General features: G+C 63.4%; 54 protein-coding genes and 3 tRNA genes (1 of these 57 running past the window's edge). 33 read left to right on the top strand and 24 right to left on the bottom strand.

From position 1 onward, the window contains the following. A protein-coding gene (locus tag VLT15_02345) for an ABC transporter ATP-binding protein (protein ID HSR44055.1) crosses the window boundary here: on the top strand, positions 1-1,143 show its 3' portion. 741 nt of this gene lie to the left of the window's left edge; only the last 1,143 of its 1,884 coding nucleotides appear in the window; its start codon lies off the left edge, out of view; its stop codon occupies positions 1,141-1,143. On the opposite strand, the gene VLT15_02340 is transcribed toward VLT15_02345, so the two are convergent. Together VLT15_02340 and VLT15_02335 are read right to left on the bottom strand one after the other, a co-directional pair. Further along, positions 1,127-1,612: a YajQ family cyclic di-GMP-binding protein gene (locus VLT15_02340; protein HSR44054.1), complete on the bottom strand. Its 486-nt coding sequence runs from the start codon at positions 1,610-1,612 to the stop codon at positions 1,127-1,129. The genes VLT15_02345 and VLT15_02340 overlap by 17 nt on opposite strands. A 67-nt stretch (positions 1,613-1,679) precedes the next feature. Further along, positions 1,680-2,570 carry an alpha/beta fold hydrolase gene (locus VLT15_02335; protein HSR44053.1) on the bottom strand — a complete coding sequence of 297 codons (891 nt, stop codon included), beginning with the start codon at positions 2,568-2,570 and terminating at the stop codon, positions 1,680-1,682. 79 nt (positions 2,571-2,649) lie between these two features. Here VLT15_02335 and VLT15_02330 point away from each other — a divergent pair, with 79 nt between their 5' ends. Continuing rightward, on the top strand, positions 2,650-3,714 hold the full coding sequence (locus tag VLT15_02330) for a DNA adenine methylase (GenBank protein ID HSR44052.1): 1,065 nt from the start codon (positions 2,650-2,652) through the stop codon (positions 3,712-3,714). On the opposite strand, the gene VLT15_02325 is transcribed toward VLT15_02330, so the two are convergent. Further along, a complete protein-coding gene (locus tag VLT15_02325) occupies positions 3,693-4,052 on the bottom strand; it encodes a hypothetical protein (GenBank protein ID HSR44051.1) in 360 nt (119 codons plus the stop codon). The two genes, VLT15_02330 and VLT15_02325, sit on opposite strands and share 22 nt — an antisense overlap. 180 nt (positions 4,053-4,232) lie before the next feature. After that, positions 4,233-4,763, bottom strand: a complete 531-nt coding sequence (locus tag VLT15_02320) for a universal stress protein (GenBank protein HSR44050.1) — start codon at positions 4,761-4,763, stop codon at positions 4,233-4,235. A 65-nt stretch (positions 4,764-4,828) separates the two neighbouring features. Between VLT15_02320 and VLT15_02315 the strand changes: the two genes are divergently transcribed. Together VLT15_02315 and VLT15_02310 are read left to right on the top strand one after the other, a co-directional pair. Further along, on the top strand, positions 4,829-5,335 hold the full coding sequence (locus VLT15_02315; protein HSR44049.1) for a flavin reductase family protein: 507 nt from the start codon (positions 4,829-4,831) through the stop codon (positions 5,333-5,335). A 38-nt stretch (positions 5,336-5,373) separates the two neighbouring features. After that, positions 5,374-6,150: an SDR family oxidoreductase gene (locus tag VLT15_02310; GenBank protein HSR44048.1), complete on the top strand. Its 777-nt coding sequence runs from the start codon at positions 5,374-5,376 to the stop codon at positions 6,148-6,150. A 15-nt stretch (positions 6,151-6,165) separates the two neighbouring features. On the opposite strand, the gene VLT15_02305 is transcribed toward VLT15_02310, so the two are convergent. From VLT15_02305 to VLT15_02290, 4 genes are all read right to left on the bottom strand, one after another. Further along, positions 6,166-7,356 carry a DUF4032 domain-containing protein gene (locus VLT15_02305; GenBank protein HSR44047.1) on the bottom strand — a complete coding sequence of 397 codons (1,191 nt, stop codon included), beginning with the start codon at positions 7,354-7,356 and terminating at the stop codon, positions 6,166-6,168. A gap of 42 nt (positions 7,357-7,398) precedes the next feature. Next, complete coding sequence (locus tag VLT15_02300) at positions 7,399-11,772, bottom strand: DEAD/DEAH box helicase (GenBank protein ID HSR44046.1); 4,374 nt, start codon at positions 11,770-11,772, stop codon at positions 7,399-7,401. Positions 11,773-11,955: 183 nt separating this feature from the next. Continuing rightward, entirely contained in the window at positions 11,956-12,939 is a 984-nt protein-coding gene (locus tag VLT15_02295; GenBank protein ID HSR44045.1) for a hypothetical protein, read from the bottom strand. A gap of 73 nt (positions 12,940-13,012) precedes the next feature. Then, positions 13,013-13,723, bottom strand: coding sequence for an HD-GYP domain-containing protein (locus tag VLT15_02290; protein ID HSR44044.1), 711 nt, complete (start codon positions 13,721-13,723; stop codon positions 13,013-13,015). On the opposite strand from VLT15_02290, the gene VLT15_02285 reads away from it, so the two are divergent. Further along, positions 13,716-14,348 carry a hypothetical protein gene (locus VLT15_02285; protein ID HSR44043.1) on the top strand — a complete coding sequence of 211 codons (633 nt, stop codon included), beginning with the start codon at positions 13,716-13,718 and terminating at the stop codon, positions 14,346-14,348. The genes VLT15_02290 and VLT15_02285 overlap by 8 nt on opposite strands. Before the next feature lie 169 nt (positions 14,349-14,517). Here VLT15_02285 and VLT15_02280 read toward each other — a convergent pair whose 3' ends face one another. Genes VLT15_02280 through VLT15_02265 form a run of 4 tightly spaced genes read right to left on the bottom strand, consistent with a single transcriptional unit; the run spans position 14,518 to position 17,975 of the window. Further along, the gene (locus tag VLT15_02280; protein HSR44042.1) at positions 14,518-15,315 is read right to left on the bottom strand and encodes an enoyl-CoA hydratase-related protein; all 798 of its coding nucleotides are present in this window, start codon (positions 15,313-15,315) and stop codon (positions 14,518-14,520) included. 3 nt (positions 15,316-15,318) lie between these two features. Further along, positions 15,319-16,086, bottom strand: a complete 768-nt coding sequence (locus VLT15_02275; protein HSR44041.1) for a BtpA/SgcQ family protein — start codon at positions 16,084-16,086, stop codon at positions 15,319-15,321. Between the two features lie 5 nt (positions 16,087-16,091). After that, entirely contained in the window at positions 16,092-16,832 is a 741-nt protein-coding gene (locus VLT15_02270; protein ID HSR44040.1) for a maleylpyruvate isomerase family mycothiol-dependent enzyme, read from the bottom strand. A 45-nt stretch (positions 16,833-16,877) separates the two neighbouring features. Then, positions 16,878-17,975: a TIGR00730 family Rossman fold protein gene (locus tag VLT15_02265; GenBank protein ID HSR44039.1), complete on the bottom strand. Its 1,098-nt coding sequence runs from the start codon at positions 17,973-17,975 to the stop codon at positions 16,878-16,880. Between the two features lie 94 nt (positions 17,976-18,069). Here VLT15_02265 and VLT15_02260 point away from each other — a divergent pair, with 94 nt between their 5' ends. Next, a complete protein-coding gene (locus VLT15_02260; protein HSR44038.1) occupies positions 18,070-18,531 on the top strand; it encodes a DNA-3-methyladenine glycosylase I in 462 nt (153 codons plus the stop codon). Between the two features lie 68 nt (positions 18,532-18,599). Here the strand turns inward: VLT15_02260 and VLT15_02255 are convergent, their stop codons facing one another. Together VLT15_02255 and VLT15_02250 are read right to left on the bottom strand one after the other, a co-directional pair. After that, positions 18,600-19,595 carry an AAA family ATPase gene (locus VLT15_02255; GenBank protein ID HSR44037.1) on the bottom strand — a complete coding sequence of 332 codons (996 nt, stop codon included), beginning with the start codon at positions 19,593-19,595 and terminating at the stop codon, positions 18,600-18,602. Beyond that, complete coding sequence (locus tag VLT15_02250) at positions 19,588-21,687, bottom strand: hypothetical protein (GenBank protein HSR44036.1); 2,100 nt, start codon at positions 21,685-21,687, stop codon at positions 19,588-19,590. The genes VLT15_02255 and VLT15_02250 overlap by 8 nt, the downstream gene beginning before the upstream one ends. Positions 21,688-21,749: 62 nt before the next feature. On the opposite strand from VLT15_02250, the gene VLT15_02245 reads away from it, so the two are divergent. From VLT15_02245 to dapB, 3 genes are all read left to right on the top strand, one after another. After that, on the top strand, positions 21,750-22,607 hold the full coding sequence (locus VLT15_02245; GenBank protein HSR44035.1) for an alpha/beta fold hydrolase: 858 nt from the start codon (positions 21,750-21,752) through the stop codon (positions 22,605-22,607). Positions 22,608-22,668: 61 nt separating this feature from the next. Then, positions 22,669-23,919, top strand: a complete 1,251-nt coding sequence (locus VLT15_02240) for a pitrilysin family protein (GenBank protein ID HSR44034.1) — start codon at positions 22,669-22,671, stop codon at positions 23,917-23,919. Next, positions 23,916-24,662, top strand: coding sequence for a 4-hydroxy-tetrahydrodipicolinate reductase (dapB, locus tag VLT15_02235; protein ID HSR44033.1), 747 nt, complete (start codon positions 23,916-23,918; stop codon positions 24,660-24,662). The genes VLT15_02240 and dapB overlap by 4 nt, the downstream gene beginning before the upstream one ends. A 65-nt stretch (positions 24,663-24,727) precedes the next feature. Here dapB and VLT15_02230 read toward each other — a convergent pair whose 3' ends face one another. From VLT15_02230 to VLT15_02215, 4 genes are read right to left on the bottom strand one after another with little or no spacing between them, the layout of a single operon-like run. Continuing rightward, a complete protein-coding gene (locus VLT15_02230; GenBank protein ID HSR44032.1) occupies positions 24,728-25,087 on the bottom strand; it encodes a hypothetical protein in 360 nt (119 codons plus the stop codon). A gap of 4 nt (positions 25,088-25,091) precedes the next feature. After that, the gene (locus tag VLT15_02225) at positions 25,092-25,823 is read right to left on the bottom strand and encodes a hypothetical protein (protein HSR44031.1); all 732 of its coding nucleotides are present in this window, start codon (positions 25,821-25,823) and stop codon (positions 25,092-25,094) included. Between the two features lie 22 nt (positions 25,824-25,845). After that, entirely contained in the window at positions 25,846-26,847 is a 1,002-nt protein-coding gene (locus tag VLT15_02220; protein HSR44030.1) for a DUF2891 family protein, read from the bottom strand. Between the two features lie 19 nt (positions 26,848-26,866). Further along, a complete protein-coding gene (locus VLT15_02215) occupies positions 26,867-27,403 on the bottom strand; it encodes a peptidylprolyl isomerase (GenBank protein HSR44029.1) in 537 nt (178 codons plus the stop codon). Positions 27,404-27,495: 92 nt separating this feature from the next. Between VLT15_02215 and VLT15_02210 the strand changes: the two genes are divergently transcribed. Beyond that, on the top strand, positions 27,496-28,866 hold the full coding sequence (locus VLT15_02210; protein HSR44028.1) for a hypothetical protein: 1,371 nt from the start codon (positions 27,496-27,498) through the stop codon (positions 28,864-28,866). 112 nt (positions 28,867-28,978) lie between these two features. Here VLT15_02210 and trxA read toward each other — a convergent pair whose 3' ends face one another. Beyond that, the gene (gene trxA / locus VLT15_02205; protein ID HSR44027.1) at positions 28,979-29,812 is read right to left on the bottom strand and encodes a thioredoxin; all 834 of its coding nucleotides are present in this window, start codon (positions 29,810-29,812) and stop codon (positions 28,979-28,981) included. Positions 29,813-29,935: 123 nt separating this feature from the next. Between trxA and dapA the strand changes: the two genes are divergently transcribed. The 7 genes from dapA to VLT15_02170 all read left to right on the top strand — a co-directional run bounded on the left by dapA (position 29,936) and on the right by VLT15_02170 (position 40,133). Next, positions 29,936-30,820: a 4-hydroxy-tetrahydrodipicolinate synthase gene (gene dapA, locus VLT15_02200; GenBank protein HSR44026.1), complete on the top strand. Its 885-nt coding sequence runs from the start codon at positions 29,936-29,938 to the stop codon at positions 30,818-30,820. Beyond that, on the top strand, positions 30,817-32,457 hold the full coding sequence (locus VLT15_02195) for a ribonuclease J (protein HSR44025.1): 1,641 nt from the start codon (positions 30,817-30,819) through the stop codon (positions 32,455-32,457). Before dapA ends, VLT15_02195 begins: the two co-directional genes overlap by 4 nt. Positions 32,458-32,716: 259 nt before the next feature. Then, a complete protein-coding gene (locus VLT15_02190) occupies positions 32,717-34,957 on the top strand; it encodes a DNA translocase FtsK 4TM domain-containing protein (protein HSR44024.1) in 2,241 nt (746 codons plus the stop codon). Between the two features lie 63 nt (positions 34,958-35,020). Continuing rightward, the gene (locus VLT15_02185; GenBank protein HSR44023.1) at positions 35,021-36,751 is read left to right on the top strand and encodes a DUF3352 domain-containing protein; all 1,731 of its coding nucleotides are present in this window, start codon (positions 35,021-35,023) and stop codon (positions 36,749-36,751) included. An 83-nt stretch (positions 36,752-36,834) separates the two neighbouring features. Further along, complete coding sequence (pdhA, locus tag VLT15_02180) at positions 36,835-37,863, top strand: pyruvate dehydrogenase (acetyl-transferring) E1 component subunit alpha (GenBank protein ID HSR44022.1); 1,029 nt, start codon at positions 36,835-36,837, stop codon at positions 37,861-37,863. Next, the gene (locus tag VLT15_02175) at positions 37,863-38,840 is read left to right on the top strand and encodes an alpha-ketoacid dehydrogenase subunit beta (protein HSR44021.1); all 978 of its coding nucleotides are present in this window, start codon (positions 37,863-37,865) and stop codon (positions 38,838-38,840) included. Before pdhA ends, VLT15_02175 begins: the two co-directional genes overlap by 1 nt. Next, positions 38,841-40,133 (top strand): dihydrolipoamide acetyltransferase family protein, encoded by a 1,293-nt coding sequence (locus tag VLT15_02170; GenBank protein ID HSR44020.1) that lies wholly within the window; start codon positions 38,841-38,843, stop codon positions 40,131-40,133. 55 nt (positions 40,134-40,188) lie between these two features. Here the strand turns inward: VLT15_02170 and VLT15_02165 are convergent, their stop codons facing one another. Beyond that, positions 40,189-41,637, bottom strand: coding sequence for a helix-turn-helix domain-containing protein (locus VLT15_02165; GenBank protein ID HSR44019.1), 1,449 nt, complete (start codon positions 41,635-41,637; stop codon positions 40,189-40,191). A gap of 127 nt (positions 41,638-41,764) precedes the next feature. Here VLT15_02165 and aceB point away from each other — a divergent pair, with 127 nt between their 5' ends. From aceB to dapF, 10 genes are all read left to right on the top strand, one after another. Then, on the top strand, positions 41,765-43,348 hold the full coding sequence (gene aceB / locus VLT15_02160; protein HSR44018.1) for a malate synthase A: 1,584 nt from the start codon (positions 41,765-41,767) through the stop codon (positions 43,346-43,348). A 12-nt stretch (positions 43,349-43,360) separates the two neighbouring features. Further along, on the top strand, positions 43,361-44,650 hold the full coding sequence (gene aceA / locus VLT15_02155; protein HSR44017.1) for an isocitrate lyase: 1,290 nt from the start codon (positions 43,361-43,363) through the stop codon (positions 44,648-44,650). Positions 44,651-44,718: 68 nt separating this feature from the next. Next, entirely contained in the window at positions 44,719-45,108 is a 390-nt protein-coding gene (locus VLT15_02150; protein HSR44016.1) for a hypothetical protein, read from the top strand. An 85-nt stretch (positions 45,109-45,193) separates the two neighbouring features. Further along, entirely contained in the window at positions 45,194-46,438 is a 1,245-nt protein-coding gene (locus VLT15_02145) for a competence/damage-inducible protein A (GenBank protein ID HSR44015.1), read from the top strand. After that, positions 46,426-46,989 carry an RNA 2',3'-cyclic phosphodiesterase gene (gene thpR, locus VLT15_02140; protein HSR44014.1) on the top strand — a complete coding sequence of 188 codons (564 nt, stop codon included), beginning with the start codon at positions 46,426-46,428 and terminating at the stop codon, positions 46,987-46,989. Before VLT15_02145 ends, thpR begins: the two co-directional genes overlap by 13 nt. A gap of 165 nt (positions 46,990-47,154) precedes the next feature. Next, positions 47,155-48,216 (top strand): recombinase RecA, encoded by a 1,062-nt coding sequence (gene recA / locus VLT15_02135; protein HSR44013.1) that lies wholly within the window; start codon positions 47,155-47,157, stop codon positions 48,214-48,216. A gap of 271 nt (positions 48,217-48,487) precedes the next feature. Continuing rightward, entirely contained in the window at positions 48,488-50,029 is a 1,542-nt protein-coding gene (gene rny, locus VLT15_02130) for a ribonuclease Y (GenBank protein HSR44012.1), read from the top strand. 5 nt (positions 50,030-50,034) lie between these two features. Next, positions 50,035-51,417, top strand: a complete 1,383-nt coding sequence (gene miaB, locus VLT15_02125; protein HSR44011.1) for a tRNA (N6-isopentenyl adenosine(37)-C2)-methylthiotransferase MiaB — start codon at positions 50,035-50,037, stop codon at positions 51,415-51,417. 14 nt (positions 51,418-51,431) lie between these two features. Further along, on the top strand, positions 51,432-52,310 hold the full coding sequence (gene miaA, locus VLT15_02120) for a tRNA (adenosine(37)-N6)-dimethylallyltransferase MiaA (protein ID HSR44010.1): 879 nt from the start codon (positions 51,432-51,434) through the stop codon (positions 52,308-52,310). Positions 52,311-52,312: 2 nt separating this feature from the next. After that, the gene (dapF, locus tag VLT15_02115) at positions 52,313-53,074 is read left to right on the top strand and encodes a diaminopimelate epimerase (GenBank protein HSR44009.1); all 762 of its coding nucleotides are present in this window, start codon (positions 52,313-52,315) and stop codon (positions 53,072-53,074) included. A 2-nt stretch (positions 53,075-53,076) separates the two neighbouring features. Here the strand turns inward: dapF and lexA are convergent, their stop codons facing one another. Continuing rightward, complete coding sequence (gene lexA / locus VLT15_02110) at positions 53,077-53,682, bottom strand: transcriptional repressor LexA (GenBank protein HSR44008.1); 606 nt, start codon at positions 53,680-53,682, stop codon at positions 53,077-53,079. A gap of 220 nt (positions 53,683-53,902) precedes the next feature. On the opposite strand from lexA, the gene VLT15_02105 reads away from it, so the two are divergent. Together VLT15_02105 and nrdR are read left to right on the top strand one after the other, a co-directional pair. Then, the gene (locus tag VLT15_02105; GenBank protein HSR44007.1) at positions 53,903-54,190 is read left to right on the top strand and encodes a LysM peptidoglycan-binding domain-containing protein; all 288 of its coding nucleotides are present in this window, start codon (positions 53,903-53,905) and stop codon (positions 54,188-54,190) included. Between the two features lie 43 nt (positions 54,191-54,233). Beyond that, positions 54,234-54,713 (top strand): transcriptional regulator NrdR, encoded by a 480-nt coding sequence (gene nrdR, locus VLT15_02100; GenBank protein ID HSR44006.1) that lies wholly within the window; start codon positions 54,234-54,236, stop codon positions 54,711-54,713. On the opposite strand, the gene VLT15_02095 is transcribed toward nrdR, so the two are convergent. Further along, a complete protein-coding gene (locus VLT15_02095) occupies positions 54,695-55,807 on the bottom strand; it encodes a hypothetical protein (GenBank protein ID HSR44005.1) in 1,113 nt (370 codons plus the stop codon). The genes nrdR and VLT15_02095 overlap by 19 nt on opposite strands. A gap of 413 nt (positions 55,808-56,220) precedes the next feature. Between VLT15_02095 and dut the strand changes: the two genes are divergently transcribed. The 4 genes from dut (at position 56,221) to VLT15_02075 (ending at position 56,968) form a co-directional block, all read left to right on the top strand. After that, complete coding sequence (gene dut, locus VLT15_02090) at positions 56,221-56,649, top strand: dUTP diphosphatase (GenBank protein ID HSR44004.1); 429 nt, start codon at positions 56,221-56,223, stop codon at positions 56,647-56,649. A 41-nt stretch (positions 56,650-56,690) separates the two neighbouring features. Then, positions 56,691-56,763: transfer RNA gene (locus tag VLT15_02085), tRNA-Gly, on the top strand. A 34-nt stretch (positions 56,764-56,797) separates the two neighbouring features. Then, positions 56,798-56,869: transfer RNA gene (locus VLT15_02080), tRNA-Cys, on the top strand. 27 nt (positions 56,870-56,896) lie between these two features. Then, positions 56,897-56,968 (top strand) — tRNA-Val (locus VLT15_02075). Between the two features lie 16 nt (positions 56,969-56,984). On the opposite strand, the gene VLT15_02070 is transcribed toward VLT15_02075, so the two are convergent. Both VLT15_02070 and VLT15_02065 read right to left on the bottom strand, forming a co-directional pair. Continuing rightward, positions 56,985-57,272: a tyrosine-type recombinase/integrase gene (locus VLT15_02070; protein HSR44003.1), complete on the bottom strand. Its 288-nt coding sequence runs from the start codon at positions 57,270-57,272 to the stop codon at positions 56,985-56,987. Further along, positions 57,218-57,544 (bottom strand): hypothetical protein, encoded by a 327-nt coding sequence (locus VLT15_02065; protein HSR44002.1) that lies wholly within the window; start codon positions 57,542-57,544, stop codon positions 57,218-57,220. The genes VLT15_02070 and VLT15_02065 overlap by 55 nt, the downstream gene beginning before the upstream one ends. Between the last annotated feature and the right edge of the window lie 127 nt (positions 57,545-57,671).

The following is a 57,671-nucleotide window of genomic DNA, read 5'->3' as shown; positions in this document are numbered from 1 at the left end:
GTGCGGCGGGCTTTGATCGGCAGATGGTTCTTTGCGGCTCTCGGATTGGTCAGCGCAGTGGGAACCGCCGCAGTCTTCTGGGTTGGGGGCTGGCTCGTGATCAGCGGCGATCTCACCGTCGGGGTCGTCGTCATGTTCTCGACACTTCTCACCCAGCTGTACGGTCCCTTGTCGGCTCTCTCCAATGCCCGTGTCGAGTTCGCAACCTCTCTGGTCTCATTCGAAAGGGTCTTCGAAGTGATCGATCTGCCCCGTGAGATCCGCGAGGCCGAAGACGCCGTGCATCTCGATCACGTGGAAGGCAGAATCCGATTCGACCATGTGTCGTTCCGCTATCAGACGGACGGGCCCGAAGGTCTGGCCCAGGTCAAGCGATTCGGCCGGGGGGCGACCGTCGAACAGTCGATTCCGGAGACGGCGACGGTGTCCACACGGGAATGGGCGGTCGAAGACCTCTCCTTTGAGATCGAGCCGGGAGAGCTGATCGCGTTGGTCGGTCCGAGCGGAGCCGGCAAGACCACGATCAGTTACCTCCTACCGCGCTTGTACGACGTCGCCCTGGGTTCGATCGAGATAGACGGCCACGACCTCCGGAATCTCACCCTCGACACCCTCTCGGAGGCCGTTGGGGTGGTCACCCAGGAGGCCTATCTGTTCCACGACACCATCGCGGCCAACCTGCGATACGCGCGAGACGGAGCAACGGCCGCCGAGGTGGAAGCCGCGACCCGGGCCGCCAACATCCACGACTTCATCGTGGGCCTTCCGGACGCTTATGAGACGGTCGTCGGCGAGCGCGGCTACAGGCTGTCGGGAGGAGAGAAGCAGCGGCTGGCCCTCGCCCGGGTGATTCTCAAGGATCCGCGGATTCTCGTTCTGGACGAAGCAACGTCCCATCTGGATTCACAATCCGAGGCACTAATCCAGAGTGCGCTCGAGCGCGTGATGGAGGGCAGGACGTCGGTCGTCATCGCCCACCGGTTGTCCACGATTCTCGCCGCGGACCGCATCTTCGTCATCGAGAACGGGCGCCTGGTGGAACAGGGCAATCACCGCACCCTCCTCGAAAGGGGAGGTCTGTACGCCGATCTCTTCGAGACTCAGTTCCGCGGCGAGGAGGTCCGGCTCAATCCCGGTAGTTGATGAACTGAAGCGGAATGCGATAGTCGAGTTCCTTCAGCGACGATATGACTTCCTGGAGTTCATCTCGCTTCTTTCCTGATATTCGCAAGCGATCGCCCTGGATCTGGACCTGGATCTTGAGCTTCATGTTCTTCACATGCTTGTTGAGCTCCCGGGCGGCTTCCTGGGCGATGCCCTGATTGACTTTGAACTCGCTGCGATAGCGGCCCCCACCGACTTCCTTGGGTTCGCCGCCCCCGATCGCTTTGAGCGGGATCTTCCGGCGGATCAGTTTCTCTTTCAGAACGTCGACCACGGCCCGCAGGCGGTCCTCCGTGGACGACTCGGCCACGATTTCCTCACCCTGGAGAACCACCGTGCTGCTGGTGCCTTTGAAGTCGTAGCGGGTCGAGGTCTCGCGCGCAGCCTGGTCGACCGCGTTGCGCACCTCCTGGAGATCTACTTCGGAAACAACGTCGAATGAAGGCATGAGAGAGACCCTTTGTTGACAGACCTTGTTGAGATTGTACGGCAGGCCCGGATCGGGGGCTGCCGCGCTACGCGCCGGTTGCCTCTGCCGCTCGGATGTGAGCCGAGATCTCATCGATCAGACGGTCCCACAGCGCCGGCGGGAGATCGTGTCCCATCTCATCGATGATCACCAAGCGGGCGCCCGGGATCACCTCTGCCGTGTGCCGGCCGCCGGAGGGGTCGATCAGCGGATCCAGTGCACCGTGGATTACCAGCGCTGGAGCGGAAATAGCGGCAATGTGGTCGGTTCTGTTGCCCGCCGCGTAGATAGCTGCCAGCTGCCGGCCCGTTCCGTCGGGATTGAAGGCGCGGTCGAACGCGGCCCCGGCTTTCCGGCGCGCCCGCTCCTCGTCGAGTTGGATCGTGCCGCCCAGCACCTTCTGTGCTCGCACTGATGCCTCGATGGCGGCGGCCCGGTCCTGCGGTGGTCGTTCGAACAACACCTGGATGGCCTCAGGTGTGGGTCGACCGACTGCTCGGCTGCCGGTGGACGACATGATCGAGGTCAGGGATGAGACCCGCTCTGGATACTCGGCGGCGATTGTCTGGGCGATCATGCCGCCCATCGAAACACCGACCACGTGTGCTCGCTCGATTCCCAGGTGATCCATCAGGCCTATCGCATCGGAAGCCATATCCATGAGGCTGTACGGGACTTCGATCTTCTCGCCGGCGAGCGCCCGCCCGATGGCATCGGACAGGTCGAAGTTGGTTTCATCGAAACAGCTCGAGAGACCGACGTCACGATTGTCGAAGCGGACCACGAACAAACCGCGGCCCGTCAGAAGTGCGCAGAACTCCTCGTCCCATCCAAGCATCTGTACGCCCAGGCCCTGGATCAAGAGCACAGCGGGGTCGGTCGATCGACCGAATGTCTCGTAGCAAATGTCTACGTTGGCAGTCCGCGCGATGTGCATACCTAGATCTTGAAGTCTGGCACGCCCCAGGTCAAACACCGGCCCGGACTTCGACGCCGTGGTACGTTGCCCGTCGGGCATGATCAAATACCTGGGATCCAAACGCCGGCTCGTTCCGGTACTCGGCGACTTGCTCACCGATGCAGGTGCTGCCAGCGCGCTCGACCTGTTCACCGGAACCACCAGGGTGGCCCGCGCCTTCAAGGAACGCGGAGCGGTCGTTACCGCAGTGGATACGGCGCGGTATTCGGAGGTGTTCGGACGGTGTTACCTGGAACTCGACGGTGACGAGGTTGACCGGGCCGAACTAGTCGCGGTCCTCGACCGTCTTGACTCGCTCGAAGGCGTCGCCGGCTATTTCACGGAAACCTTCAGCCGGGAGGCGCGCTTCTTCCAGGCCCACAATGCCCGGCGCGTCGACGCGATAAGGAATGTCATCGAGGAGGAATTCTCAGCCTCGTGGATGTATCCGGTTCTGCTGACTTCCCTGATCCTCGCGGCCGATCGCGTCGACTCCACGACCGGTGTGCAGATGGCATATGTGAAGCAATGGGCCCCCCGTTCGTTCAAACCTCTCGAGATGCGCCTGCCCGAGCTCATCGCGGGCAGCGGTCAGGCGGTTCGCGGCGATGCAATCGAGCTGGCCGGCAGTCTCGGATCCTTCGATCTCGCCTACCTCGATCCTCCCTACAACCAGCATCGCTACTTCACCAACTATCACATCTGGGAGACGCTGGTGGCGTGGGATGCGCCGGAACACTACGGGGTGGCGTGCAAACGACTCGACAGTCGGGATGCCGAGACGAAGAGCGTATTCAACCGGAAGCGAGAGATGCCGCAAGCCCTCGAGGCGGTCATCGGCGCGGTTGACGCACACGTAGTCGTATTGTCCTACAACGACGAGTCGTGGATCGAGTTCGAGTCTCTCGTCGCCATGATGGAGCGGCGCGGCAGCGTGCGAGCTCTCGCCTTCGACTCGAAACGGTATGTCGGCGCTCAGATCGGTATTCACAATCCGAACGGCGACCGGGTAGGTGAAGTATCACACCTGCGCAATCTGGAATATGTGCTGCTCGCCGGTGACTCCGGCCTGGTGGATCGGCTGGTGCGCCCTTTCGATCGCTACCTGGTCCGCACCTCCTGATGTCGGCCTTCTGAACTCATGTTGGCTGCGAGTACCGGGTCGGTCGGACACAGCAACAGTGTTGCTCCGTCGTGTGACAACCAGAGGCCGTCCGCGACCAGCAGCCACTGGTGAGGGGGAAAAGCGGCGAGTCGCGAAGTGGCCCGGCGCGATGATGGACGATAGGCGAGCGTCTCCGGGCCGGGGGCGCGGAGCGAGGGCAGCTTGGCGACGAGTTCAAACCTGCCGAACAGACGCGCCATCCCTTCGGCCGGGTCCAGCGGCCGACCGTCCGACCACCACTCGACCGCACCGCAGTCACCGCAGGCGACGACGCCGGTGGAACCTTCCCATGTCACGTTGTGTCTGCATTCCGGCCTCATGCCCACACTGTGCCAGACGGGTGTGACAGTTTCGCGCTCCGACGGGCCGAGGGGGCTGCACCGGCCCAGACCACTCCCGTGACAACGAACCGCGCTTCACCGGATCGCCGAGCGAGCTACTGCGGCAGGCGGTCCGGAATCCTCACGGCGCGGCCGTCAGGCCCGTTGCCCATCTATGACCCGGCGGCGCTCATCCCGCTCGACATCATCGAGAGTCCGAGCGACTCCCGGAACCAGCACCAGAGGAACGGTGGAGAGTTGCATGACCTTGACCGACACGCTGTTCCAGACGGTCTCATCAAAGATCGGTCTGGTCGAGCCCATGACGACCATGTCCGCGCCCTGCTCTTCTGCGACCCGGACTATGACCTCGCCGGCGTTCTCGCCCTGCTCGAGGATTGTCTGCGCTTCGATCCCCTGCGTGCGGAGTGCTGCAACGACCGGTTCGATCAACCGGGCGCCGCGTTCCTCGACGTAACCCCGGATGAGTTGCTTCCGGATCGTGGCCTGGTCGGCGCCGTCATCGAACGGGCGCCACTCGGCGTCGTCGAGGTCATCGAGAAACGAGAGTGGAACTTCTATTACGGTCATCACCGAAACGCGGAGATCCTCGTGGGTCATGGTGGCGACGAGAGCGGCAACTCGAGCAGCCGGCAGAGCACCAGCGGTGGCGATCAGAATGTGCACGGTGAAAGATTAGGGCAACTCGATGGATCAGGCGACGGCCTACCAGGATATGTCAGGAGGATTCAATGGCCGAACTACAGGCAGAACTCATCAACCGGGTGACTTGGAGCATTCCCACCGCGCTGGCGCTCGTAGGCTCGCGCGCCGGTGACAGGTGGAACGCAATGACGACGAGCTGGATCACACAGGTGGCCATGGAACCCGTTCTGGTAGGAATCGGTGTGGACAAGAAGGCGGTCACCCACGGCCTGATCGTTCAGGGGGGTTCGTTCTCCATCAACCTCTGGTCTGCAGAGGACACACGGACATTCGTCAAGTTCTCGAAACCGGCCACCAAGGAAGGCATGCAGTTGAACGGCCGGCCGATACGCGAGGGTGTGACCGGCGCGCCGATCTTTGAAGAGGCCGTCGCCTGGATGGACCTCCGGCTGTGGGAATCGGTCGACTGCGGGTCGCATACCTTCTTCATCGGGGAGATCGTCGATGCCGGGCTCCCCGACCCGGAGGCGACGGTCGCTTCGATGAGAGACACCAGGATGAAATACGGCGGCGTGAGACGCGGCGGGCATTGAATCCGAAGTGACGCCTAGCATCCGACCAGGAGGATTTCATGGATGTACGAGTTGACGAGAAGGTCGCGATAGTCACCGGAGCCAGCAGGGGAATCGGGGAGGCGATAGCCGCCGAGTTCCTCAGGAGCGGAGCAAGCGGAGTGGTGATCACGGGGCGTCGCGAGGAGAACCTCGTCGCGGTCAGGGAGAGGATTGTCGACGAAATCGGCCGCGCTGATCGATTGCTCACGCTTGTGGCCCGTGCTGATGATCGAGATCACGCCGAGTCGACGGTGCAGCAGGCGATCAGTGAGTTCGGCCGATGCGACATCCTGGTGAACAACGCCGGAACCAATCCGGCTGCCGGGACTCTCGCCGAGGTGGATCTCGGCGCACTGGAGAAGACCTGGTCGGTCAATCAGCTGGGTCCGATTCTGTGGGCCCGTTCCGCTTTCAACCATTGGATGAGAGATCACGGTGGATCGATCATCAATGTGGCCTCGGTGGGGGGTCTGCGTCCCACTGCGGTGCTCGGCGCGTACAACATCTCGAAAGCTGCGCTGATATTCGCCACTCAACAGCTGGCTCTGGAGATGGCACCCATGGTGAGGGTGAACGCCGTGGCACCCGCGGTCGTCAAGACCCGGTTGTCGGCCGCACTCTGGCAGGGCGGTGAGGAAGCGGCCGCCGCCACCCACCCGCTCGGCCGGCTCGGCGAGCCGCAGGACGTGGCGAATGCCGTGCTGTTCCTGGCGTCGGAGGCGGCTTCGTGGATCACCGGCGCCATCCTGCCGGTCGACGGCGGAGTGATTGGGGCGGCAGGCAGCTTGAGCTAGCCGTCCGGAGAGCGATCACGCATCGAGCGGATATCCGGGCTGACCGCTCTCGAACCAGTCCTCTACTGCGGCCGCCGTGCCCACATCGCGGCCGGCGGCGCTGGACAGCACGTACCTGTGGTGCAGTATGTCGCAATAGGCCTGAACAGGATCCGAGACGCGGGTGGCTCCCGACAGCCGTTCCATCATCGGCCGGAACTCTTCGATCCTCCATCGCATGGCGTCGACCACCCGATCCGAATTGGAAGGCTGCTGGGCGTAGAAGTAGTGAACATCCCCGAGGATGTATCGAGCCTGCTGCTCCAGAGCCCGGACTCCGGTCAGCTCCTCGAGGCGCCTGGCATGGAAGTCGCGCACTCCGATCCTGAGATGAACCTTGATCCGCCTCCCTTCCTCGGAGGGGAGAAGCTCGACCTCATCCACACTCAGCCCGAGACTGTTCAGTCGCTCAACTCGTTCGCGAATGCGATAGCGCTCCTCCGGACGTATCACCAGTTCCTCATTGAGCTCAAGCCAGAGGGCGAGATAACGCGCCGCGATGTCCTCGCCCAGCTCGAGGTCTGCTTCGTCGAGGTCGTAACCCTGCCGGGCGGCTATGTCGGCCATTCCGCCGGCAACATTCTCGATCATGATCTGGAGGTCTTCCATGCGGCGCCCTTCACTGAGCTCCGCGTGGATCTCTGCGGTTTCGGCGTCGACCATGATGGTTTCGATGGCGTCGGCATCGAAGCGATAGAGCACGTTCGAGAGAGAGCAATCGCCCCAGAAACATCCGGCAAGGTGGAGCTGAACCAGCAGCCAGGCGAACGCGTCGAGCATCTGAGTACGTCTCGGTCCGAAGCCGGCACCTTCCAAGAGTTCACGATACGAAAACGAGAAATCGGCGTAGCGGGTGATGAGCGCCGAGGACCTCTCTTCGTGCGGGTCACCCGAACGATCCTCAACGAGCCCGATCGGGACGACCGCGGGAACTCCGGTGCCCTCCAGATCGCGCAGGACCGCGTAATCGCGCCGGGCGGCGCGCCGGGGGAGTTCCTTCACGACGTATGTGCCTTCCGGATACACGACGAATCGCACCTCATGGCGAGAGATGCCTTTCGGTAGGTAGACGATGCGACCGGTCGTCCACTCGACGATGGACTTGTCCCATTCGAGGTCGAGAAAATCGGGGTGACCCGAGCGAACGGTCATGCTGAAGGAGGCCATGCGGGCACGCTACTACCAACCAGCCGCACGAGGCTACCGGCGCTACTTGCCGCCGCGATAGGCGAGGCCGCGAGGCGTCACGGCGAATCCGTGGAGCTGAAGAGAGGTTCCGAGGGGTGCTGCTGAGGGCGGCTCACCGTCGATCTCGTTGACGGTCATCCTTCCCCTGCGTCGTCCGATCGAGCCGACCGCAGCCGCCACGGAATCGTCCGGCTCTTCGAACGTGAGTATGCGTCGCCGATCCACATACGCCGCCAGGGATCCCGAACGAATAACTACCCAGGAGCCCGCTGCTCTGGCCGGGCGGCCGGCCGGGTGAGCCGGCCAGGGAAGCGCGGCTCCGTACAGGTTGGCCGGATCCGTAGCAGCGAGCGCTTCGGTGGCGTCTCCTCTCGTGCGGAGGCGGTCGACTGCGCCGGGCAGAGCGAACTGAGCGCCGCCCATCCCCTCCACGAAGTAGCCGCGGCGTACCTTGCCGATGTCCTCCATCCGACGCAGGATCGGGTAGAAGCGTGTGAACCCGCCGGGTACGGCCTCGGCCGACGCGCCGTCCCGCGTCACAACGCCGTGGCGCTCCAGCAGCAGGTCCGTCCAGGCCGTGCTGCGGATGGTGTCGGGGAGTTCCGTGTTCATCGCCTCGGAGACCAACCACCAGCGTCCGGCGGTAGAGGGAGCAAATGTTGATCGCAATGCTCTTCGACGTGAACCCTTGCTTCTGCTCGCGGACAGTGAGCGGACGGGTGCCAGGGTGTCGTTGGTTACCAGTCCCTGCCACACGAGGTCCCAGAGGGCATCGTGGACCGCATCGGGATCGCCGCCGCCGGCCGCTGCGTAGATATCGGCGAAGAACGATGCTCCACGTCGCAGCAGGAGATCGAGGATGGAGTCATGCATCCCGGTTGCTGTGAAATCGGTCGGTCTCTGAAGGGCGAGTTTCGAGAGCTGCTCGCGGAAGAACAGGGCCAGCTTGCCGTCGCGGGGTCCCAGCGAGCCGTGGCCGACCCAGACGATGTCGCCGGCCAGCATCAACTGGTCCAGCATCGCCGGGTCGTAGCGCATTCGTACCGCCAGGATGTCACTCTCCAAGGCGGAGGCGGCAACGGGATAGCCCTGCAGCTGACGAACGATCTCGACCAGTCGATCGGAAGAACGCCTGGCACTTCCCACCCCGTGCCAGTTGATTGCGAATGCAGCCATCGTGGCGGTGTCGACCGGCTCGATTTCGGAGCGAAGCACGGCCAGCGATCGCCGCTTGATGCGGCGGAGCACCTCGTTGTCCACCCACTCTGTTTCCGAACCGTCCGGCCGGAAGGCGCCGTGGACGACTCGTCCCGCCGCTTCGAGGGATGCCAACGCGGCGGCGACGACCGCAGTCGGCAATCCGAGGGCGGCTGAGGCGGCCTCCACTGAGAACGGGCAGTGGGTGCGGGCGAACCTCGAGACGACATCGCTCAGGGGATCTTCCACCGGATCCAGGAACACCTGCGGGACCCCAACGGGGGGCTGAACGCCCAGCGCATCGCGCAGTCGGGCGGCATCGTCGACGGCCGCCCATCTCGGCGAGCCTGCCATGTGGATCTCCATCACCTGACTGCGCGCCCGGAGTTCTTCCAGGAGGGGGAGCGGGTCCTCGTCCGTCAGGCGGGCCGCCAGTTCCTCCACCGTCAGAGGGCCGAGCTGACGGAGGAGATCGTGGACGCCGGAGGATCCGGTGGCCTGGTAGCCGGAAGCGAGACGCTGCAGCTCCAGCTCTACGGCTGCGATCACGTCGGGCGACAAGAGTTGCCGCAGCTCGCCCTCGCCGAGCAGTTCGCTGAGGAGTTCGCGATCGAGAGTGAGTGCGGCGGCCCGCCGTTCGGCGAGCGGTGTATCGCCCTCATAGAGGAACGAGGCAACGAATTCGAAGAGGAGTGACGATGCGAAGGGGCTCGGAGAATCCAGCTCGACCTCGACCATCCTTATCTTGCGAGAACGCAGGTCGCGCAGCAACTCGACGAGAGATGGAACGTCGAAGTCGTCCTGCAGGATCTCCCGGTAGGTTTCGAGAACGATCGGGAAGGACCCGAACCGGCGTACAACGCTGAGGAGGTCGCCGGCGCGGCGGCGCTGCAGCCACAGCGGTGTCCGCTTGCCCGGCCTCCGACGGGGCAACAGCAGCGAACGGGCGGATGCTTCCCGGAATCGGGCGGCGAACATCGCGGTGTCGGCCAGGTGATCTACCAGTTCGGACTCGATTTCCTCGGGGTCGATGAACAGGTCCGTTGCGGAGGGGATGTCGTCTTGATCCGGGAAGCGAAGTGCGATCCCATCGTCGCCCCAGATAACGTCGACCGTTCGATCGTGAGTCTGGCGGAGGCGGGCGGTCAGAGCCATGGCCCAAGGGGCATGCACCTTGGCTCCGAAGGGCGACAGCAGCACGACCCGCCAGTCGCCGATCTCATCGCGGAAGCGCTCCACGACGACCGTGTCGTCCGTGGGTAGGTGGCCGGTAGCCTCCAGTTCCTCCTGCAGGTAACCGGCCAGGTTGGAGGCGGCGAGCTCATCGAGTCGATAGTGATCGACGAGGGTGCGCTCGGCCTCGCGCCGGTCGAGCCCGCCGATTGTACGAGTGAAGGCGCCGAGGGCCCGTCCCGTTTCCATTGTTCGCCCGAGCATGTCCCCGTGCCAGAACGGCATGGTTGCCCCGGATTCTCCCGGGGCGGGAACCACCTCTACCCGGTCGGCGGTGATCTCGTTGATTCTCCAGGTGGAGGCGCCGAGGATGAAGACGTCGCCGACCCGTGACTCATAGACCATCTCCTCGTCGAGCTCACCGACCCGCGCTCCATCGGGAAGGTGCACGGTGTAGAGGCCGCGGTCGGGGATCGTGCCCGGGTTCTGGACGGCGAGCTGCAGGGCCCCCGGACGACCTTCGATCGTGTTGGCGACACGATCCCAGTCGATGCGGGGCCGAAGCTCGGCGAAGAGCTCGGACGGATACCGGCCCGACAGCATGTCGAGGACCGCCTCGAACGGTCCTCTGGCGAGTTCGGCGAAGGGGGCAGCTCTGCACACGAGTGAATACAGGGTGTCGACGTCCCAGGAATCTTTGGCCGACATGGCGACGATGTGCTGGGCGAGCACGTCGAGCGGACTGCGGGGTATGCGGGTCGACTCGACGGCGCGGGCGAGCATCCGGTCGACGACGACCGTTGAAACCAGCAAATCGCCCCGATACTTGGGGAACACCTTGGCGCGCGACGCCGCTCCGACCTGGTGCCCGGCGCGGCCGACGCGCTGCAGGCCGCTGGCGACCGAGGTGGGCGACTCGATCTGGAGCACGAGGTCGACCGCGCCCATATCGATGCCCAGTTCCAGCGAAGATGTGGCGACGACCGCCGGCAGTTCGCCGCGCTTCAGTTTCTCTTCGATCTCCAGCCGCTGTTCACGTGAGACCGACCCGTGATGCGCCCTGGCGACCTCCTCGCCTGCGAGGCGGTTCAACTCGTCGCAGATGCGCTCGGCGAGGCGCCGGCTGTTGGCGAAGACGATGGTCGACCGATGATTGCGGATGTGCTCGAGCAGGGTGGGGTAGATGGCGGTCCACACCGAGGTGCGGGCCGGTGGCAGTTGGGCGGGTCCGTCGTACACCCCTGGCGGGGCGGGAGGTGCGGCGGTGACCGCGGTCATGTCCTCGACCGGCACGACCAGTTCGATGTCGAGTTCCTTGTCGCCGGGCACATCGATCAATCGGACGGGACGCGGCGTCCAAACACCGCTCTCATCTGTTCCGCCGCCGAGGAAGGATCCGATCACCTCGAGGGGACGCTGGGTGGCCGAGAGGCCGATGCGCTGCGGCGAGATCGCGGTGATCTCCTCGAGGCGTTCGAGCGAGAGAGCGAGGTGAGCGCCTCGTTTCGTGGCAGCCACCGCATGGACCTCGTCCACGATCACCCAGCGTACGGACCGCAGCGTTTCGCGGGCCTGCGAGGTGAGGAGGAGATAGAGCGACTCAGGGGTGGTGATGAGAACGTCTGGCGGGTTCCGTTGCATGCGGCGCCGCTCGTCGGCCGGGGTGTCGCCGGTTCGAATGAAGGTGGAGATGTCGGGAAGAGTGGGGAGCTCGAGTCGCTGCGCGGCATGCCGGATGCCGGTGAGGGGAGCGCGCAGGTTTCGGTCGATGTCGTAGGCGAGGGCTTTGAGCGGCGAGATGTAGAGGACCCGGCACCGTTCCTTGGCCGGGGGAAGCGGCTCGTGCAAGATCCGATCGAGCGTCCAGAGAAAGGCGGCCAGCGTCTTCCCCGACCCGGTCGGAGCGTGGATCAGGGTGTGGCGGCCGTCCGCAATCGCCGGCCAGCCCATCTTCTGCGCCTCCGTCGGCGCCGCGAACGATGCCTCGAACCAGGCACGCGTGGCGGGGGAGAACTGATCGAGCACCCCGTCACGCTAGCGATCCCGGGTGACATAGTTTCTCAGCAATACCGATGCTGGTGACGCGCATCGACATTGCCGAGAAACCTCCCAGCGTTTTCTCAGCAATGCTGGCGCTGGTGACGCGCATCGGCATTGCCGAGAAATCTCACGTTTGGCTCGTCGCCGACGGGACTCTCGGTTCCTCGGTTAGGGCCCGAACAGGGCGTCCAGTTCCGATCCTTCGGTTATCTGATCGGCAGGCGGAACCTCGACGTTGATGGCCTCGCCCCAGTCGTACATCTCGAAGACCATCATCATTCGATCGAAACCCTGTCCCGCCGGTGCTTCGACGGTTTCCCCGGCCAGATCGATCACATAGCGGTAGACGAGGCCGTCGTCACCGATCCAGATTTCCATGGGCATCTCGTCGAGGGGGATCGGTCCTTGCGCCTCGATCTCGGCTCGCTCTTCCGGAGTTGCCTGAGCGAGCAGCGTCTCTGTATCGAAAACCGCCAGGTAGTGGGTGGTTTCAACGCCGCGGATGGTCTCGCGTCCCAGCTCCTCGATAGTGGCGTTGGTGTTCTCGAAGGCGGACAGGAAGTCGGCCGGGTTGCCGGGCGTAGCAGCAGCGAATCCGGCGGTCGCCGAGTCGCTTTCGTCGGTCGGCATCGAAATCCAGGGCGTCTGGACGCCGAGGAAGGAGAAGAACGGCCAGCTCATGTAGGTCGTGTCGCCGATCTGTCGTACCTCCATCACCCCGAACATGTCGGCGAGTTCCGGAGGAACCCCTTCACCCAGATCACCCGCCATTCCGGACATATCCATGGTGAAGGTGAACAAGCCGGCTGCGTTGTCGAACGCGCCGGAGAAGGGCAACGACAGTGATGTCCCGGTGGGCAATCCTTCGACCCCGATGATCTCGAATGATCCTTCCATTCTCCCCGAGTTGATCTCGGTCGTCTTGGCGAGCGCGGCCGCCAATGCTGCGGGGATTCCCTCACCGCCGGAAGGTTCCGGGGTAGTGGAGGTCGTTGTCGTAGTGGCGGTGGTGACAGCAGTTGTCTCGGGGGTATTCTCGGATGTCGCCGGCGGCGCAACAGTGGTCGAAGCGGGCTCCTCTGAGCCCGATCCGCAGGCTGCCAGGACGAGCATCAGGATGAAGGCGATCGAGGCGATTGAGCGAAGTCTCATGGTGTCTCCGTATTCGGCGTCACCCTGACAAGGCTACGCCCCCTGCGGAGATACGGGGTGCTATTCGATCGGGCTAGGCCGTCAGTGATGCGGAACGGAGCGGTCTCAGTTGTCCGCCTGCTGCCAGATCGACCATTGCTTCGACGACCCGGGGGTCGAACTGTGACCCGGCGTTGTCTTCCAGTTCCCGAAGAGCGTCGCCGACGGACATCGGGGCCTGGTAGGGGCGCTCGCTGGTCATTGCGTCGAAGGCATCGGCAACCAGGAGGATTCGTGCTCCACGGGGTATCTCGGTCCCGGCCCTGCGGAAGGGGTAGCCGCCTCCGTCGAACCGTTCGTGGTGTGCCAGCAGGATGCCGCCGATGTCGGGATGCACGTAGCTCTCCACCATCTCGAACCCGTGCTCCGGATGCTTTCGCATCTCTTCCCACTCCGCCGCATCGAGGGGGCCGGGCTTGGCAACGATGCGGGGATCGAGTCGCAGTTTGCCGATGTCGTGGATCATCGCTGCGATTCGCAGGCGGTCGATCATCTGTGGCCCGGCATCGAGATGTTGGGCGAGGGCGGTTGCGAAGGTGGCGACTCGGAATCCATGACGGGCCAGCGCCTCGTCTCGCTCCCACATTCTGTCCAGCATGCCTTCCAGCACTTTGCTCTCCTTGGCGGTCCCAAGGTAAGTCACGGCAACCGCCCGCGCGTTACATAGAGTGGTGTGTCGACCGCTATATGTACATGAGGCGGACGCCTCATTTTCGATTCTCGTGCAGAATGAACCAATGGACATTGCCGTCAACCTCGTCGAGTCGTATTTGCGTCTGAACGGATACCTGACCCTGAGCGAGTTCGAGATTCAGGGCAAGACCACCGACGGCACCTACCGGACGCTCACCGATGTGGACATCGTCGGTCTGCGTTTTCCCGGCGACGTCTTCGCCGCCGAATCGGACGACCACGCCGACGGCCGGATGCTGCTGATCCGGGACCCGGCGTTGAACCTCGAGGAAGGTCAGATCGACGTGATCATCGGAGAGGTCAAACAGGGAGAGGCGGTATTCAATCCCAGGATCACTTCCCACCAGGTTCTCCACACGGTGATCCGGCGGGTCGACTGGATCTACGGAACCGACGTGGGGGCGATCGTCGACCAGCTATCGCGTAACGGCGTTGCAGTTACCACCAGTTGCAACGGGGGCACCGTTCGGACACGGCTGGTGGCCTTCGGTCGCAGCCCTCAGGTCGATCTGCATACGATATCGCTGTCCCACATCGTCGAGCAGATGACTTCGTTCATGACCGACTTCGACGATGTCTTGCGGTCCGCCAACTTCAAAGACCCGGCTTCTGCGTTGCTGAGACTGCTGGCGAAGACCGGTTTCACCGTCAAGAAGGAGCGAGACGACGGCGGATAGCGGCGGACGTCAAGTGGGACCAGGAAGCCGACGAGTTCTGCGCGCAGTGAGAGCCGTCAACGCCGGCAAGTCCGCTCACGGCACCGAGGAGACGGATCAGATGCTTTCGATCCGTGCCTGGGCGGCACCCGGCGTGAAGTGAGGCGATGCCGGTCGGCCCGCGCGGCGCCTAGCGCCCCTTGAAGTCTCCCGGCCGCTGCTCGAAGAAAGCCTCAACGGCCTCGCGGTGATCCTCGGTGTGGTGACTGACAGACTGCAGAGCGGCAGAAATGTCGAGGAAACCATCCAACTCCATCGACCGGGCGTGACGGAGCAATCGCTTGGTCAGCCGCACCGAGTGGGGCGGTTTGGCGGCGATCTGCTCGGCGATGACCCGGACCCGGTGGATTAGATCGTCGGGTTCCACCATCTCGAGCAGGATCCCCATCTCGACCGCCTCCTCGGCGGTGACGATCCGGGCGGTGAAGGCGAGTTCGGCAGCACGCTGGAATCCGACGACCCTGGGCAGGAACCAGGCGCCGCCGTCTCCCGGGATGATTCCCAGGTCGATGAAGGTGTGGGCGAAGCGGGCTTCGGTCGACCCTATCCGCAGGTCGCACATGAGGGCGATGTCGAACCCGGCGCCGACCGCCGCTCCGTTCACTGCCGCGATGGTTACCAGGTCCGTCGCCAGCATCAACCGGGGGATCTGCTGGATCGAAGCCCGGTACTTCTCGGAGATCTCGTCCGGGCTGCCTTCGAACAAGCCGACGCCGGCCCGCATGTCCTTGATGTTCCCGCCGGCGCTGAAAGCCGTTCCCTCACCGGTGATGATCAGGACGCCGACATCTGGGTCGGCGTCTGCATGGCGAACTGCCGAAATGAACTCGTCGAGCATCTCCGGGCCGGTGATGGCGTTACGGATGTCCGGACGGGTCAGCGTCAGGGTGGCGATGCGACCCTTGGAGGTGTATGTGATGTGTTCCATCGGCTAGGAGGCGGCTTCGACGAAGGCGCGGGCCTGCTCGGGGTCGACCGGAGCGGTGGTCACGTGGTCCCTCTTCAACGCGGTTCCGGCGATCACGCCGGTTGCGGTTTCGAGCAGCCCGGCGACGTTCTCGATCCGTGAGCCGGAACCGACGAGAAGCTGCGCATCGGGAACGGCGACGTGCACCCTGCGGAGATCTCCGACATCGGGTTCCTCACCGGTACCGGCACCGGAAACGATCAGCGCGTCGGCGAGGCCCCGCTCCCAGGTGTCTGCGGCGGCCTGGGTGATCGAGAGTCCTGGAGGTGGAACCGCATGTTTGACGAACACGTCGGCGAAGATTCCCACCTCGAGACCGAGATTGCGGCGCATTCGGGCAATCTCGGCGGCACGTCCAGTGATGAGCCCCTGGTCGGTCTGCATCGAACCCGACAACACATTGACCCGGATATAGGAAGCGCCGGTGACCGCCGCAATCGCCAGCGCCGACTCTCCGTCGTTTCGGAGAACGTTGACTCCGAACGGAATGGTCACCGCGCGGGCTATTTCAGAAACGGCGGCGGTCATCGCCGCCACGGTCACGGCGGGTACCCGATCGGCGAAGAAGGGTACGTCTCCATAATTCTCGATCATCAGGCCGTTGAACCCGGCTGCCTCGAGCGTTCGGGCATCTTCGACGGCTGCGCCGACGAGGGAGTCGAAGTCATCCCGGTAGCCGGGAGCCCCGGGAAGGGCACCGAGGTGGACCATTCCGATCAGGCGCGGGAACATGAGGATCACATGTAGGCGCGGGCGACGCGCAGTGCCGTCTCGGCAACCTCGCCCTGAGCCTTTAGAGACTTGGCCTTGCCGGCGTCCATCCGCTGAACCGCCACCCGGCACCATTCACCTGCCTGGCCCTTGATCACCTGATCGGTGTCGGCCGGGCCGAAGACCCACTTCGACCACTGCGGTCCCAGGACCTCGATCCGGACGGGCTGCGAGTACTCCTCGCCTGCATATTCGAACGCATAGGGGAGCGACTTCCAACCGAGCCAGGCGATGTGTCGAAGCCTGAGGGTGTCCTCACACTCCTCGCCCAGCGACGAATAGATATCGAGACCGTGGGCCCAGGTCTCCATCAGTCGGGCGGTGGCGAAGGTCCTGGCACTCATGTCCGATTTGAACCAGGGGACCCGCATGGTGGGTTCGCTTCTCGAAAGCTCCTCGATCACCTTGGCCCTGGCACCCCGCCACCACTCGATGACATCCTGAGCACGCATGGCCCGCCCCGGCAGGACGCCTGCCTGCGTGAACGCTTCGTCGTTGGGGTACTGCGCAGCTTCCGATTGGCGGGACCCGCCCTCTGCGAGCGCGTTGTAGGCGTACTCCTCGAAAGTGGCGAGATGACTGACCGTGTCGCGGATCGACCAACCGGCCGCCGGGGTCGGACGCTCCCAATCCCGAATCGCTACCCGCTGGAGGAACTGATCCAGCGATTGCTGCTCGGCAACGAGGTCGGAAAGAATCTCACGCACCGGCGTAATGGTAGCCGTTCCCCGGGCCGGCAGATGCCCCAGGAGCTACCAGGGGCGCTCGAGAAGTTCGTCTCTATAGGGTGGCGGCAGCTTGATTTCCCGGGGCGCGGCATCGATGAGATCGTTCAGAGCGTCGACGAGTTGCCTCAGTCTTCCGAAACTCCTGCGATCGAAGTGCAGCGCCACTCTGTCGGCCTCGACGGAGTCGCCGTCTTCGATCTCAGGGTCCGTCGGGGGAATCGTCGTGATCTCGCCATCGACGAGAATATCGGAGAACTCTTCGTTCAGGGCTTGCAGCTGTGCTTCGTCCGGCCCTTTGTTCAGACGGAGAACCAGGATTCCCTTGACGTAGCGCTGCGACTGGTAGTTGGCGTAGAACCGGCAGATCTCGTCGGCCGCAGCTTGCGGATCACTGGTGATCGTATAGAGATGAACGTCCTCTGGGGAGATCATTCCGGGGCCTATGAGACTCGTGTCGACGAAGTGCTGCCAGCCCTCCCAGTAGCCGAACCCTTCGGGTTCGAGCAGGACGATCGGGTGGAGGTCGCTCTTTCCTGTCTGGATCAGCGTGAGCAGTTCGAATGTCTCGTCCATCGTGCCGAATCCGCCGGGGAACAGGGCGAAGGCGTGCGACTCCTTGACGAAACCGAGTTTGCGGGTGAAGAAGTACTTGAAGTTGATCAGCCGGTCGTCGTCGATGTGTGGATTGGCATCGGATTCGAAGGGCAGTCTGATGTTGACCCCGAACGAGGCTTCTTTTCCCGCCCCCTGGTTTCCGGCTTCCATGATGCCCGGTCCGGCACCGGTGATGACCCCCCACTTCCGATCTTCCGCCATGATCCTGGCGAACTCGACGGCCAGCTGATAGTTCGGATGATCGGACTGCGTACGCGCCGATCCAAAGATCGTCACCTTCGGTATTTCACGGTGACGGGAGAAGACCAACATCGAGTAACGCATCTCTTTGAGCGCTGTGTTCAGGAGCTTGAGGTCGCCCCGGTCTGCCGCGTCGCGGTGAAGTTTCAGCGCGGTCGTCACTATTTCGGCGATGAGGTCGGTATTGCCGTTCTCGACACCGGCGGCATCGACGAGTTCGGTGATCTTCTGCTCGAGAACCGGGTCCCCGATCGCGTATGGTCGCATGGATTCCTCTATTGCGGTGTAGTAACGGTAGTCCACCCGGAGAACTGTCCCAGCAACCTCGTATCTTCGAAACGAATCGAGATAGGAGGTTCCCATGCCGGCTGATCTAACGGCTCGCAACATCCGGACCGTCGATCAGTACCTCGAGCTGGTAGCCGGGACGATATTCGCCTCAGGGCTCTCCTGGGAAGTGGTCGAGCGAAGATGGCCGGAGACCCGTTCAGCCTTCGCCGGGTTCGCGGCAGTGAAGGTGGCGGCCCTCTCCGACCGGGATCTTCACCTACTGAGCGGCGTGCCGGGAGTGATCGCCAACACCGCGAAGATCGAGGCAGTCCGCGCCGCGGCGCGATTCTTGGTCGACAAGAGAAACGGGCACGGTTCTGTCGGCCGCTGGCTCGGCTCGCTGGTCGGGTTCGAGCACCAACAGCGAGCCTTGCGCGAACTGCGCTTCGTCGGCCCGTTCGGTGCCTACTACGTGTTGTCGGTCGCCGGGTTCGACGTCCCGGAATACGATGAGTGGGAGGAGGCCTATTCGCCGGCGGCGCGCACCGGATGAAAGCGCGTGCGGTCCCGGGAAGTGGAACCCAGAACCCACAACGCTCCGGCTTGGGGGAATCGCTGCGCCTACTTGCCGAACACGGGCCCCTTCGGTCCCTTGCGCACTACTGCACTCCACACGGTCTCGTAATGGTCCCGGTCGAAGGTATCGATCTGCGGCAGCACGAACTCCTCCCACGCCCTTCGCAGAGGATCCGCAGCCTCTCCGTATACACGCAGTCCGGTCGGCACACGGTCCAGCACCGTGCGGAGGCTCATCGGCGTCTCGACACGCGTGGCGACGTCCGGAGCGGTGAAAGAGGCGTTGACCTCGGCCGCCAGGCGGCTGATGGCGTCGCCGAACGGTTCCGCCATGGACGGATAGCGGCGCTGGACCATCGTCTTGATCTGTTCGACGACCGGGAACTCCTTCTCCCAGATGACCCACCTGTCGGCGAAAGCCTTGTTCAGCGTTTGGGTTCCGGCATAGTCCCGCAGATCGGTCGGGTTCATGGTGCCGAACAGGCGAACATCGTTGCGCAGATGGACCGTCTCGCCGGTCGGCAGATCCAGCGCCGCGTACCTGTCGAGGAGACCATGCAGCGCGAAGAGCGTCTCCGCTCCGGCCGCATTCAGTTCCGACAGGTTGACCAGCGACGGACCCCGGAGCGCCCGGGTGATCTCGCCGTCTTCCCACCTGCTCTCGGTGCCTCCCTTGCCGTCGCCGTGGAGAAGAGTCGAACCGATCAGCGTCACGTCGCGCACTTCACCGGTCAACGGGATCCGGTAATAGGGGAGGCGCAGCATTGCCGCGAACTGCTCGATGTCGTGGTCCTTTCCGGTACCCATGTGGCCCCGGACCGCTATATGGAGTGGTTGATACCCTTCAGGGAAACGACGGCGGACGTCCTCCATTGCCGCGAAGCGATAGAGCATCCCGAGATCTACGTAATGAGGGTCCTTTTCCGGGATCTTGCCTACCCGGTGTGCGTGGTCCGGGAGATCGGTCGGCACCTCGAACTGCTCGAGTTCGATCGGCGGTCCCTCACCGCTCGGATCTGTGAAAACTACGGTATCAGGCACCTGCCTGCTCCTTCCATGTTGTCATGCGTTCTTGTGTTGCCGCCCTCGTCCACCACTCGTCCAGGCCCGACAATGCAAGGCTTCGTCTCAAGGCCCCCCGCACGCCATCGACCATGGCGGTTGCCAGCGCGTCGGGACGCTCAACGACCTGATGGCGGCCGTAAGCCATCTGGACGGTGTCATCACCGATCCCGATCCCGAGGACCGTCGTGCCGCTGTGCTCGACGCCGTCGACCGAACGGGCGAGTGACTCCAGCGAACCGCGGGTCATACCGTCCGCCAACACGACCAGCACGCGGACGGTCGCCCCCAGCCGGGACAGGCGCTCTGCCGCGTAGCTCAGATTGAACTCGTCGACGTTGGCGGCTTTCTCGAACATTCCGACCGGTGGTGACTCCTGCGGCGCCTTTCGGGCCTCTGCGGCCGCCCGGGTGGGATGGGCCGCGGAGTAGAAGAGCCCTGCGAGGAGATCCTCCGACGTTCTCCAGCGGGAGTTGAACGGCTTCACCAGATAGTGGTTGATCGTGTTGGTCAATCTGTCGGCCGCCTGGCCCTGTGATCGACGCAGACCACCTGTTGTCTGGCTCTTCCGTCGCGAAAACGACCATTCCGAGTCGTCGGGGCGGGCGCTGAAGGACCGATTGAACAGGGCAACCTCGAAATCGATCTGTAGTTCGTCACAGAGCCGGGCGAGCGTCCATGCTCCCAGTGTGGCTGCGGCCAGACCCCAGGGTGCGGTACGGCTCCCGAGGCTCAACGGGCGGGGTTGCAGCATCGATGCCGAGCCGTCGATGAGCAGCGACACCGCATAGCTGCGTCTGCTCCGCAGTGCCCGGCGTTCGTACATACGCTGGTACAGACCGGCGCCGAGGAACAGAGGTGCGTGTGGAGAGATGTCACCGGCGTCGTAACCGGAGCGAAGTCCCCGCCGCTGGTTGGCTGCGAACAGCGGAAACAGCTCTCCCGACACCTGTCGTTGAGCGACCCCCCAGGCCGAAGCCGCTTCGATGAGAGTCTCCCGACCGGCGGCGCCGAAACGGCGGAAACGCTCCGGGAACCCTGAAACCATGAGCCGGCCGCCCTGGCCGGTGGGCAGGAAGACGGTCGGGGCCTGGCTCACCCGGAGCAACTGGTCGGTTGCCGCGTCGTCCGCGACGTCGGACGGTCCCTTTTCTCCGTCTGGTCCGGCCCGCTGCTCGATCTGGCGGGTTCGTTCGTATCCATCGAGGTTCTGGACGATCGGACTCAACAGGCGCACCTGATCGACCCCGTCCTCGAGCGCCTGACTGTCGAGTTCCTCCCGGTTCTTCTTCTCGGCCGCGGATTCGTTCGAAGCTGCCTCCGAGGCCAGTCCGTGCAGTTTGGCTACCTCCAGAACCTGAAGGGCGAGTGTCGCCACCTCCCAGGCATCCTCCGCCTCCTTGACCGCCTCGAAAAACGGGGTGGCATCGGCGAGGGCCACGGCCACCTTGGGCTGTGCGGCTTTCTCGAGGGTCTCGCGTTCGACGTGCTCTCCCACGAGTGCGAATCCGGAAATAGCGAGCTGTCCCAACGGCTTGGCGGCCTCCATGGCCGACCTGATGGACGACTGGTACATGTCGGTCAGAACGGAACGGGCACCCGGATAGGAAGCCATACCGGTCAGCTCCTGACGGCCGTCTTCGAGCGCGAAGAACATCGAGACGGCGGCTGCGCCGCCTGCCTCGGTCAGGGCGGTGAGCAGATCGACCGGTGCTTCCGACTCCGGCGCTTCGCGACCGAGGAACCATGAGGAGGGGAGCGGACGCTTTTCCTCGAGGTCCGTCGAGACAAGGTGGACCACCTCGTGCAGGGCGGATGCCAGGGCTACCTCGCCGGGAGTGACGGGAGCACGTCGCGTGTAGGCGGCCTGGAAGACTCCGGGGTCCAGAACGATCTCGCGGTGGCGAGCAGAAGCCGAAGACCCGAGTCGAACCAGGAGTTCCTCATCCCCGGCCAGGTTGCGAGCTACCCGTGTGACGGCCGGAGCGACCCGTTGATAGCGGGCAACCACGTGCTCGATGGCCCGCTCTTCCGGAGGGAGGATCTCGTGGAATGTTGAATGGGCGCGCACAGTCGAACATTGTCTCACACCTGCACAAGCAGCGCCCGACCCTCAACCGGTAGGTTATGTGCATGGAACAGCACGATCTCAGCATCAACGACGTCAAGCTCCACATACGCGTCTCGGGGGATCCCGATGCTCCGCCCCTTCTCCTGCTGCACGGATGGCCTGATTCGGGAAGGTGCTGGACCAAGGTGGCTCCGCTGCTCGCCGATAGATACCGGGTGATCGTTCCCGATCTGAGGGGGTTCGGCGTTTCGGACGCCCCGCCCGAGCTGGAGGCCTACCGGATGCCGGTTCTCCTCGGCGACATTGCCGGGCTCATCGAATGGGCGGGCGGCGGGCCGGTGTACATAGCCGGACACGACTTCGGCGGCGCCCTCACCTGGCAGGCCGCCACCTGGCTGGGGAACCTGTTGAATCGTGCCGTCGTGCTCGCCGCTCCTCATCCCCTCCGCATGCGTGAAGTCGGAGCCGGCAACGTCGATCAGTTGAGTCGCTCGTTTTATGTCTGGCTCATGCAGTCCGGAGGAGCAGGGATGCGGCTTCTCTCCTCCGACGACTTCTCGCTGTTGGCCCGTTTCGCTTTCGGCACCTCTGCCGGGTTCACCGACGAAGACCGTGAGGCATATCGAGCCGAGTGGCGTACACCCGGCCGATTCGAGGCCATGGCGAACTGGTATCGGGCCAACTTCCGACCCGATCTCTTCAATCCGGAGGTGCCGCTCGAGTTGCCGCAAGTGCAGGTTCCGGTCCGCTACATCCACGGTGAGTTCGACTGGGCCTTTGCACCCGGAATGGAGACCGGTTCGGGCGCCTTCGTCGACGCGGATTTCGACGAGAAGCTCATCGGAAAGGCGTCGCACTGGATGCCGCAGGAGCGACCGGAAGAGGTTGCAGAGTTGATAGGTGACTGGATGTCCCGGTGATACCGGTCGCGAGTCGACGATCGCGCGCCGGTCTGATCCGGCGGCACGTACAATGCGCCCAATGCATTACGACCTCACGACCCTGCCCAACGGACTTCGGGTCATCTCAGAGACCATTCCGAGCCTCCGTTCGGTAGCCGTCGGCTGCTGGGTCGACACCGGTACCAGGGATGAGACTGCCGGCGAGGCGGGTGCGTCCCACTTCCTCGAGCACCTGTTGTTCAAAGGATCGGAAGCCGTCGGCGCCCGGGAGATCTCGGAGTCCTTCGACTCTATGGGTGCTCAATCCAACGCGTTCACCAGTCAGGAGTACACGTGCTTCTGGGCCAGAATGCTCGACAGTGACCTGGACGAGGGGCTGCGGCTGCTCGGGGAGATGTTGCAGCGTCCGGCTTTCCGGCAGAACGAGATCGACTCCGAACGTCAGGTTGTCATCGAAGAGATCAACATGAACGAGGACGATCCAAACGACGTTGCTTTCGAGCGTTTCCACGAAACGGTGTTCGCCGGCCATCCGCTCGAGCGTCCCATCTTGGGTACTCGCGACTCGATCCGGGCGATGACGAGAGACGATCTCGTTGAATACTGGCAGCGACGTTACGGAGCCGGATCGACGGTGATCGCCGTCGCCGGGTCCATCGAACACGATCGGGCCGTCGAACTGGCGGGCAAGTACTTCGGCGACTGGACGGGTGACGCCGTACAGCATGAATACCAGCGGGCTTCCATCGTCCCGAAGGTCTCGGTAGTGCACCGGGACACAGAACAGAGCCATCTCGTGCTGGGCGGGGAGGGCATGACCCGCGACGATGAACGACGCTATGCGTTCGAGATCCTCCACCTGGTTCTCGGCGGGGGTATGTCGTCGCGGTTGTTCCACACGATCCGCGAGGAGCGGGGCCTTGCATATGCGGTTTACTCGTTCAAGATGCCTTTTGCCGATGTGGGCGCCTGGGCCGTGTATGCGGGGACCACGCCGGCCCAGACTCCGACGGTCCTGACGTTGGTGCGGGAGGAGCTGGCGAGAATGGCATCCGGCGGTATCAGCTCGGATGAACTGAAGCGGGCACAGGGCAACTTGCGCGGAAGCCTGGCGCTGGCACTCGAGGATCCGAACAGCCGAATGGTGCGGCTCGGGCGCCAAGAGCTCACCGGCGGTGAGCACATTTCCGTCGATGAGCGAATCGCGCGTGTAAACGCGGTGACCAAGGCCGACGTCGAGCTGGTGGCACAGCAGATGCTGTCCGGGCCCTATGTGATGGGGGCGGTCGGTCCGTTCGAAGCGGCCGACCTCGAGGAGTTCGTCTCATGAGGGTGGCCGTGTCCGGGGCAGCCGGTCGAATGGGCTCGCTGGTCGCCGACGCCGTTCGCCGCGCAGCCGACCTGGAGCTGGCCGGCTTGTTCGATCCGTCGACCGACGGCGGCCGCGGGGTTTCGGCGGATCCTGAGGTGATCCGCGGAGCCGACGTAGTCGTCGAGTTCTCCGTTCCGGATGTCGTGATGGCCAACCTGGAGCGCTGGCGGCGGACTGGGGTTCATGCTGTGGTGGGGACTTCCGGGTTCACCGCCGGGCGGATGGAGGAACTCCGATCGTTGTGGGGAAGCGGACCCCCCAACTGCCTCATCGCTCCGAACTTCTCGATCGGGGCGGTGGTGATGATGCGCTTTGCCGAACTGGCCGCGCCCCACTTCTCGGCCGCGGAGGTGATCGAACTACATCACGACCGCAAAGCCGACGCTCCGTCCGGCACCGCGATGAACACCGCCGAACGGATAGCAGGGGCCAACCCGAACCAGCAACGGCATGTCGAATCCACCGAGTTGGTAGACGGGGCGCGCGGTGCAACGGTCGGTGGCGTGCCGGTGCATTCAATCCGCCTGCCCGGATTGCTTGCCCATCAAGAGGTCTTGTTCGGCAGCGAGGGCGAGTCGTTGACGATCCGCCATGACACAACCGACCGTGCTTCATTCATGCCCGGAGTACTCCTGGCCGTGCGAAACGTGGCCCACCTACCCGGTGTCACTCTTGGCATCGAAACCCTCCTCGGCATCTGACACCTCCGTTCGGCCCGTCCGATGACCCGGGAACAAGGGACGGCCCGGCGACGTCGAGCGCGAATCTAGGTCGGCTCGACCAGCAGTCCGGTCCCTACTCCGAGTATGAGAGCAGCCAGGATCACGCCGCCGATGGCGAACCGGTACTTTTGCGGTTGGTCTGCGTAGCGGGCCACGAAGAAACCGAGCACAGTCCACACCGTGAGGTCGAGAGGCCAGGAGAAAGCCAGGTCGCCGCCGATGCCGGTGATTATCCCGGTCACCGGCCCTCCGGCAAACAGAAACGGGTAGGCGATCTGCTGATCGAGTCCGATGAGCAGGGCGATGACCAACATGGCGACGGCGAAGCCGACGAAGGTGAGCGTCGCCAAGGCGGCCGGACGACATCCGACCCCTTCTCGGTCGTTGTTCTCGGGATCAGTCATGGGATCATCCTCCGGCCGGTCCGGCTATTAGAGCAGGATCGACGTCCTCCCCTTCGAGCGTCGAAACGAACAGCAGCAGGGCTTCGCTTCGAGTGGCGGCGTCGCCCGCTGCTCGTAGGGCTGCTTCCTCGATCGTCAGACTGAGGATCTGCGCGTACTCGTCGAATGTGCGCCCCAGTGCGATCTTCCAGCCGTCGGCCTCCAGTCTGAACCACATCGCCGGTGAACCGCCGATCTCGCCGGTGGCCTCGTCGTCGATCAGATTGATGGCGTCGAACTCGATCTTGTCGATGGGCGGAAACACCAGATCGTCCGCGACCGCCGTCAGAAAGACGTCGGAGGCGGTCATCGTGCGCAGGTCCTCGCCGGAGAACCTGTGTCGAAGTCGCAAGACGAGGAAGGCGTCCAGGTAGTCCAGATCGTCGAGATGCACGTCTGAGGCGGCCAGGAGCAACAGATCGTCGAACAAGTCGAGCGTCCCGCCATCGACGAAGGCAAGCGCACCCGGCCCATCCGCCGCGGCCAGGGCGGCGGAGTAGCCGTCCAGGGCTGCCCGGATGTCGAGGGCCGCCTGGGGAACAGTGGTGGTGGTCGAGGCAGGAATCGTGGAGGTTGTCGACGTCGTGACCGTGGTCGGTGGAGGGGCCTGGGCGGCGGAGGTGACCGGTGAATCATCCGAAGAGCAGCCGGCTGCAACAACGGAGAGACAGAGCAGCAGGAGAAGGCGGCGGGTCATGGGGGAGTAATGGTAGAGGCTCTCATGTGTGCCGAGATGCCAGGGCCAGCGTTGCGAAAGTCGGAAGCCAATGCGCTCCTGCGAAGTGTTCGCCGGTGACGGCGGCATCGCCCGCGAACAGATGATCGTCTGCCGCCCCTACCAGGCCGGGTATGCGCTCGTCGTCGGGCGGAAGGGCATCTGCGACCGTTCGCAGCATCCAGGCCCGTGACAGGTTCAGTCCCTCCAGATGCGCGAGCCGGCCGTCGGATGGGTCCGGGCAGTCGACCGGAACGAACCTCGCCAGATCCCGACCGAGAGAAGGAAGGAGGTCATCGAGGAACCCGGCGAATGGCTCCGGCTCGATCAGGCGCCGCATGAGATCGGCGGCGGAGAGCGCAGGAGAGAGAAAATCGTGCGGACCCGGTTCGTCCAGGAGTGACCGGGCGCCCGGTTGCCCCCACCACGCCAGCGCAGATTCGCGAATCATCTCGGTAAGGCCGTCCTCATTCACGGCCGCCCAATCATGCATCAGGCCGAGTGAGAAAGCCGTATTGCGGTGCAGACCGACCTCGTCCGGTTGCTCCAGCTCGTCGAGCCATTCGCCCAGCCTTCGGGCCGCCAGCCGGGTCAGAGGTTCGAGTGCCGCACTCCAGCCCGGGGCCTCGGCCCTGGCGGAACGATGAACCTCGGCATCCAGCGTCAAGACCCAGGCGAGGCCGTACGGTGTCTCGAACCCGGGAGCGCCCTCGATCGAGCGTGCCTCGATCTCGATCCTGGACGGATCGAGGGCGAAATCGAGTGCGGCCGCCAGTTCGGCATCGAGCTCCGGCGAAACTCCGAGTCCGAGGATCCGCAGCATCGTCCAATGGCTGTGCACCGCCGAATGCCAGTCGAAACAACCCCAGAACGAAGGCGTGAGCTCACGCAACGGGACACCGGCGTGGGCCGAGTGCAGCAGCGGGTCTTCGTAGTGAGGTTCGGCGGTCCGGGACGCCCTGAGCGCGATCGCGGCATACCTGTGCAGTGAGTCGGAGAGGCTCACCCCGCGTTTGCCCATCCGGCTAGGCCTCTGTGATCGTGACCCGGTTGATCGTGCAATCGCTGTTCGGCCGGTCCGAGCGGTCGGTCGGCGTCGACGCGATCGCGTCCACGACGTCCATTCCCTCGGTCACTTTCCCGAAGATCGTGTACGAGTGGGGAAGGCCGCCGTCGTTGTGCATGATGAAGAACTGGCTGCCGTTGGTGTTGGGTCCGGCGTTGGCCATCGCCACCGTTCCGCGCGTGTAGGAGCCGGGACCCTCGATCTCATCGCGGAACTTGTAACCGGGCCCGCCACGACCGGTTCCCGTCGGGTCGCCTCCCTGGATCATGAACCCGGAGATCACACGGTGAAAGATCACGCCGTTGTAGAAACCGTCGCGAGCCAGAAACACGAAATTGTTGACGGTCTGCGGTGAGCGCGCAGCATCGAAATCGATCTCGATGTCCCCGTGGTTCGTGTGTAGCGTTGCCGAGTAGGCTTTATTGAGGTCGATCTCGAGAGCCGGAGGAGCGGAATACTGCTTGGCCACGTTGGGTCCCTTCGTTGGTGAGGCCATGCAGTGTAAGCGGATGCCCCGGCATTCGGCCGACCCGCGGCGGAGGCCCGATCTGGGCATCGTAGGTTTGGCGAACGTTCGAAGGGAATCAGATGCGTCGTTTCATTCTCTTGACGGCGGCTGCGCTGCTCACAGTTGCATGTGGGGCGGAAGAGCCCGCTGCTACGGACTCGACCGGCACGCTTGCCTCTCCTTCGACTACCTCCGTTGAGGCTCCCTCCGGCGACTCGACCACGACGACCGGGAGGGTCACGACGACCACCGGCGCAACCACGACCACCTCGACGAGCACTGTTCCGGTGACCGTCGACTCGCACCTTCCGACCGCGCTCGGTTCCGGTGAGATCCCGTGGGGAACGGTCGGCGAAGGGTGGTACTTGGCTCTCTACGACTCGTCCAAGGCAGCCCCGACCGGGCCGTCCGAGGTTCGTGAAGGCCCCGTCGTGCTCTATCTCGTCGGGCCGGACGGGACTCGCTATGAGGCTGCCTCCTGGGCTCCGGACGATCGGCCGTGGAGCATCGGCGATGTCCGGCCGGATGGAACCGCAGCCATCGTCATCGGGAACGGGGCAACGTTCGACGACACGAAGTGGGTTCTCGTTGATCTGCCCACCGGGGCGATGCAGACGGTTCACACCGCGACGTTTCCGGAAACCACCTACGGATGGGGTCCATTCGTCAAGCTGACCCGTCCGTCGGGAACGAATCTCGTGGTCTACCGGAGCGACGGTGTCGACGAGTGGCTCGAGCGTCGTTCGCCGGGAGGATCGGTGCTGGCAACGCTCTATCGACAGCCGTACGTCGACGCATTCGGTTCCCTCCGCTGGATGTACGGCTACGACGGCACGAGTCTCCTGGTGACCCATCACGGCGGGATCGCACATGTGGCCAACGACGGTGCGCCGATCGGTGAGCTGTGGGTCCCGTCAGATCATCGGTGCGAACCGGTTCGCTGGTGGGACTCCGACACCTTCCTGGCCACTTGCTACGGTCTCGGTCCGGCTTCGGCGCCGATCGATGAGTACGGGAATCCACACACGTACTACGGACAACTGTGGCTGCTGGAAACGGACGGCTCGGCGGGAACGGCTCTGACGGCTCTCCCCACCGAACCGGTCTTCGTCGGCGACTTTGGCCATCACGACGCCTGGCCGGCAGGTCCGACGACCTTCGTCTCCTGGAGTGGTGATTGTGGAGCTTCGGCGGCGCAGGTTCTGCGCGCAGACGGAACCACCGATGCGATTGCCATATCGATGCCGCCGGAGATCATCGTCGACGGGTGGTCGATGGTGGACGTCGTAGACGGCCGGATGGCCGTCTACGCCTGGCAGGGTTGCGGCGCCGAGGTGGGAGTTCTGATGGCGGCCGACTTGCAAGGATCTGTTACCCGCGACCTCGTCCCGGTGATCGGAGATGCTCGGGGCGTGATCTCGGTGCGCGGCCTCGCCGAGCCGTATCCCTAGTTTTCTCAGCAATACTGTTGCGCGTGGGGGTTGACAGCATTGCTGAGAAAACTCAACCCGGATTCTCGGCAATGTAGTTGCGCGTGGGGGTTGACAGTATTGCTGAGAAAACTCAGAAGAGGGCGTTGGCCAGGCGGCGCCTGTATTCCGGAGTCAGCGGATTCTCAGCGCCGAGGAGTTCGAAGACGTCCAACATCGCGGCGCGTGCCTCGTCTGCGAGGTCCCCCTTGCGGATGATCACTTCGAGGAGAAGCCCAAGGCTCCGTTCGTAGGCTCCGGCTGCCGCGAGTTTCTTTGCCAGATCGATGCGCAGCCGGTCGTTGTCCGGATCTGCGGACAGGCCGTCCTCGAGTTCTTGAACGGGAGCGCCCGCGCCCGTTCCCAGGCGAGCGGCAGCCCGGACACGGTCGACGGCAGCGCTCGATGGGAACGGTTCGAGAACGGCCAGAGCGCTCTCCGCGTCGCCGCCGGCGAGCAGAATCCCGGCGACCGCTACTGCGGCACCTTCGTGGGAGGGATCAGCTTCGAGAACTTTGCGATACATCGCCTCGGCTTCGGCCGTTCTCCCTTGGTTGGCCAGCTCGTCGGCAGCCGCAACGAAGTCATCCATGGGGTTGGGCAAGATCTCCGAGAGCCACTCTCTCACCTTCGCCTCCGGGAGGGCCCCGGTGAACTGCGACACCGGTCGGCCGTCCTTGAAAGCGACTACGGTCGGGATACCCTGCACACCCATCTGCCCTGCAAGAGCCTGGTTCTGATCGACGTCGATCTTGGCCAGCTCGAAGGAGCCGTCCGCTTCTTCCGTCAGTCGTTCGAGTGTCGGCCCCAACGTCTTGCACGGTCCGCACCATTCGGCCCAGAAGTCGACAACCACCGGAACCTCATGCGATCGTTGGACTACCTGCTGATTGAAATCTGCTGTGTCTACGTCTCGTACGTGGGGCACGGCTGCCTCTTTCCTGCGTTCTTCGGTCCTTCAAGATTAGTGCCGGCCTATCGCCTATCTCGAAGGCTCTAGATGGCGGTCTGAACGCTCTAGGCTTCTATTAGACGTATAGGAGGCAGGTCGTTGAAGGCACCATTCGGTGAAGTCCTCACCGCCATGATTACCCCGTTTACCGATTCGGGAGAGGTCGACTACGACAAGGTTTGGCGGCTCGCCCGCTTCCTCGTCGACAACGGTTCCGACGGGCTCGTAGTCACCGGCACCACCGGTGAGGCACCGGTTCTCACCGCCGACGAGAAGGTTGCGATTTACCGTGCAGTCGTCGAGGCCGTCGGTGACCGAGCCACGGTGGTGGCAGGCACCGGGACCTACAACACAGCAGAGTCGGTCGAACTGTCCCTGCGCGCCGCCGATGCGGGTGCTCATGCGGTGATGGCCGTGACACCTTATTACTCGAAACCCGATCAGAACGGGTTGATACGCCACTTCTCGACCATCGCCGATGCGACCGATCTTCCCGTCTTGCTCTACAACATCCCGGGGCGGTCCGCCCGGCTCATCGAAGTGGATACGCTCGTCCGCCTGTCTGCCCATCCCAACATCGTGGCGGTAAAGGATGCGGTCATGGACATCGATCACACGGCAACTGCGCGCCTCGCATTGCATCCAGACTTCGCCATCTACTCGGGCCAGGACAGCTACACCCTGGCGATGATGGTGGTCGGCGCGATCGGCGTCGTCTCCGTTGCCTCGCACCTGGTCGGCCGCCAGATCAAGCGCATGGTCCGAGCGGCCCATGACGGCGACTGGGCAGAGGCTCAGCGCCTCAACTTCGGCTTGCTCCCGGTTTTCTATTCATGCTTCACCGAACCGAGTCCGATGCCGGTCAAGGGAGCGATGAGCCGTATGTGGGAGCCGGTGGGAGATCCTCGAGCACCTCTGGTTCCGGCCGCGGCGGCCACCATCGACGCGATCGAGCTGGCCGTCGGAGAGGCGCAATCCTTATGACCGTTGAGGTCAGTTTTCTCGGGGGTCTCGGCGAGATCGGTCGCAACTGCGCGGCCATTGAGATCAAGGGGAAACTAGCCCTGATCGATTGCGGGCTGATGTTTCCCGAGGAGGACATGCTCGGTGTAGATCTGGTCTTTCCGGACTGGTCCTGGCTGCTCGAGCGTGCCGAAGACGTCGAGTGCGTGATCCTCACTCACGGACACGAGGATCACGTCGGCTCACTGGCTTACTTCCTCAACGACCTGAACGTTCCCGTCTACGGCACCGAGTTGTCTGTGGAACTGGCGCGCGGGCGCATCGAGGAACTGGGTGTCGACCCTGACCTCCGTGCTGCGGAGACGAACGAGTGGATCGAGCACGGTCCGTTCAAGTTCATGCTCGTGCCGGTCTCTCATTCGATTCCGCAAGGCGCCGGGGTGGCGTTCGATACCCCGGAAGGCTTGATCGTTCACTCCGGGGACTTCAAACTCGACCCGACGCCGATCGATTCGACTCCGACGGATCTGCCGACGTTCGCCCACCTGGGGCGGCGCGGCGTCCGGCTCTTGCTGGCGGATTCCACGAATGCAGAGCGAACCGGGTTCGTCCCCTCAGAGCGTTCCCTCGCAGGGCCGATCGAGCGAATCGTCCACACGGCACCCGGCCGGGTGATCGCCGCGTGCTTTGCGTCTCATGTGCACCGCGTTCAACAGATCGCCGATGCCGCATTGGACGACGGAAGGACAATCGCCTTCCTGGGACGATCAATGCACCGTGTAACCGGGGTCGGGTCCCGACTCGGCGTGCTCGACATTCCCCAGGACCGGATCGTTGATGTCGAAGATCTGGTTGGCCTTCCTGCGGACCGTCAAATGCTGATTACGACCGGAGCGCAGGGAGAGCCCTTCGCCGCCTTGTCGCTGATGGCTACGGGCAGCAGCAAGTTCGTCGAACTCAATGAGACGGACACGGTGCTCATCAGCGCCACTCCCATCCCGGGCAACGAGCGGGCCGTTTCGCGGGTCATCTCGAAGCTCCATCGGACGGGAGCGCGGGTCTATCACGGCCGCAATGCCCACGTGCACGTGTCCGGCCATGCTGCACAGGAGGAGTTGAAGACGTTCATCAACGTGATACGTCCGGACGCCTACATCCCGATTCACGGCGAGTACCGGCACCTGTCGGCCAACGCCGACCTGGCCGAAGAGATGAATGTGCCGCTGGTCTTCGTCCTCGAAGACGGGGATCGGGTCGTTCTCGACGGTGAAGACACCTTCGTCGAACGTCGGGCCTTCCCGGCCGGGTACGTCTACCTGGACGGATCGGGAGTCGGTGACACCAAGCGGGCGGTGCTCCGCCGTCGCCGCCATCTCGCGGATGAGGGGGTGGTGGTGATAACCATCGGTGTCAACGTTGATCGGTGCCTGGTCGAGTACGGGCCGATCATGGACAGCCACGGTTTCATGGATGAGCCGGACGCGGTCCTCGCCAAGGCGGCGGACGCGGTCCGGACGGCGATTCAGAAGATGGCCGAGAAGGGTCGCAAGACGGATCACAGCGCTTTGCAGCAGACGGTACGCCAGGCAGCGTCGACGATCATTCGTTCGGAGACATCGCGCCGGCCCGTTGTCCTGCCTCTCATCCTCGAAACATGACGTTTTCGCGCGACAATCTGCCCCAATAGGTGCCGAATGTCGCGCGAAAACGATGAGGTCGTTGCTCGAGTCGGAGGTCGTGGCTCTCGACCGCTTCAATGCGGAGATCGACCGGATCACGAGCTCTGCTCCGTAACGGTTCGCGCGCTCCGCGCGAGGTTGCGCGCGGAATGATTGGTGGAGCGAGCGGCCGGGTGTAAAGTAAACCCGAATGGCTACCCGGACACCCACCCGCCGGGGGACAAACGGTCGGAAGCGGGTGTCCAACAAGACAACCAAGAAGAAGACATCTCGGAAGAGCGGCCTCTCCTCGCTGGCGAGACTGCGAGCTTTTGTCCGGGAAACACTCGGCCGACAGGCCGACGACGTTTGGGGTGTGGTCCTTCTCGTTGTCGCCGCTCTCATGGGCCTCGGTTTCATCGGCGAGGCCGGCCCCGTCGGGCGGGGCATCGTGTCCACGCTCCGTCTGCTCTTTGGTTTGTGGTCCGTGGCGTTCCCTGTTGCGCTGGCGGCGCTCGGGGTGGTGTTGATCATCGGCAAGCATCGTGATGATTACGGGCGGTTGACCATCGGCCTGGTCACAGCCTTCGTCGGATCGTTGTCGCTCTTCCACCTCCTCACCGGTTCCGTCCCTCTCTGGCCGGATGTGGATCAGGTAATCGAACGCGGCGGGGCCGTCGGTTCGCTTGCTTCCTTCCCGTTGCGCCGGTTGATCGGCTACTGGGGCGCATTCGTGGTGCTCGCCTCCGTGACGTCCGTGGGCGTCCTCATCCTTTCGAAAGCAACCGTGCGGCAACTCTTCCTGGCGCTCGGTGAGATCGGTCGGGCGGTTCGATTCTGGGCACGGTCGCTGCAGATGCCGGTCCGGCCCGCCCGCCATGCCAGGGCGGCCGCATCCGGTGCGCATCGACCGCAGGCCCCCCGGCCGAAACCCGTCTCGCAGCCGGTGGGCGCCCAGAAGAACAGGGCTCCTTCTTCGAAGCCGAAGGGCCAGGCGCGTCCCGGTCCGGGACAGACCAAGATCGCCCTCCCGGAACCCAAGCCGGGAGAGGGTTATCAGAAGCCACCTCTGGAACTGCTGAAGGGCGGCGGTGGCGAGTCACAGTCGAAACGGATACTCGAGCAGACCGCGCTCGATCTCGAAGATACTTTGCGTCAGCACGGTGTGGACGCCCGGCTGACCAAGATCGTGCCGGGGCCGACGGTCACCCGCTATGAGATCGAGCTCGAGCCGGGAGTCAAGGTCTCCCGGGTCACGAGTCTCGCCAACGACATCGCCTATGCGCTGGCCACTCCGGACGTCCGTCTGCTCGCTCCGATTCCCGGCAAGAGCGCCATCGGTATCGAGGTTCCGAATCGAAAGCGCCGCCTGATCACGCTCGGCGACGTGTTGCGGGCTGCTGAGGAGGAGTTCACCGGGCATCCGCTCGAGGTGGCGCTCGGTATGGACATCTCCGGCCGCCCGAAGTTGATCAATCTGTCCGAGCTTCCCCACGTATTGATCGCGGGAGCCACCGGCGCAGGCAAGTCCTCGTGCATCAACTCGATCGTGACCTCCCTCTTGATGCGCACGACTCCCGACGACGTGCGTTTGATAATGGTGGACCCCAAACGGGTCGAGCTCGGCCAGTACAACGGTGTACCGCACCTGTTCACCAAGGTCATCACCAATCCGAAGAAGGCGACCGATGCTCTCAAATGGGCGGTCGCCGAGATGGACCGTCGATACGACCTGCTCGCCGACGCGCATGTGCGCGACATCATCGGCTACCGGGAGAAGTGGGACCGCGGCGGCCTGGATCCGGACGGCTTCGATCGTTTCCCATACGTGGTAGTGGTCGTCGACGAGCTGAACGATCTGATGATGGTGGCCGGTCGTGAAGTCGAGGATGCCATCGTGCGCATCGCACAGATGGCGCGGGCGGTCGGGATTCACCTCGTGATCGCGACGCAGCGGCCGTCCGTCGACGTGATCACCGGAGTCATCAAAGCGAACATCCCGAGCCGCATGGCATTCTCCGTCGCCTCGCAGGCCGACAGCCGGGTCATCTTGGACGGCGGCGGCGCGGAAAAGCTGATCGGAATGGGTGACATGCTCGTTGTCACGGCCAAGGAGCCCAAGGCCGAGCGCATCCAGGGCGGCTGGGTGTCCGAAGAGGAAGTGCACGCGGTGGTCGGCTGGGTCAAGAAGCAACGTGAAGTGCAGTACCAGGACCAGGTCATCGAGACGCTGGCCAAGGAAGCGCAGGCCGTTGCCGAAGATGCCGACGACGATGACGCCGAGTTGATCCGGCAAGCCATCGAGCTGGTGGTGAGATCTCAGCTGGGCTCGACCTCGATGCTCCAGCGCAAGCTACGGGTCGGATTCGCCAGGGCCGGGAGGATCATGGACGTCCTCGAACGCAAAGGTGTGGTCGGGCCGTCTGAAGGGTCGAAAGCTCGCACCGTCTTGATGACGATCGACGACCTCGATTCGATGTTTGCTTCGTCGGAGGCTTGATTCGAGAAATCCCTTACGGCCTGGGGACTCTGCGTGGATAATGAACGGACGAGGAGGCGTACCGTGAGTGATTTCGAGGCACCCCAGGATCCGCCCGAGTCGAGTCGGCCCGATCCGTTCGCCGGTGAGCAGGGTTCGGCGCTGCCGGACTCCGACACCCTTGTCGTTGGGGCGGGACAGCCCCTCGTAGCTTCGAAGGGTCGACCGTGGATGGCGCTGGGAGCGGCAGTACTCGTCGTTGTGGTGATCGGTGGCGGTGCTCTTGCCTTTCGTTCGTTCTTGTCGACGTCGGTCGCTGCGGCCGAGGTGATGCCGCCCGATACCGAGTTCTTCTTCAGCATCGATTTCCTCCAACTGATCGAGGGAGACGCGCGCAAACTGAACGACACGATCATCTCGATGATCGAAACCTCCGGTGAGGTCGAGGCCCGAGACATCCTCAACGTCGACGGCCTGGTGAGGGAGATCGACGCGGCCATGTCGGACGCCGTCGGAGTCGACTTCACCGACGACATTCGTCCCTGGGTGGGAAGGACCGTCTCCTTCTCGATGTCTGGATTCGAGAGCCTGACCTCGAACGATGTCCCCGAGGTCCTCCTGGCCGTCGAGACCCGGGACGGCGGCGCCTCGGACGTGTTCCTCGAGGACTTCGCCGAGGGCCTCGGACGGGCCACCGGTGTCGACGTGGCGCGGGTCACACGCGATGGAACTGTCGTGTACACGGCGTCGGATGATTTCGAGTTCGATCCGGCACTCGTCTTCGCGCGGGTCGGATCGATGGTGGTCTTCGGCACCGAGAGTGCCGTGGAAGGTGCCTTGGCGGCTGAGGGAGGAGCGTCGCTGGCCGACGATGTCACCTTTGCGTCGGTGATGGATTCGCTCCCCCCGGACCGATTGATGTCGGTCTACTTGAACGGCTCCGTCGTCTCCGACGCACTCGCATCCGAAGGTCTGGCCACCGAAACCTTCGCCGGAATCGGCTTCGACGCAGTCGGCGCCTCCGTCTCGATCGCCGACTACGGAGTCAGGGTCGAGTCGGTTGTGCTCGGGTCGGAACCGGCTGGTGGAATCACACTCGAGATGGGCGGCGTGACCGGCGACCTGCCCGTCGACACCCTGGCGATGTTCGGTGGATGGTCGGTGGCGTCCTACTGGGAGACGATCACCACGACCCTCGGGGAAACCGAGACCGACGATTTCCTGGCCGAAGCCGAGCGGGAGACTGGAATCGACTTCGGGAGTCTTCTCGGCCTCCTCGATGCTCCCTCTGCGCTGGCGGTGGTGACGACGACCGACGGTGCGATGGCCCAGGAGATCGGCTATCCGATCGGCGTGATGGCGCTCTTTGGAACGACGAACCCGGGCGAAGTCGAAAGGACCGTGGAGGACCTCGTCGGTTACGCCCGTGATAACGGCCTCGACGAAATCGCCCGCGCCACGTTTGATTCCGGAACGTTCTGGATGCTGGGTCAGATAGGCAGCGAGACGGCCGTATTGGGTGTCACCGATAGATACCTGGCAGCCGCCTCGTCGGGTTCGCTGGCGACTTCAATCGGCTCTTCGCCCTCCTTCGCGGACAGCACTCGTCTGGCGGCGGTCGCCGAGGCGATAGGCGTCGATCCTGGTTCTGTGGTGTTATATGTCGACACGCAATCCCTGGTAGAGCTGTTCGAACCGGCTCCCGAGATCGCCGCGGCGCTCGGTCCGCTCGGGCAGATGGCGGCCGCCTTCGAGACGGAAGGCGGGAGATCCCACGGTGTTTTCGTCTGGATGATCGACTACGTAGACGAGTGATCCTGCCGTGCTCTCGAGGGGTGGTTCCTGGCAGGCGCGGCCCGGATTTCCGGCTTCGGCAAAGCCACTAGCCTGTGCGCCGTATGCTCCAGATTCTGACGCCAGAGGGGGAACTGGTTGGTGATCCGCCGGTCGATATCCCCATGACGCGACGTCTCTATCGCGCGATGGTGGCGGCACGTTTGTACGACCGCAAGGCGACTTCAATCCAGAAACAGGGGCGGCTCGCCACATATGCTCCTTTCGAGGGTCAGGAAGCCGCACAGGTCGGAAGCGCCGCCGTGTTGCGTCCCGATGATTGGATGGTGGCCACCTATCGAGATGCCGCCGCCATGTGGATGCAGGGCTACCCGTGGGAGTTGCTGCTCGCAGGCCGAACCGGACACGAACGCGGCGGATCCCCTCCCGACTATGTGAACGTGCTCCCGCCTTCTATCACAGTGGGTGCGCACATGCTGCACGCGGTGGGTCTCGCCTGGGCAGAGCGGATGCAGGGCACCGACCGGGTAGCGATCACCTACTTCGGGGACGGCGCAACCTCGGAGGGCGACTTCCACGAGGCCATGAACTTCGCCGCAGTCTTTCGGACCGGCACGGTGTTCCTGTGCCAGAACAACCACTACGCCATTTCGATGGGCATACGGGATCAGATGGCGACCGAGACCATCGCCCAGAAAGCCGGCGCCTACGGCATCCCGGGCGTCCGGGTCGACGGCAACGATCTGTTCGCGATGTTCAGGGCGACGAACGAGGCGGTCCAACGGGCCAGGCGGGGCGATGGGCCGACGTTGATAGAGGCGGTTACCTACAGGCTCGGTCCCCACACCACCAGCGATGACCCGACTCGTTATCGGCAGGAAGAAGAAGTCGAGGAGTGGCGTCCACGGGATCCTCTGGAACGCGTGCGTCGCTATCTCGAGACGCATCAGGCGTGGGACGAGGAGTGGCAGAAGTTGATCGAGGGCGAAGAGGGGGACGTCGTCGAACGGGCAGTCCAGCTGGCAGAGGGCCTCAGCGCGCCGGATGTGGACGACCTGTTCGATTCGATGTTTGCCGAACCGACCTCCGATTTGGAGAGCCAGCGGCGTCTCCTCGAATCTGAGGGGGGATAGTGGCCGTCCTCACGCTGGCACAGGCCGTCACCGACGCCCTCGACACTGCATTGGATCAGGACGATCGAGTGCTGCTGATGGGGGAGGACGTCGGCAAGACCGGGGGAGTGTTCAGGGTCTCCAACGGCCTCTACGAGAAGTACGGCCCGGCGCGGATCATCGATGCCCCGGTGGCCGAATCAGGCATCATCGGCACTGCATTCGGAATGGCCGTCGCCGGAATGCGGCCGGTCACGGAGATCCAGTTCATGGGCTTCTCCTATCCCGCCTACGACCAGATCGTTTCACACGTGGGCCGAATACGGAACCGTTCCAGACACCGTTTCACGGCCCCGATGGTGATTCGCATGCCCTACGGCGGCGGTATCGGGGCGGCGGAACACCACTCCGAATCCACAGAGTCGATTTATGCGCACACACCGGGAGTGAAGGTGGTCGTCCCGTCGACTCCCTACGACGCCAAGGGGATGCTGCTTCAAGCGATCGACGACCCGGACCCCGTGATCTTCCTCGAACCGATTCGCCTGTATAGATCGGTCAAGGAGGAGATTCCCGACGGACCGTATCGCGTTCCGCTCGGCCTGGCGCGCGTCCTGGTGCCCGGCGAGGATGTGACGGTCATCACCTACGGGGCGATGACCGTCGAGGGGCGCAAAGCGGTGGCGATCCTGGCTCAGGAGGGGGTCTCGGCAGAGTTGATCGATCTCCGCAGCATCGTTCCATTCGACGTCGACACCGTCGTCGGGTCGGTTGAGAAGACCGGCCGGGCCGTGGTCGTGCATGAAGCCCATCGCACGGCCGGGTTCGGAGCTGAGGTCGTGGCGCAGATACAGGAGCGCGCCCTTTTCTCTCTCACCGCTCCGGTCCAACGTGTTACGGGCTGGGACATGGTCGTCCCGCTCAAACTGGCGGAGCATCACTACGTGCCGACCGCCGATCGAATAGTCGCGGCCGTCGGAAAGACACTGGAGGACTAAGTGGCCAAGGAGTTCCGGCTGCCGGACATTGGAGAAGGCCTCGCCGAGGCTGAGGTGGTGCAGTGGTTGGTCGAGATAGGGGAGGCGGTCGGCGTCGATCAGCCCCTCGTCGAACTGGAAACCGACAAAGCCGTCACCGACATCCCTTCGCCGTACGCGGGTGTGGTCCTCTTTCGAGGCGGGGAGGCCGGCTCGACTATCAAGGTCGGTGAGATCCTCGTTGTAGTCGGATACGCCGGAGAGAAATGGGCTCCGCAGGTCGATGATGCGGCGAGCAACGAGGTCGCCCCCATCGTCGGTACCCTGTCCGAGGAGGCCGTACTGCTGGGAGCAGCCGAACGTGAGGACGTCTCGGCGGCCGCCGACCGGCCGAAAGCACTACCGCTCGTGCGGAAACTCGCCAAGGAGCACGGAATCGATCTCGAGGATGTGCAGGGGTCGGGACCGCACGGTCGTATCACCCGTGATGACGTACTCGCTTTCGCGGGAGGCCCCGCAGGCGACGATAGAGAGCGGCCGATCGTCCGGCCCGCCGAAACGGAGTCTGCGGAGAAGGCCACCGTTGCCTCTGCGGTCGCCCCGGAACCGGGGCCTGTTGCGGAGCCCGCCGGCGATCACGAGCGTGTTCCAATGAGCGCGATGCGCCGTACGATCGCCGCCCGAATGAGCCGGTCCTGGTCCGAGATTCCTCATGTGACGGCCTTCGATTCGGCGGACGCCGCACGCCTGCTGGCGGCCCGTCGGGCACTGGCACGCAGATCCGACACCGATATGCCGATAGAAGTACTGATTATCAAGGCGGTCATACCGGCGCTGCGGGAGTTCCCCGAGTTCAATGCGACCATCCAGGGCGACGAACTGGTTCTTCTGCGTTTCTACAACCTCGGCGTCGCCGTCGACACCGACGGCGGATTGATCGTTCCCGTCGTTCACAACGCGGGGGAACTGGGCATTTCGGAGACCGCCGCGGAGATCCTGCGTCTCGCCGAATCGGCCCGCTCCCGTCGGTTGGAACCGGGGGATCTGTCCGGTGCGACGTTCACGATTTCGAACATCGGCGCAGTCGGCGGCAGCTTCGGCACGCCGATCATTCCCTATGGAACGACGGCGATTCTGTCGGTCGGTCGGGCGGAGGACCAGCCGGTGGCCCGTGACGGAAAGGTGACCTTGGCTCCGATGATGCCGCTCAGCCTTTCCTACGATCACCGGGTAATCGACGGCGGCCTGGGACGCCGGTTCCTGGCGATGGTCGTGGAGAACCTGGAGGAGCCGGCTCTCTTCCTGGCCGAGTAGATTCGCGCCTCGCAACGGTATCGCCAAGTGCGCACCTCCTGCGAGATGTCCGGCGTCACTCGGCCGGATGCCTCTCCAGGAACTCGTAGATCTCGGTCATGTCTACACCGGGAAACGTGCCGGCCGGCAACGCGGCGAGAACGTGGGAATGAGGCCTCACCGACGGCCAGACCATTCCTTCCCAGCGGGCGATCAGATCCTGGGGAGGGCGGCGGCAGCAATCACCGTCCGGGCAGGAAGAGGCAGTGTGATTGTCCGTGTCGCGACCTCGAAACCACTTCGCCTGATCGAATGTCGTGCCGACGGTTACCGCGTGGAGGGGCTCCCGATCGGCCTCGACATGCGTGGACGACCAGAACGTTCCCCGCGGAGTGTCGGTGTACTGGTAGTGGATCGAGAACTTGTCACTCGACTGAAAGACCATGCGGGTTCCCCACTGCCTGCACAGCCGCTGTCCTTCGATCGCTCCGTCCGGGTCGGACGGGAACGGAACCTGGTCGTTCTCGTAAGCCTTCCATATGATCCCATCTTCATCCGATCGAATCATGTGCACCGTGAGGGCGAGGTGCTTGGTCGCGAGGTTCGTGAAACGGTGCGCGGCCATCTCGTAGGAGACGTAGAAGAGTTCCTTGAGATCCTCGACGCTGAGATCGCGATCGTATCTGGCCGTGCTGAGGAAGGGCACTGCCGCAGACTCAGGCACGAGGACGGCCCCGGCGAAGTAGTTGGCCTCGAGGCGCTGGCGAAGAAAATCGCCGAACCCGGTCGGGTCGGTGTGGCCCAGCACGAAATGTCCGAGGGTCTGGAGCACTACCGATCGAGCGGCCCGCGTGCGCAACGCGTTGCGCTGGGCGATGAAGATACGGTTGTCGCGGAGGTCGGTGATCGACCGGACCGCGTGAGGAACGTCGCCGGCCGAATGGACGGTGAAGCCGAAGTGAGATGCCAGATCGAGGAGGTTTCGTTGTGATACGGCCCCGGAACCCGAGTACCCGATGTTGCTGAGCGCTTGCCCCGCCATGGACTCGATTTCGGCGAAGTAGTTGCCGAGTTGCCGCTGGCGGCGACGAAGATCGGCGTTCTCCTTTCTCGCTTCCTCCGGAGTCGCTGCCCGGACTTGCGCACGGTCCTTCAGACCTTCGAAGAGGCCGACGATGGTCTGCAGGGCCTCATCGGAGAGCCGCGCAGAGGGCTTCAATTCCGGCAAGGCCAGCTCCCGGTAGAGGTCCTCTCCCTGTATTCGCTCCAGCGAGATCTCCAGTCGAGCTCGTTTCGAGGGAGGAACCGGATCCAGCAGATCGGCGAGCGAGACATCGAGTGCAGAGGCCAGCGAAGAAACCAGCCCCAGCTTTGGTTCCCTCTTGCCGTTCTCGAGGGTTGACAGATACGGCGCAGGTTTCCCGATTCGCCCCCCGAGTTCGTCGAGCGTCAGTTTGGCTTCCCGGCGAAAGTGCCGGAGACGGTGCCCGAATACCAGAGGATCGATCTGCTCGCCCAAGATCACCAACTCCTGTCAATACTGATAATTATTCACAATATTACCCCCCAAAGCCTTCGGCGCTGCCTCTTGTTGGCAAGAAAATAGGTTCTTGTGACTTTGAGAAGCGTTCTCGAGCATCAGGAGGATGGAAATGAGCGGCGGCACAGAGGTGCGGGGATCCAAGTTCGATGGTGTGGTTCTTTCCGACGAAGCCCTTGCGTTCGTCGCCGATCTCCATCGCCGTTTCGACCCGCGCCGGAGAGAGCTGCTGGCGGCGCGCGCAGAGCGACAGTTGAGGATCGATGCAGGAGAGATGCCGGACTTCTTGCCTCATACCGGGGATGTCCGCGAATCTGACTGGACCGTTGCTTCGATTCCACCCGACCTGGTCGACCGGAGGGTCGAGATCACCGGACCGGTCGAACGGAAGATGATGATCAATGCCCTCAACTCGGGGGCGAAAGTGTTCATGGCCGACTTCGAGGACTCGAACACGCCGAACTGGGTGAACACCATCGACGGTCAGGCAAACCTGATCGACGTTCACGAACGGACCATCACATTCGAGAACCCGGACGGAAAGCGCTACGAACTGAATGACCAGATCGCCACGTTGCTGGTGCGTCCACGGGGGTGGCATCTGGACGAGAAGCATGTTCTGGTCGACGGTGAACCGATCTCGGCGAGCCTCTTCGATTTCGGGATGTACATGTTCCACTCCGCCGGGCGGGCCATCGCGGCCGGTAGTGGACCGTATTTCTACCTGCCGAAGCTCGAGAGTCACCTCGAGGCGCGGTTGTGGAACGAGGTCTTCATCGCCGCTCAGCAGGCTCTCGGGATTCCCAGCGGCACCATCCGGGCCACGGTCCTGATCGAAACCGTCTTGGCCGCTTTCGAAATGGACGAGATTCTCTTCGAGTTGCGTGAGCATTCGGCCGGGCTCAACGCCGGCCGGTGGGACTACATCTTCAGCGTCATCAAGAAGTTCAGGAATCACCACGATCTGATCCTTCCCGATCGGAGCCAGATCACCATGACGGTTCCCTTCATGCGCGCCTACACGGAGTTGCTGGTCAAGACCTGCCACCGGCGGGGCGCGCACGCGATGGGGGGTATGGCCGCCTTCATTCCCAACCGGCGTGATCCGGAGGTCACGGAACGGGCACTGCGAGGAGTGAGGGAAGACAAGCTCCGCGAGGCGGGCGACGGATTCGATGGAACCTGGGTGGCGCATCCCGACCTGGTCCCGACCGCGCGAGAGGTGTTCGACGAGGTACTGGGCGATCGTCCCAATCAGATAGACCGTCAACGCGCCGAGGTAGAGGTGGCGGCCGCCCAACTGCTCGACACGAGGATCGATGGAGGTCTCATCACCGAGCGGGGAGTCAGGACCAACGTGAGGGTCGGTATCGAGTACATGGCCTCCTGGATGCGCGGCAACGGCGCCGCCGCTCTCTACGACCTCATGGAAGATGCCGCCACGGCCGAGATCTCTCGCAGTCAGATCTGGCAGTGGGTCCACAACGGAGCCGTACTCGACGACGGACGTACTCTCACGGCGGAACTGGTCGACGAAATCACCGACGATGAAATGCGCAACATCCGGCGGATGGTCGGCGATGAGTTCTACGCGACCGGCCTGTACGAGCAATCGCGGAATCTGTTTGAGACGGTCGCGGTTGCGCCTGATTTCCAGGAGTTCTTGACCATTCCCGCCTACGAACTGATCGACTGAAAGGAACCAGCAATGACCGTTGCCGAGCGCGTCCGACGGGAGGCCGAGCAAATCCAGACCGACTGGGACACCAACCCGCGCTGGAGCGGATTGACCCGCGACTACACGGCTGAGGATGTCGTGCGGCTGCGCGGCTCGGTTCGGGTCGAACACACTCTCGCCCGGGAGGGGGCGGAGCGGCTGTGGGAGCTAGTCCATAGCCGTGACTATGTGAACGCGCTTGGTGCCATGACCGGCAATCAGGCGGTGCAGATGGTCAAAGCAGGTTTGGAGTCGATCTACCTCTCCGGGTGGCAGGTCGCCGGAGACAACAACCTCTCCGAACAGGTCTACCCGGATCAGAGCCTCTATCCGGCCAACAGCGCACCTTCGTTGGTGCGACGCATCAACAACGCGCTGCGGCGAGCCGATCAGATCGAATGGTCCGAGGGTAAGGGAGATCACCACTGGATGGCACCCATCGTCGCCGACGGGGAGGCCGGCTTCGGTGGGCCGCTCAATGTCTTCGAGTTGACCAAGTCGTTCATCGAGGCAGGTGCGGCGGGAGTTCACTACGAGGACCAACTCTCTTCCGAGAAGAAGTGCGGCCACATGGGGGGAAAGGTGCTGATTCCGACCAGTCAGGCCGTCCGCACACTCAAATCGGCTCGTCTGGCGGCCGATGTCGCCGGCGTCCCCACCGTGATCATGGCTCGCACGGATGCCAATGCAGCAGCCTTGCTCACGACCGACATCGATCCGCGGGACCGCCGGTTCACGACGGGAGTCCGAACGGCAGAGGGTTTCTACGAGACTCGCGCCGGCCTCGACCAGGCCATCGCCCGGGGCCTCGCCTATGCGCCATATGCCGATCTGATCTGGTGTGAGACGGCGCATCCCGATCTCGACGAGGCCCGGCGTTTTGCCGAAGCGATCCACGCCGTGTTTCCTGACCAACTGCTGTCGTACAACTGCTCGCCGTCGTTCAACTGGAAGAGGTACCTGGATGACGCCGAGATCGCCAGTTTCCAGAAGGAACTGGGGGCAATGGGTTACAAGTACCAGTTCATAACGCTGGCCGGTTTCCATTCGCTGAACGCGGCGATGTTCGATCTCGCGCTCGGATACAAGAACGAGGGAATGACCGCCTACGTGAAGGTGCAGCAACACGAGTTCGATATCGAGAAGCGGGGCTACAGCGCCACTCGTCATCAGCGCGAGGTGGGTGCCGGCTATTTCGACATGGTGGCGATGACCGTCGGCGAATCGGCGACTCTCGCATTGGAGGGTTCGACCGAAGACGAGCAGTTCTTCGACTCATAGACCGTCTCGTGGGGCGGAAAACCTTCCCCGAGGCCGGAGTGCCGGGCACGGGCCGTTAGCCTGAGGGAATGGGCGAATACGACCTCGACGAAGTCCTGGCGGAGATGCGTCGCGTGATGGAAAGACTGTCTGCGCTGCCCGATGAAGCATACGCAGAGCGCGTCGAGCTCCAACATGAACAGAAGCTTCTGCGCGCCCGGGCGGCGGTGTTGCGTGAGAGCGCGCCGATCGACCGGGAGTCCCTCGAGGCGGAACTCGCCAGCCTCATCGCACGATGGGAGAGCCTGCAGGGGGAGCGGATAGATGTCGTGACGCAGTCGGGCGGGTCGTACGGCGGGGACACGCTATCCGGAATGCATGCCATCGAGCTGAATCGGCAAATCGATGCCTCCCACGGACGGGACCAAATCGAGGCGAGGATTGCCGCTATCCGCCACCTGCTGGCGAAGCAGGATTGAGAAGAGGTTCGAGGTTTTGAGTTCGAGGTTCTACCGTGCACGGGACGAGAAACAGAACGCCTAGAGCACGAAACCCGGAGCCCTCTTGATCGTTGAAGTAATCGCAGTCGGAACCGAACTCCTGCTCGGGCAGATCACCAACCGCAACGCGGCCTACCTCGGTAGCAAGCTGGCCGAGTCCGGGTTCGACGCCCACTACCAGGTAGTCGTCGGTGACAACCTGGACCGGATGGTCGATTGCATCATCACCGCCATGAGTCGCGCAGATGCGATCATCCTGACCGGCGGTATCGGCCCAACGCAGGATGACGTCACGAGAGAGGCGATCGCAGCTGCCACAGGACGGTCGCTCGAGTTCAACGCCGAGTTTGCCGAGAGCTTGCGGAAGTTCTGGGAGTCGCGCGGCCGGGAGATGCCGGAGAGCAATCTCCGTCAAGCAGAGTATCCCGCCGGAGCCGAGCAGATCGGCAACCCGAAGGGGACTGCTCCGGCCCTCGCCCTCGAGCATGACGGCCGCTGGATCTTCGCCTTGCCGGGTGTGCCTGCCGAGATGCATTTCCTCATGGAGCACGAGATCCTGCCCAGGCTCCGGGATCTGGCCGGTGTCGAACACGTCGTGCTGAGCCGGCTCATTCGAAGCTGGGGCCGTTCCGAATCGCAGGTGGCGGAACTGCTGGATGATCTCTACAACCGGTCCACCAACCCGAGCCTCGCCTTTCTCGCGTCGGCCGGTGAGATCAAGGTCCGCATTACGGCCAAGGCACCCACTGAAGCAGATGCGGTCGAGTTGATTGCCCCCTATGAGGAGATCGTCAGGGAGCGGTTGGGCGCCTCCGTGTTCGGCGTGGACGATGAAACGATCGAAAAGGTCGTGCTGGGGCTTCTCCTCGAACGTGGATGGACGATGGCAACGGCCGAGTCGGCGACGGCCGGAATGATCGCGGCACGTATCGCTTCAGTGCCGGGTGCCTCCCAGGGGTTCCGCGGCGGTGCCGTCGTTTATGCCACAGATCTCAAGGCGTCGATTCTCGACGTGCCGCAGGAGGTGCTGGATGAGGGTGTAGTCAGCGAGGCGACGGCACTCTTCATGGCCGAGGGGGCGGCGAGCCGCTTCCGGGCCGATGTCGCAGTGGCGGTGACCGGATCGGCCGGTCCCGACCCGCAGGAGCGAGCAGTCGGGACGATGATCATTGCCGTCCATACCCCGGAGGGCTCGGGCTCTCGAATCATGCGCCTGCCCGGTGACCGGGAACGGATCCGAACCTATGCGGCAACCGCCGCACTGCATCTCGTCCGGCTGGCCATCGTGGGGGAGTGGTGGGAGCGGTAGGCCGCCTGTTCGTCGGTGTCGACCTCGCTGCCGAAGCCCGACACGCGCTGGCGGCGCGACTGGCCGGCACGGTCGAGGGCCGGTTGCCGGGCAAGGTGGTACCCCCGCCGAACTGGCATTTGACGCTCCGGTTCCTCGGTGACGTGGACCAGGTCGGCAGGGATCGGTTGCTCATGGCCCTCGCCGGAGCTGATCTCGGCTCGGCTTTCGACATGACCCTCACGGGCCTCGGTGCATTCCCGCGCCCGGCGAAGGCCGCAGTGCTCTGGGCCGGAGTCGCCGATGGGTCCGTTGCGCTTGGGGCAGTCGCTAGTCGAGTCGAGGAGGCGTGCCGGGAGGCGGGGTTCGGTCCGGAGGAGCGCCCTTTCCACCCTCACCTGACGTTGAGCCGCATCCGTCCGCCGGAAGACCTGACCGGCCTCATCCGCGACGTGCAGGAGTTCCGGATCCGGACGATGGTCGACGAGGTCACATTGTTCGAGAGCCACCTTGGCCGGGGAGGTGCCCGCTACGAGGCCCTGGAACGGTTCGAGCTAGACCCCAGCACCTAGCCCCTCCCGACTTCCGACTTCCGACTTCCGACTCGCGACGAGAAACTCGCGACTCGCGACTCGCGACGACCTCATTTCCTTGCATGCGAACACACGTTCGCCTAGTCTTCGAACGACATTCATGGTATTTGTCACACCGAACCAATACCGTTGGTGATGAAGCAGATGAAAGGGAATCCTGTGGAGAACGACAAGTCTCTCGATATGGCCAAAGCGCAGATCGAGCGTCAGTTCGGGAAAGGCGCCATCATGCGGCTCGGGGAGAGCGGCCATCAGCGTCTTCCCTCGATTTCCACGGGAGCTCTGTCGCTCGACATCGCGCTCGGGATCGGTGGAGTGCCGCGCGGCCGGGTCGTCGAGATCTACGGTCCCGAATCCAGCGGCAAGACGACCCTCGCTCTGCACGTGGTGGCCGAGGCGCAACGCAACGGCGGTATAGCGGCGTTCATTGACGCCGAGCACGCCCTCGATCCGGTTTATGCCAAGGCGCTGGGCGTCGATGTCGATGAGTTGCTGATTTCGCAACCCGACACCGGCGAACAGGCTTTGGAGATCGCCGATATCCTCATTCGATCCGGTGCGCTCGATGTCGTGGTCATCGACTCTGTTGCTGCGCTGGTCCCCCGGGCAGAAATCGAAGGCGAAATGGGCGATACGCACGTCGGCCTTCAGGCCCGGTTGATGTCGCAGGCGCTGCGGAAGCTGACCGCCAACATCAACAGATCCCAGACCACTGCGGTGTTCATCAATCAACTCCGTGAGAAGATCGGCGTGATGTTCGGGTCGCCAGAGACAACTCCCGGCGGCCGGGCTCTCAAGTTCTACGCGACGGTGAGGATCGACATCCGGCGTATCGAGGCCATCAAGGATGGCCAGGAGAACGTCGGAAACCGGGTGCGGGCGAAGATCGTGAAGAACAAGCTGGCTCCGCCTTTCCGTCTGGCAGAGTTCGACATCATGTTCGGAGAGGGGATCTCACGCGAGGGAAGCCTCCTCGACGTGGCCGTTGAGCAGGGAATCGTGCGCAAGAGCGGCGCCTGGTACAGCTATGACAACGACCAGCTCGGACAGGGACGTGAGGCCTCCAAGCGTTTCTTGCGGGAGAACCCCGACGTTGCAGTACAACTCCAGGCAAAGGTGATGGAAGCGGTTGGGCTCGTCGAGCCCGAAGAAGAGGAGTCCGGCTCGGAGGTTTCGTCAGGAGAGGAGCTCTCGGACGACCGATGAGCCGATGACGGCGGCGGACTTGCGGGCGGCCACTCACCTCGCAGGTTTTGTTTCCGGAAGGGCTGAATCATGCATCCCAAAATCGGGATCTGTCGGGTAACATGTGCGACAAGCACACACTGAAAACACACTGAAAAACTGTACAACTGTGGTCGAGATGCAGAGGAGAAACGGAACGAGAACGAAGGACTGACCTATATCCGTTCCGTTCGTGTGTGTGCCGAGCCGGCTGGCTCGGCATGTCTGCATCTCCCGCAGGAAGGCGGGAAAGATGGATCCGTTTTGGGCGTTGGTGATCGGCGTTCTGGCGGTCTTGAGCGGCGCGATAGTCGGTTTCCTCGGAGCTCGATCGACCAGGCGGCGAGTTGATGGAGCCACGGAGTCGAGCGCCGAGGAGGTCCTGGGCAACGCCCGGCTCGAGGCCCAGCGGTTGCTCTCGCGGGCTGAGGAAGAGGCGCGTGCGATCGCAGAAACCTACCGGGACCGCGAGGATGCGACTCTCGAGCACCGTCGAATCGAAATCCATACCTCGCAGGATCGTCTCGCGAAGCGGGAGGAGACGCTCGAGCAACGAGCCTCGAACCTCGCCCAGCGCGAGCAGCTTCTGATTCAGCGTGAGGCCGGTCTCGGCGAGCAGCGAGCAGAGGTCGAATCTCTGCGTGAAGAGGCACGCCTTTCGCTCGAGCGATTGGCGGGTTTCGATGCGAGAGCCGCCAAGCAGGAGCTGATGGCCCACGTTGAGGATGAGGCACGGCGCGAAGCGATGGTCATGGTCAGGGACATGGAGATCAAGGCCCGCGAGGAGTCCGAGCGCAGGGCGCGGCGGATCCTGACCACGGCGATCCAGAGATTGTCTTCGGAGGTTGTCACCGAGAGCACTGTCTCTGTTGTGGAGCTTCCCTCCGACGAGATGAAGGGCCGCATCATCGGCCGCGAGGGTCGGAACATTCGCGCCTTCGAGGCGATCGCCGGAGTCAATTTGATCGTCGACGACACACCCGAAGCAGTCTCCGTCTCTTCATTCGATCCCGTGCGGCGAGAGATCGCTCGTATCACCCTCGACAAACTGGTGACGGACGGCCGGATTCATCCTGCGTCGATCGAGCAGGCCTTCGAAAAGGCCAAGGCTGAGGTGGAGCAGAGCGTGCGCGACGCCGGTGAGTGGGCACTGTTGGAGGTCGGAATGGCGCGTATGCATCCCGAACTCGTCACGTTGCTCGGCCGGCTCAAGTATCGGACATCCTACGGTCAGAACGTTCTCAACCATGTTGTGGAATCGGCCCACGTCGCCTCCATGCTCGCCGCGGAGATCGGCATAGATGTGGTTCACGCCAAGCGTGCCGCGTTGCTGCACGACATAGGGAAGGCGATTACTCACGAGGTCGAGGGATCACATGCGTTGATCGGTGCGGAGATTGCCCGTCGCTTCGGTGAAGATCCGGCGATCGTTCACGGCATCGAGGCTCATCACAACGAGATCGAGCCGCGCACGCTGGTGGCGGTGCTGGTGCAGGCGGCGGACGCTGTGTCGGCCGCTCGTCCGGGTGCTCGCCGTGAAGCGTTGGAGTCCTACGTCCGGCGTCTCGAGCGGCTCGAGGAACTGGCCGGAGCGTTCGACGGTGTGGAACGAGTATTCGCGATGCAGGCCGGGCGCGAGGTGCGGGTCGTGGTTGATCCGGGAACGCTCGATGATCTGGAGGCGGCCGACCTGGCGCGGCGGATCGCTCGTCAAATGGAAGAAGACCTGCAATATCCGGGTCAGATCCAGGTGACGGTGATCCGGGAGTTCCGGGTTACCGACTACGCTCGCTAGACCCCATGACTCAACCCGTCCTGATCGCCGAACCAGTCCGCAAGGAGCGCCGCCTTCCGACCCGGGAGGGCAAGACTTATTTCCTGCGCACGTTCGGCTGTCAGATGAACGAGCACGACTCCGAGCGCATCGCCGGGTTGTTCGAAAGGGACGGGATGTCGCCGGTCGCCGACTATCAGTCGGCAGACGTCGTGTTCATCAACACTTGCACGATCAGAGAGAACGCGGACAACCGTCTCTACGGACATCTCGGCCATCTCAAGCAGCTCAAGGATGAGATGCCGGGCAAGGTCCTGATCGTGGGCGGTTGCGCGGCTCAGAAAGACCGCGAGATTGTGCGGGAACGCGCCCCCTGGGTCGATGTGGTGCTCGGCACTCACAATCTCGATCGCGTTCTGGATCTGATGGACCATGCACAGGAATGGGGACCGGTGACCGAGATCGCCGACGAACTGCAGAGCATGCCGTCGGATCTTCCGGTGAGACGTGAACTCGAGCACTCTGCCTGGGTGACTATCCAGGTTGGATGCAACAACACCTGTACCTTCTGCATCGTGCCCGCCGTGCGAGGTATCGAGATCAGCCGGCGACCCGGTGACATCGTACGGGAGGTCGAACGTCTGGCCGCGGACGGTGTCGTGGAAGTCACCTTGCTCGGCCAGAACGTCAACACGTATGGTCGCGACCTGGCGATCGATGGTCGCCGGCGCCCTATCTTCGCCGAGTTGCTGCGTCGGGTCGGGGAGGTGGAGGGCATACGCCGGATCCGGTTCACCAGTCCCCATCCGGCAGACTTCCGCGAGGATGTCGCGCTGGCCATGGCAGAGACCGAGGCGGTCTGTGAGCAACTTCATCTGCCGCTGCAATCGGGCAGCCCCAGAGTGCTGGCCGCGATGCACCGGGGATACAACGTCGAGCGGTATATGTCGCGCCTCGAGCTCGCTCGCCGGATCATCCCGGATCTCACAGTGTCGACCGACATCATCGTCGGGTTCCCCGGTGAGACGGATGAGGATTTCGAGATGACCCTCGATGTTGTCCGAGAAGCGCGATTCGATCAGGCCTTCATGTTCTTGTTTTCGCCGCGTCCGGGTACCGAGGCTGCTCTTCGCGTCGATGAGTTCGTGGACCAGGAGGTTGCCCAGGACAGGTTCGACCGGCTGCTGGAAATCCAATCCGGGATCTCTGTGGAACTCAATCAGGCGCAACTGGGCAAGCGGGTCGAGGTCCTGGCCGAAGGCCCGTCGAAGAAGGATGCATCGGTAGCCACGACGCGCACCAGGGGCGGTCGGGTCGTCCACGTGGCGGGCGAGTTCGCGCCCGGATCATTCTTCGAAGTCGATATCACAGCTGCGGCGAAACACCATCTGTTGGGGAGCCTGACCTGATCGAGATCTTTGCCGTGCTCGGGCCCACCGCGTCGGGCAAGTCTGAAACAGCGATCCGGCTGGCTGAGGAGATGGCGGCGGAGATCATTTCTGTCGATTCCATGCAGGTCTACCGGCGCATGGACATCGGCACGGCGAAACCCGACCGAGAGGACCGTGCCCGGGTACGGCATCACGGGATCGATCTGGTCGATCCGTCCGAGTCGTTCAGCGTGGCGGATTTTCAACGGATGGGCCGCAGCGTGATGGAGTCGGCAACCCGTCCGCTGGTCATTGTCGGCGGCTCGGGCCTTCACTTCCGTGCGCTGGTCGATCCCATGCAGTTTCGTCCTCATGATGCGGAAACCCGCACCCGGCTCGAGGACCTGTCCGAACAGGAGGGCATGGCCCGACTTCGCCGGCTCGATCCCGAGGCCGGCGACCACATCGACCTCTCGAACCCTCGCCGCGTAACGAGAGCGTTGGAGATCGCCGCACTGACCGGAGAGACGCCGAGCGAGCGGGCCGCCACCGAGGAGCAGCGGCGGCTCATCGAGTACGAGCCTCTCTATTCGTTCAAAGCGATTGCATTTGATCCCGGTGAGAAGCTGCCCGACCGGGTCGTTGGTCGGCTGGACTCCATGTTGGCCGAGGGTCTGGAGGCGGAGGTTGCCCGACTGGCGAACGACCTGGGGCGCACGGCCCGGCAGGCAGTGGGCTACAAACAGCTCCTCCCGGTTGTCGCAGGTGAGTTGAGCCTGCGAGAAGGAGTCGAAAGCGCCCGGCGGGCAACGCTGGCACTGGCGAAGCGACAGCGGACCTTCTTTCGCCGGGATCCACGGCTGACCTGGTTACCGTGGTCCGAGAACTCGGAGGAGCGGTGGCAGATGGCGGTTCAGGCGATGAGGGGTTGAGCATGGAGTTCACCAAGATGGAGGGTCTGGGCAACGACTTCGTGATGCTCGACGGGCCCGTAGTACTGGATTCGGAGACGGTTGCCGCCTTGTGCGACCGGCGACGCGGGGTCGGCGCGGATGGCGTACTGATCGTGTCTCCTTTGGGACCGGCGCGCGTGAAGATGGAGTACATGAACGCCGACGGAAGCCCGGCTGAAATGTGTGGGAACGGTTTACGTTGTGTTGCCCGTCGTGCCGTGGACCTCGGACTCGTCGATGGGCCGGATTTCGTCGTCGAGACCGCCGTCGGCCCCCGTCGCGTCTCGGTGCTCACTCCGGACCTTATCCGGGTCGAGCTGGGGCCGGTTGAGGTGGCCGCCCGTGATGAGATGATCGATGGTTACGCAGTGCGCAGCGTGAACGTCGGCAATCCGCACGCCGTGATCTTCGTCGAGGACCCGGCCGCATCGGATGTAGAGGGTGTCGGCTCGAGGCTCGAGCACAATGCCGCCTTTCCGGGTGGCGCCAACGTTGAATTCGGAGCCGCCCTGTCCTCTGACTCCATCGCTATGCGAGTCTGGGAGCGGGGCGTCGGAGAGACGCTTGCCTGCGGAACGGGTGCAGCCGCGGTGGTGGCGGCTGCCGCAGCTACCGGTCGATCGGCGTCTGTTGCGACGGTGCGCTTGCCGGGCGGCCTGCTCGACGTGGAGATATCGAACGGAGTGGCATGGATCACCGGTCCGGCAACGACCGTCTACTCGGGTGTATGGACCGCCGGGTAGTGCTACCTGACAGACCTGAGAACCGAAACAACCTTCCCCACGAGGCTCACGCCGTCTTCGAACACCATCGGCTGGTATGCCGGATTCTCAGAGTGGAGTAGGACGGTCCCGTTTCGGCGTTCCAGCCGTTTGACTGTGGCTTCGTCGTCGACCAGCGCGGCGACTATTTCGCCGTCCAGAGCGTCGTCCTGTCGTCTGACTACCACGTAGTCCCCATTGAGGATGCCGGCGTTGATCATCGAATCACCGCGCACCTCGAGCATGATTACCGGTCCGGACCCAACGAGCTGCTGGGGGAGTGGAAAGACCTCTTCGATGTCTTCTTCGGCGAGAATCGGCGAGCCGGCTGCAATACGTCCGACGAGGGGCACGTCGCGGGTGGGAGCGTTCGAGCGCTTCGGCGACTCCGAACGATCCACGACTTCAATGGCGCGCGGCTTCGTAGGATCGCGGCGCAGGTAACCGAGGCGAACCAGCGTCGAAAGATGGCTGTGGACCGTAGAAGGCGATCGCAGGCCGAGAGAGTCACCGATCTCCCGAACCGAAGGCGGGTACCCGCGGTCCTGCACGGTCTGCCCAATGAGATCCAGGATCTCCTGCTGGCGCATACTCAGTTCGTCCACGGCCACCCTTTCTCGAACGTATGTTCCGAATCTACTCCGTCTCGCCGATCTAATCAAACATATGTTCGTGCTTGACCCCGAACGTCTGTTCGCCTAGGCTACCGAACAGACGTTCGAATGGTCTGGGTCGGTTTTCTGTCACACACCTTTCGTACTCTGAATACCGAACCGGGTTCACTACCAAGCGAGAAGGAGGTAACAGGTCATGACGGTCCGCTCCAACGCCCTTCTGAGGGTCGTGGTTCTCCTTACTGTGGCCGTTTGTGCCCTGTTCCTCCTGCTCGCCGGGCAAGTCGATGCAGGTGACGACGTTGCTCTGACACAGGAGCATACGGTGAGATCCGGCGAGACTCTCTGGAAGATCGCAGGCGACCACACCGCAGACGGAGCCGATGTGCGCGACACGGTCGACGACATCAAGGCGATGAACTCACTCGACGGCAGCAAGATCTTTCCGGGTGACCGCCTGATCATTCCATTGATCGACGGCTAGGGCAGTGCCGGCGGGTCCGGTGGTCGGTAGTAGCCTGCCGTTGATGCATTGTCCATTCTGCGGATCAGGCGACACGCGAGTTGTCGACAGCCGACCGGCCGAACAGGGTCGAGCGATCCGGCGCCGGCGAGAATGCGAATCCTGCAGCGACAGATTCACGACTTACGAGCGCACCGAGTCGCTGTTGATGGTCAGCAAGCGATCGGGACGTACCGAACCATTTCGCACGGACAAGCTTCAGCGCGGTCTCGAGAATGCGCTCGCCGATCGCCCGGTAGGAACCGGCACACTCGCCGAACTCGTGGACACGATCGAGGCGGAACTGAGAGCGATCGGAACAGTGGTGTCTTCCGACGAGATCGGGCGTCAGGTGCTCGGCCGCCTGCGCGAGATCGACGAGGTCGCCTACCTGCGCTTCGCCTCGGTGTACAAGGAGTTTCAGGGCGCCCAGGATTTCGAGCGCGAGATGGCCGCTCTCGAGGATTCGGCAGTTGACGCCGGTGCTCAGGACCCGGTGGTCTGAAGGGTCAGCGCGGCAGCTCCCAGCTGTTGTTCGAGCCTGTCGGTTGCGTCGAGTAGCCATGTCTCGAAGCTGGTCAGGGTCGTATCGATCGATTTCGTGATCTCCGCAGTGGAGCGCATTTCAGCCGCGATGCGCGACGCTGCGAAGGAGTTCTCCGATCTGAGGGCGGCGAGATAGTCGGCCACGTGGATGCTCATTTCGGCGAAACCCTTCTCGAGTTGTAGCCGGTGAGCGGCGAGTATCTCGTCTCGGGGCAACTGAAGCAGTACTTCGGTCGTCTCCGCGAGTGTGTCGCTGAGGCCGACGCCGATGTCGGAGATTTGCGCATCTGAAGCCTGAACGGGCAGCAACGATGGGAGCACCAGGGCGCGTTCGAGGAGGATCCGGTAGTCGAGGATGTCTCCGATCCGTTCGTGGATTGCCAGGGCCTCGTCTGCAGCTCTTTGGAGGCTCGACTCCGCCGGTTCGAGCGCCTCGAGTGGCTCCTTGGAGACGAAGGGGAGGTCACCGATCGTGTCTGCAGTAGTGCTTGCGTACGCGGAGTTGGCCGCCTCCGAGAGCGCGAGAAGCGGTACAGCGGCCTCTGCGAACTGGCTCGAAGTCGTATCGGGGTTCAGAATGAGGTCCGCGACTCCCGGGATTCGGTCGGCGGCGGCGTCGAGGGATAGGTAACTGTTGGTCAGGTTGTCTCTGAGTGCGCTTGCCTGGTTGATCGGCAGGCGGTATGCGGCGACAGCCAGCAGAGCGACCGTCACGGTCAACGCCAGGGCCGCGGAGATCCACGACCACCGGTAGGAGCGGTTCGGCGCTTCGACGGCCTGGGTTGGTTTCCAGTCGTCGCCGAGTGGTGGATTCTCCCGGGTGGCTTCCCAAAGACGAGCTACCAGGACCCCGGTGTTTTCCGTGCTCTCTCCCCGGTGGACGTCGGCGAGTCGAGGGCCGGGTTTGGGAATCTGGACTGTCGATTGCGCGATGGGGCGTCTGTCGCCGTTGCTCCGTGACGGAGGCCGGGCAATCAACGGCGTTGTTGGCGGTTCGACTAGTGATACGGCCGAGTGATCGTCGGGATCTGCAAAGCCCAGTAGTTCGAGCATCGGCATCTTGCTTCTGCCGAGTAGCGGACGCTGGAGTGGTTGCGGCGTGTGGACGGGATCCGCTGGTGCCGGTGCGGGAGTCTCGCTCGGATGGGGTTGTGGTTCGATCTTGCGCCCGTTGATGCGTGGGGGTCGCGGCTGAGATGGTTCTCCGTCTTGTTGGGACGGAAGCAAGTCGACCCCGACGGCGCCGCGCGGAGCCACCAACTGGCTGTGATTCAAACTGCGAGAGCGCGGAGCTCTATGACGACCGCTCCCGGCGACGATGGTGGCCGGGTCGACAGAATGTCCGAGCAGGCAGGCGCCGTCCCGGATCGTTACATGTGCTCGGCATTCTTTGCAGTACCCTTGTGGCACGTGGACTCTCCATGACTCTCCACCCGTCTGAAAGCCCCACGAACCTTGTTATCGCCATGAAGATTAGTTTCCTGAAGCTCGATCCGGAACTACCTACGCCCCGCCATTCACATGAGGGGGACGGGGGAGTAGATCTATATGCCCGGATTGACTTCCGATTGGATCCCGGCCGGCGGGAACTGATACCTACCGGTGTTGCAGTAGCGGTTCCCGCAGGGTTCGCAGGACTGGTGGTGCCTCGCAGTGGTTTGGCTGATCGGCACGGTTTCGGAGTGGTAAACGGGCCCGGCCTCATCGACTCCGGCTACCGCGGCGAGGTCAAAGTGATTCTCATCAACCATGGAGACGAGACGGTGGAGGTCGCCCGGGGTGAGCGGATCGCCCAGCTGGTTGTCGTCGCCGTCGCAGTACAGGATTGGGTCGAGGTGGATGAGCTACCCGACTCAAGCCGCGGCGACGGGGGATTCGGCTCGACCGGTCACTGACGTTGGGCCAGCGGTCGGCGTCGGGTTACAATGCCGGGCACGCGGAAGTAGCTCAGCTGGTAGAGCGCAACCTTGCCAAGGTTGAGGTCGCGGGTTCGAGCCCCGTCTTCCGCTCGAGAGGGCGGCCCCGGTCGCCCTCGCTGATTGCGGCGACGTGGCCGAGTGGTTTAGGCACGGGTCTGCAAAACCCGGTACACCGGTTCGATTCCGGTCGTCGCCTCGAGTGGATTACACTTGTCACTCCCGAGGGCCCTTAGCTCAGGGGGAGAGCGCTTCCCTGACGCGGAAGAGGTCGAAGGTTCAAATCCTTCAGGGCCCACAAGAAAACCCCCAGGTCACTGGGGGTTTTCTGTGTCGTTGGTCCTGCTGCAAGACCCTGGATGCAGAGCCAACCCCACACGCTCCGCCGTTAGAGCATTGTCGATAGCGTCGGCGGCAGCCTGGTCGATGCCGTCGAATAGGTGACCATAGACATCGAGGGTTGTCCTGATCGACGCATGTCCCAAACGCTCCTGGATGAGTTTTGGATGCTGTCCGGCAGCGATGAGCAGGGCAGCATGACTGTGTCTTAGTCCGTGAAGGTGAAGGACCGACCAACTGGTTGAGTCACGGCTGGAATCCACACTCGCCGCCGGAAGTAGTTGCGCCGGAGCGGTCTTCCTGCATGTGCGGTGGATACCAACCTATCGTCGCCAGGCGGGAACATCGACATGTGGGCCGCGAGTTCATCTTTGAGTGCCTTGGGCATCGTCACGCTCCGGATGGAACGAGTTGTCTTCGGTGGTCCGAACAGGAGCCTCCCTTGCACCTCGTTCCCTGCCAGTCGCAGAGTGCCGATCTCTTCGATCACGTCGACACCCTGATCGGCGCACTTGTGAAGCTGGGCGACAGTCATCGTGTTAGCGGATGATGTCGATTGCGTCTGAGAGGGCACGGATCAAACCGAATACGATCGCACCGGCGAGGCCGATGAACCCCAGCACCTTCGCCACCATCTCGGATCGGTTGGGTTTGATCGCCCG

It is taken from the genome of Acidimicrobiia bacterium (genome assembly GCA_035471805.1).
In the GTDB taxonomy this organism is placed as follows: Bacteria; Actinomycetota; Acidimicrobiia; order Spongiisociales; family JAHEDJ01; genus JAHEDJ01.
The sequence above is the reverse complement of the archived record's forward strand: the minus strand, read 5'-3'. Positions and strand labels throughout refer to the sequence as shown.

Bases quoted from the DNA above. Each gene is read 5' to 3' on its own strand.
- VLT15_02340 (HSR44054.1), bottom strand. From the start codon at position 1,612: ATGCCTTCATTCGACGTTGTTTCCGAAGTAGATCTCCAGGAGGTGCGC.
- VLT15_02335 (HSR44053.1), bottom strand. From the start codon at position 2,570: ATGCACATCGCGCGGACTGCCAACGTAGACATTTGCTACGAGACATTC.
- VLT15_02330 (HSR44052.1), top strand. From the start codon at position 2,650: ATGATCAAATACCTGGGATCCAAACGCCGGCTCGTTCCGGTACTCGGC.
- VLT15_02315 (HSR44049.1), top strand. From the start codon at position 4,829: ATGGCCGAACTACAGGCAGAACTCATCAACCGGGTGACTTGGAGCATT.
- VLT15_02310 (HSR44048.1), top strand. From the start codon at position 5,374: ATGGATGTACGAGTTGACGAGAAGGTCGCGATAGTCACCGGAGCCAGC.
- VLT15_02305 (HSR44047.1), bottom strand. From the start codon at position 7,356: ATGGCCTCCTTCAGCATGACCGTTCGCTCGGGTCACCCCGATTTTCTC.
- VLT15_02295 (HSR44045.1), bottom strand. From the start codon at position 12,939: ATGAGACTTCGCTCAATCGCCTCGATCGCCTTCATCCTGATGCTCGTC.
- VLT15_02285 (HSR44043.1), top strand. From the start codon at position 13,716: ATGGACATTGCCGTCAACCTCGTCGAGTCGTATTTGCGTCTGAACGGA.
- VLT15_02290 (HSR44044.1), bottom strand. From the start codon at position 13,723: ATGTCCATTGGTTCATTCTGCACGAGAATCGAAAATGAGGCGTCCGCC.
- VLT15_02280 (HSR44042.1), bottom strand. From the start codon at position 15,315: ATGGAACACATCACATACACCTCCAAGGGTCGCATCGCCACCCTGACG.
- VLT15_02275 (HSR44041.1), bottom strand. From the start codon at position 16,086: ATGTTCCCGCGCCTGATCGGAATGGTCCACCTCGGTGCCCTTCCCGGG.
- VLT15_02265 (HSR44039.1), bottom strand. From the start codon at position 17,975: ATGCGACCATACGCGATCGGGGACCCGGTTCTCGAGCAGAAGATCACC.
- VLT15_02260 (HSR44038.1), top strand. From the start codon at position 18,070: ATGCCGGCTGATCTAACGGCTCGCAACATCCGGACCGTCGATCAGTAC.
- VLT15_02245 (HSR44035.1), top strand. From the start codon at position 21,750: ATGGAACAGCACGATCTCAGCATCAACGACGTCAAGCTCCACATACGC.
- VLT15_02240 (HSR44034.1), top strand. From the start codon at position 22,669: ATGCATTACGACCTCACGACCCTGCCCAACGGACTTCGGGTCATCTCA.
- dapB (HSR44033.1), top strand. From the start codon at position 23,916: ATGAGGGTGGCCGTGTCCGGGGCAGCCGGTCGAATGGGCTCGCTGGTC.
- VLT15_02230 (HSR44032.1), bottom strand. From the start codon at position 25,087: ATGACTGATCCCGAGAACAACGACCGAGAAGGGGTCGGATGTCGTCCG.
- VLT15_02225 (HSR44031.1), bottom strand. From the start codon at position 25,823: ATGACCCGCCGCCTTCTCCTGCTGCTCTGTCTCTCCGTTGTTGCAGCC.
- VLT15_02215 (HSR44029.1), bottom strand. From the start codon at position 27,403: ATGGCCTCACCAACGAAGGGACCCAACGTGGCCAAGCAGTATTCCGCT.
- VLT15_02210 (HSR44028.1), top strand. From the start codon at position 27,496: ATGCGTCGTTTCATTCTCTTGACGGCGGCTGCGCTGCTCACAGTTGCA.
- VLT15_02195 (HSR44025.1), top strand. From the start codon at position 30,817: ATGACCGTTGAGGTCAGTTTTCTCGGGGGTCTCGGCGAGATCGGTCGC.
- pdhA (HSR44022.1), top strand. From the start codon at position 36,835: ATGCTCCAGATTCTGACGCCAGAGGGGGAACTGGTTGGTGATCCGCCG.
- aceB (HSR44018.1), top strand. From the start codon at position 41,765: ATGAGCGGCGGCACAGAGGTGCGGGGATCCAAGTTCGATGGTGTGGTT.
- aceA (HSR44017.1), top strand. From the start codon at position 43,361: ATGACCGTTGCCGAGCGCGTCCGACGGGAGGCCGAGCAAATCCAGACC.
- VLT15_02150 (HSR44016.1), top strand. From the start codon at position 44,719: ATGGGCGAATACGACCTCGACGAAGTCCTGGCGGAGATGCGTCGCGTG.
- recA (HSR44013.1), top strand. From the start codon at position 47,155: ATGAAAGGGAATCCTGTGGAGAACGACAAGTCTCTCGATATGGCCAAA.
- rny (HSR44012.1), top strand. From the start codon at position 48,488: ATGGATCCGTTTTGGGCGTTGGTGATCGGCGTTCTGGCGGTCTTGAGC.
- miaB (HSR44011.1), top strand. From the start codon at position 50,035: ATGACTCAACCCGTCCTGATCGCCGAACCAGTCCGCAAGGAGCGCCGC.
- dapF (HSR44009.1), top strand. From the start codon at position 52,313: ATGGAGTTCACCAAGATGGAGGGTCTGGGCAACGACTTCGTGATGCTC.
- lexA (HSR44008.1), bottom strand. From the start codon at position 53,682: ATGCGCCAGCAGGAGATCCTGGATCTCATTGGGCAGACCGTGCAGGAC.
- VLT15_02105 (HSR44007.1), top strand. From the start codon at position 53,903: ATGACGGTCCGCTCCAACGCCCTTCTGAGGGTCGTGGTTCTCCTTACT.
- nrdR (HSR44006.1), top strand. From the start codon at position 54,234: ATGCATTGTCCATTCTGCGGATCAGGCGACACGCGAGTTGTCGACAGC.
- VLT15_02095 (HSR44005.1), bottom strand. From the start codon at position 55,807: ATGCTCGAACTACTGGGCTTTGCAGATCCCGACGATCACTCGGCCGTA.
- dut (HSR44004.1), top strand. From the start codon at position 56,221: ATGAAGATTAGTTTCCTGAAGCTCGATCCGGAACTACCTACGCCCCGC.
- VLT15_02065 (HSR44002.1), bottom strand. From the start codon at position 57,544: ATGACTGTCGCCCAGCTTCACAAGTGCGCCGATCAGGGTGTCGACGTG.